This window comes from Polaromonas sp. P1_F8 (assembly GCF_056405635.1).
Genome location: NZ_JBFUBS010000001.1, coordinates 1686850 through 1742566, shown reverse-complemented (window position 1 = coordinate 1742566; position 55717 = coordinate 1686850). Strand labels below are relative to the sequence as shown.

General features: G+C 62.9%; 54 protein-coding genes and 1 tRNA gene (2 of these 55 running past the window's edge). 33 read left to right on the top strand and 22 right to left on the bottom strand.

What is annotated here, in order from left to right; genetic code table 11:
* Nucleotides 1-434: the 3' end of a hybrid sensor histidine kinase/response regulator gene (locus tag AC1D1J_RS08310; RefSeq protein WP_477694385.1), read on the top strand. 5749 nt of this gene lie to the left of the window's left edge; 434 of the gene's 6183 nt are visible here — the last part of the coding sequence; its start codon lies beyond the left edge, outside the window; the stop codon is at nt 432-434.
* An 83-nt stretch (nt 435-517) separates the two neighbouring features.
* On the opposite strand, the gene AC1D1J_RS08305 is transcribed toward AC1D1J_RS08310, so the two are convergent.
* On the bottom strand, nt 518-1990 hold the full coding sequence (locus AC1D1J_RS08305) for a cryptochrome/photolyase family protein (RefSeq protein WP_477687312.1): 1473 nt from the start codon (nt 1988-1990) through the stop codon (nt 518-520).
* Nucleotides 1991-2100: 110 nt separating this feature from the next.
* On the opposite strand from AC1D1J_RS08305, the gene AC1D1J_RS08300 reads away from it, so the two are divergent.
* The 6 genes from AC1D1J_RS08300 (at nt 2101) to AC1D1J_RS08275 (ending at nt 6714) form a co-directional block, all read left to right on the top strand.
* The gene (locus AC1D1J_RS08300; RefSeq protein ID WP_457281035.1) at nt 2101-2688 is read left to right on the top strand and encodes a YqgE/AlgH family protein; all 588 of its coding nucleotides are present in this window, start codon (nt 2101-2103) and stop codon (nt 2686-2688) included.
* Nucleotides 2685-3107: a Holliday junction resolvase RuvX gene (gene ruvX / locus AC1D1J_RS08295; RefSeq protein WP_477671807.1), complete on the top strand. Its 423-nt coding sequence runs from the start codon at nt 2685-2687 to the stop codon at nt 3105-3107. Before AC1D1J_RS08300 ends, ruvX begins: the two co-directional genes overlap by 4 nt.
* Entirely contained in the window at nt 3104-3607 is a 504-nt protein-coding gene (pyrR, locus tag AC1D1J_RS08290; RefSeq protein ID WP_477671806.1) for a bifunctional pyr operon transcriptional regulator/uracil phosphoribosyltransferase PyrR, read from the top strand. Before ruvX ends, pyrR begins: the two co-directional genes overlap by 4 nt.
* A 66-nt stretch (nt 3608-3673) precedes the next feature.
* Nucleotides 3674-4636, top strand: coding sequence for an aspartate carbamoyltransferase catalytic subunit (locus AC1D1J_RS08285; protein ID WP_477668340.1), 963 nt, complete (start codon nt 3674-3676; stop codon nt 4634-4636).
* Nucleotides 4633-5940, top strand: coding sequence for a dihydroorotase (locus tag AC1D1J_RS08280; protein WP_477694384.1), 1308 nt, complete (start codon nt 4633-4635; stop codon nt 5938-5940). Before AC1D1J_RS08285 ends, AC1D1J_RS08280 begins: the two co-directional genes overlap by 4 nt.
* Nucleotides 5941-5970: 30 nt before the next feature.
* The gene (locus tag AC1D1J_RS08275; RefSeq protein ID WP_477687316.1) at nt 5971-6714 is read left to right on the top strand and encodes a lysophospholipid acyltransferase family protein; all 744 of its coding nucleotides are present in this window, start codon (nt 5971-5973) and stop codon (nt 6712-6714) included.
* A 10-nt stretch (nt 6715-6724) separates the two neighbouring features.
* Here the strand turns inward: AC1D1J_RS08275 and AC1D1J_RS08270 are convergent, their stop codons facing one another.
* A complete protein-coding gene (locus AC1D1J_RS08270; protein WP_477694383.1) occupies nt 6725-7807 on the bottom strand; it encodes an ABC transporter ATP-binding protein in 1083 nt (360 codons plus the stop codon).
* 124 nt (nt 7808-7931) lie between these two features.
* Between AC1D1J_RS08270 and AC1D1J_RS08265 the strand changes: the two genes are divergently transcribed.
* From AC1D1J_RS08265 to AC1D1J_RS08250, 4 genes are all read left to right on the top strand, one after another.
* On the top strand, nt 7932-9542 hold the full coding sequence (locus AC1D1J_RS08265; protein ID WP_477687318.1) for an ABC transporter permease: 1611 nt from the start codon (nt 7932-7934) through the stop codon (nt 9540-9542).
* A 482-nt stretch (nt 9543-10024) separates the two neighbouring features.
* On the top strand, nt 10025-10246 hold the full coding sequence (locus tag AC1D1J_RS08260) for a CsbD family protein (protein ID WP_457281027.1): 222 nt from the start codon (nt 10025-10027) through the stop codon (nt 10244-10246).
* 69 nt (nt 10247-10315) lie between these two features.
* Nucleotides 10316-10888 (top strand): hypothetical protein, encoded by a 573-nt coding sequence (locus AC1D1J_RS08255; protein ID WP_477694382.1) that lies wholly within the window; start codon nt 10316-10318, stop codon nt 10886-10888.
* A 341-nt stretch (nt 10889-11229) separates the two neighbouring features.
* Nucleotides 11230-12645: an MFS transporter gene (locus AC1D1J_RS08250; RefSeq protein ID WP_477694381.1), complete on the top strand. Its 1416-nt coding sequence runs from the start codon at nt 11230-11232 to the stop codon at nt 12643-12645.
* Here AC1D1J_RS08250 and AC1D1J_RS08245 read toward each other — a convergent pair.
* From AC1D1J_RS08245 to hutU, 5 genes are all read right to left on the bottom strand, one after another.
* On the bottom strand, nt 12642-13454 hold the full coding sequence (locus AC1D1J_RS08245; RefSeq protein ID WP_477694380.1) for an ABC transporter ATP-binding protein: 813 nt from the start codon (nt 13452-13454) through the stop codon (nt 12642-12644). The two genes, AC1D1J_RS08250 and AC1D1J_RS08245, sit on opposite strands and share 4 nt — an antisense overlap.
* On the bottom strand, nt 13451-14230 hold the full coding sequence (locus AC1D1J_RS08240) for an ABC transporter permease (RefSeq protein ID WP_477687322.1): 780 nt from the start codon (nt 14228-14230) through the stop codon (nt 13451-13453). Before AC1D1J_RS08240 ends, AC1D1J_RS08245 begins: the two co-directional genes overlap by 4 nt.
* A gap of 151 nt (nt 14231-14381) precedes the next feature.
* Nucleotides 14382-15338: an ABC transporter substrate-binding protein gene (locus AC1D1J_RS08235; protein WP_477687323.1), complete on the bottom strand. Its 957-nt coding sequence runs from the start codon at nt 15336-15338 to the stop codon at nt 14382-14384.
* 53 nt (nt 15339-15391) lie between these two features.
* A complete protein-coding gene (hutH, locus tag AC1D1J_RS08230; RefSeq protein WP_477687324.1) occupies nt 15392-16930 on the bottom strand; it encodes a histidine ammonia-lyase in 1539 nt (512 codons plus the stop codon).
* An 83-nt stretch (nt 16931-17013) separates the two neighbouring features.
* Nucleotides 17014-18720: a urocanate hydratase gene (hutU, locus tag AC1D1J_RS08225; RefSeq protein WP_477687325.1), complete on the bottom strand. Its 1707-nt coding sequence runs from the start codon at nt 18718-18720 to the stop codon at nt 17014-17016.
* Nucleotides 18721-18946: 226 nt separating this feature from the next.
* Here hutU and hutC point away from each other — a divergent pair, with 226 nt between their 5' ends.
* From hutC to AC1D1J_RS08200, 5 genes are read left to right on the top strand one after another with little or no spacing between them, the layout of a single operon-like run.
* Complete coding sequence (gene hutC, locus AC1D1J_RS08220) at nt 18947-19657, top strand: histidine utilization repressor (RefSeq protein WP_477687326.1); 711 nt, start codon at nt 18947-18949, stop codon at nt 19655-19657.
* Nucleotides 19654-20241 (top strand): HutD/Ves family protein, encoded by a 588-nt coding sequence (locus AC1D1J_RS08215; protein ID WP_477694379.1) that lies wholly within the window; start codon nt 19654-19656, stop codon nt 20239-20241. Before hutC ends, AC1D1J_RS08215 begins: the two co-directional genes overlap by 4 nt.
* Nucleotides 20238-21452, top strand: coding sequence for an imidazolonepropionase (hutI, locus tag AC1D1J_RS08210; protein WP_477694378.1), 1215 nt, complete (start codon nt 20238-20240; stop codon nt 21450-21452). Before AC1D1J_RS08215 ends, hutI begins: the two co-directional genes overlap by 4 nt.
* Nucleotides 21449-22255, top strand: coding sequence for an N-formylglutamate deformylase (gene hutG, locus AC1D1J_RS08205; protein WP_477694377.1), 807 nt, complete (start codon nt 21449-21451; stop codon nt 22253-22255). Before hutI ends, hutG begins: the two co-directional genes overlap by 4 nt.
* Nucleotides 22245-23654, top strand: coding sequence for a formimidoylglutamate deiminase (locus AC1D1J_RS08200; protein ID WP_477694376.1), 1410 nt, complete (start codon nt 22245-22247; stop codon nt 23652-23654). The genes hutG and AC1D1J_RS08200 overlap by 11 nt, the downstream gene beginning before the upstream one ends.
* A gap of 156 nt (nt 23655-23810) precedes the next feature.
* Here AC1D1J_RS08200 and AC1D1J_RS08195 read toward each other — a convergent pair whose 3' ends face one another.
* The 8 genes from AC1D1J_RS08195 to AC1D1J_RS08160 all read right to left on the bottom strand — a co-directional run bounded on the left by AC1D1J_RS08195 (nt 23811) and on the right by AC1D1J_RS08160 (nt 34059).
* On the bottom strand, nt 23811-24860 hold the full coding sequence (locus tag AC1D1J_RS08195) for a glycosyltransferase (RefSeq protein ID WP_477687331.1): 1050 nt from the start codon (nt 24858-24860) through the stop codon (nt 23811-23813).
* A 100-nt stretch (nt 24861-24960) separates the two neighbouring features.
* Nucleotides 24961-25035: transfer RNA gene (locus AC1D1J_RS08190), tRNA-Arg, on the bottom strand.
* 66 nt (nt 25036-25101) lie between these two features.
* Entirely contained in the window at nt 25102-29085 is a 3984-nt protein-coding gene (locus AC1D1J_RS08185) for a translocation/assembly module TamB domain-containing protein (RefSeq protein WP_477687332.1), read from the bottom strand.
* Complete coding sequence (locus AC1D1J_RS08180) at nt 29085-31082, bottom strand: autotransporter assembly complex protein TamA (protein WP_477687333.1); 1998 nt, start codon at nt 31080-31082, stop codon at nt 29085-29087. The genes AC1D1J_RS08185 and AC1D1J_RS08180 overlap by 1 nt, the downstream gene beginning before the upstream one ends.
* A gap of 49 nt (nt 31083-31131) precedes the next feature.
* On the bottom strand, nt 31132-32346 hold the full coding sequence (locus AC1D1J_RS08175; protein ID WP_477687334.1) for a vWA domain-containing protein: 1215 nt from the start codon (nt 32344-32346) through the stop codon (nt 31132-31134).
* A gap of 25 nt (nt 32347-32371) precedes the next feature.
* A complete protein-coding gene (locus AC1D1J_RS08170) occupies nt 32372-32959 on the bottom strand; it encodes a GNAT family N-acetyltransferase (RefSeq protein ID WP_477694375.1) in 588 nt (195 codons plus the stop codon).
* A gap of 2 nt (nt 32960-32961) precedes the next feature.
* On the bottom strand, nt 32962-33189 hold the full coding sequence (locus AC1D1J_RS08165) for a hypothetical protein (RefSeq protein WP_477687336.1): 228 nt from the start codon (nt 33187-33189) through the stop codon (nt 32962-32964).
* A gap of 15 nt (nt 33190-33204) precedes the next feature.
* Nucleotides 33205-34059, bottom strand: a complete 855-nt coding sequence (locus tag AC1D1J_RS08160) for an AAA family ATPase (RefSeq protein ID WP_457282248.1) — start codon at nt 34057-34059, stop codon at nt 33205-33207.
* A gap of 135 nt (nt 34060-34194) precedes the next feature.
* Between AC1D1J_RS08160 and AC1D1J_RS08155 the strand changes: the two genes are divergently transcribed.
* Both AC1D1J_RS08155 and AC1D1J_RS08150 read left to right on the top strand, forming a co-directional pair.
* The gene (locus tag AC1D1J_RS08155; RefSeq protein WP_477687337.1) at nt 34195-34863 is read left to right on the top strand and encodes a c-type cytochrome; all 669 of its coding nucleotides are present in this window, start codon (nt 34195-34197) and stop codon (nt 34861-34863) included.
* 19 nt (nt 34864-34882) lie between these two features.
* Nucleotides 34883-35497 (top strand): DUF4124 domain-containing protein, encoded by a 615-nt coding sequence (locus tag AC1D1J_RS08150; protein WP_477694374.1) that lies wholly within the window; start codon nt 34883-34885, stop codon nt 35495-35497.
* A 21-nt stretch (nt 35498-35518) separates the two neighbouring features.
* Here the strand turns inward: AC1D1J_RS08150 and AC1D1J_RS08145 are convergent, their stop codons facing one another.
* The gene (locus tag AC1D1J_RS08145) at nt 35519-35953 is read right to left on the bottom strand and encodes a DUF1841 family protein (protein WP_477687339.1); all 435 of its coding nucleotides are present in this window, start codon (nt 35951-35953) and stop codon (nt 35519-35521) included.
* Nucleotides 35954-36146: 193 nt separating this feature from the next.
* Between AC1D1J_RS08145 and AC1D1J_RS08140 the strand changes: the two genes are divergently transcribed.
* A complete protein-coding gene (locus AC1D1J_RS08140; protein WP_436156572.1) occupies nt 36147-36368 on the top strand; it encodes a hypothetical protein in 222 nt (73 codons plus the stop codon).
* Nucleotides 36369-36481: 113 nt separating this feature from the next.
* On the opposite strand, the gene AC1D1J_RS08135 is transcribed toward AC1D1J_RS08140, so the two are convergent.
* Complete coding sequence (locus tag AC1D1J_RS08135; protein WP_477687340.1) at nt 36482-37273, bottom strand: IclR family transcriptional regulator; 792 nt, start codon at nt 37271-37273, stop codon at nt 36482-36484.
* Nucleotides 37274-37385: 112 nt separating this feature from the next.
* On the opposite strand from AC1D1J_RS08135, the gene AC1D1J_RS08130 reads away from it, so the two are divergent.
* The 6 genes from AC1D1J_RS08130 (at nt 37386) to AC1D1J_RS08105 (ending at nt 44366) form a co-directional block, all read left to right on the top strand.
* A complete protein-coding gene (locus AC1D1J_RS08130; protein WP_477694373.1) occupies nt 37386-38102 on the top strand; it encodes a 3-oxoacid CoA-transferase subunit A in 717 nt (238 codons plus the stop codon).
* Nucleotides 38099-38749 carry a 3-oxoacid CoA-transferase subunit B gene (locus AC1D1J_RS08125; protein WP_477694372.1) on the top strand — a complete coding sequence of 217 codons (651 nt, stop codon included), beginning with the start codon at nt 38099-38101 and terminating at the stop codon, nt 38747-38749. The genes AC1D1J_RS08130 and AC1D1J_RS08125 overlap by 4 nt, the downstream gene beginning before the upstream one ends.
* A 27-nt stretch (nt 38750-38776) precedes the next feature.
* Nucleotides 38777-39979, top strand: a complete 1203-nt coding sequence (gene pcaF / locus AC1D1J_RS08120) for a 3-oxoadipyl-CoA thiolase (RefSeq protein WP_477687342.1) — start codon at nt 38777-38779, stop codon at nt 39977-39979.
* 163 nt (nt 39980-40142) lie between these two features.
* Nucleotides 40143-40898 (top strand): sulfite exporter TauE/SafE family protein, encoded by a 756-nt coding sequence (locus AC1D1J_RS08115; protein ID WP_477687343.1) that lies wholly within the window; start codon nt 40143-40145, stop codon nt 40896-40898.
* Nucleotides 40899-41108: 210 nt separating this feature from the next.
* Nucleotides 41109-41999: an adenylate/guanylate cyclase domain-containing protein gene (locus tag AC1D1J_RS08110; protein ID WP_477687344.1), complete on the top strand. Its 891-nt coding sequence runs from the start codon at nt 41109-41111 to the stop codon at nt 41997-41999.
* Between the two features lie 135 nt (nt 42000-42134).
* Entirely contained in the window at nt 42135-44366 is a 2232-nt protein-coding gene (locus tag AC1D1J_RS08105; protein ID WP_477694371.1) for a serine/threonine-protein kinase, read from the top strand.
* Nucleotides 44367-44450: 84 nt separating this feature from the next.
* Here AC1D1J_RS08105 and kefC read toward each other — a convergent pair whose 3' ends face one another.
* A complete protein-coding gene (gene kefC, locus AC1D1J_RS08100; protein WP_477694370.1) occupies nt 44451-46289 on the bottom strand; it encodes a glutathione-regulated potassium-efflux system protein KefC in 1839 nt (612 codons plus the stop codon).
* A 2-nt stretch (nt 46290-46291) separates the two neighbouring features.
* Nucleotides 46292-47086, bottom strand: coding sequence for a glutathione-regulated potassium-efflux system oxidoreductase KefF (gene kefF / locus AC1D1J_RS08095; protein ID WP_477694369.1), 795 nt, complete (start codon nt 47084-47086; stop codon nt 46292-46294).
* Between the two features lie 71 nt (nt 47087-47157).
* Here kefF and AC1D1J_RS08090 point away from each other — a divergent pair, with 71 nt between their 5' ends.
* Nucleotides 47158-47775, top strand: a complete 618-nt coding sequence (locus AC1D1J_RS08090; RefSeq protein ID WP_477694368.1) for a nucleotide-binding protein — start codon at nt 47158-47160, stop codon at nt 47773-47775.
* Nucleotides 47776-47846: 71 nt separating this feature from the next.
* Nucleotides 47847-48302, top strand: a complete 456-nt coding sequence (locus AC1D1J_RS08085) for a MaoC family dehydratase (protein WP_477668308.1) — start codon at nt 47847-47849, stop codon at nt 48300-48302.
* Nucleotides 48303-48316: 14 nt separating this feature from the next.
* Here AC1D1J_RS08085 and AC1D1J_RS08080 read toward each other — a convergent pair whose 3' ends face one another.
* From AC1D1J_RS08080 to AC1D1J_RS08070, 3 genes are all read right to left on the bottom strand, one after another.
* On the bottom strand, nt 48317-48637 hold the full coding sequence (locus tag AC1D1J_RS08080; RefSeq protein ID WP_477687349.1) for a hypothetical protein: 321 nt from the start codon (nt 48635-48637) through the stop codon (nt 48317-48319).
* Nucleotides 48638-48827: 190 nt separating this feature from the next.
* A complete protein-coding gene (locus tag AC1D1J_RS08075) occupies nt 48828-49310 on the bottom strand; it encodes a tRNA (cytidine(34)-2'-O)-methyltransferase (RefSeq protein ID WP_477687350.1) in 483 nt (160 codons plus the stop codon).
* A 211-nt stretch (nt 49311-49521) separates the two neighbouring features.
* On the bottom strand, nt 49522-50301 hold the full coding sequence (locus AC1D1J_RS08070; protein ID WP_477694367.1) for a ComF family protein: 780 nt from the start codon (nt 50299-50301) through the stop codon (nt 49522-49524).
* Between the two features lie 76 nt (nt 50302-50377).
* On the opposite strand from AC1D1J_RS08070, the gene AC1D1J_RS08065 reads away from it, so the two are divergent.
* The 6 genes from AC1D1J_RS08065 to AC1D1J_RS08040 all read left to right on the top strand — a co-directional run.
* Nucleotides 50378-51280: a methyltransferase domain-containing protein gene (locus AC1D1J_RS08065; protein WP_477694366.1), complete on the top strand. Its 903-nt coding sequence runs from the start codon at nt 50378-50380 to the stop codon at nt 51278-51280.
* Nucleotides 51281-51449: 169 nt separating this feature from the next.
* Nucleotides 51450-51950: a DUF2244 domain-containing protein gene (locus AC1D1J_RS08060; RefSeq protein ID WP_477687353.1), complete on the top strand. Its 501-nt coding sequence runs from the start codon at nt 51450-51452 to the stop codon at nt 51948-51950.
* Between the two features lie 136 nt (nt 51951-52086).
* Nucleotides 52087-53262 (top strand): cytochrome c oxidase subunit II, encoded by a 1176-nt coding sequence (coxB, locus tag AC1D1J_RS08055; RefSeq protein WP_477687403.1) that lies wholly within the window; start codon nt 52087-52089, stop codon nt 53260-53262.
* 97 nt (nt 53263-53359) lie between these two features.
* On the top strand, nt 53360-54994 hold the full coding sequence (gene ctaD, locus AC1D1J_RS08050; protein WP_477648358.1) for a cytochrome c oxidase subunit I: 1635 nt from the start codon (nt 53360-53362) through the stop codon (nt 54992-54994).
* Nucleotides 54995-55015: 21 nt separating this feature from the next.
* Nucleotides 55016-55129, top strand: coding sequence for a cytochrome oxidase small assembly protein (locus AC1D1J_RS08045; protein WP_477687354.1), 114 nt, complete (start codon nt 55016-55018; stop codon nt 55127-55129).
* A 40-nt stretch (nt 55130-55169) separates the two neighbouring features.
* A protein-coding gene (locus tag AC1D1J_RS08040; protein ID WP_477687355.1) for a cytochrome c oxidase assembly protein crosses the window boundary here: on the top strand, nt 55170-55717 show its 5' portion. Its footprint extends 64 nt past the window's final position; 548 of the gene's 612 nt are visible here — the first part of the coding sequence; the start codon lies at nt 55170-55172; the stop codon falls past the right edge of the window.

Sequence of the window (55717 nt, the reverse complement as noted above, 5' to 3'; positions counted from 1 at the left end):
GCAGCGGCAGCGTCGCGAAAACGACGATGTCGGCACCTGTCGCCCCGCAGATCCCGTTGATTCTTGTGGTCGATGACTCCATTACGGTTCGCCGGGTTACGCAACGCCTGCTTCAGCGTGAAGGCTACCGTGTCTCCATGGCGGCCGACGGTCTGCAAGCGCTTGAACGCCTGCAGGAAGAGCGGCCAGCCGTGGTGCTGTCAGATATCGAAATGCCGCGCATGGATGGTTTTGACCTGGCGCGCAACATCAGGGCTGACGTGCGCCTCAATAACCTGCCCATCATCATGATCACGTCCCGCATCGCCGAGAAGCACCGTGAACATGCCAAGGAGCTGGGCGTCGACCACTATCTGGGCAAACCGTTCTCTGAAGAAGAGTTGATGAGTCTGGTGCGCCACTACTGCGCCGCCGAAACCGCCGCTTCTGCCTGAGAAAAACAGCAAAATCAGGCTGTAGTCCAGGCAGAACGTGCGCAAGCAGCTCCTAAAATAATAGCAAGGCCTGAGAGTTCCTCTCAGGCCTTTTTTACGACCGCATAGCGCTGCAGCGTCAGCGCCCGCGCTTCGTCGTGCTGCACGATGGGCATCGGGTAGTTTTGGCCCAACACCACGCCCGCGGCGGCCAGCTCCAGTGGGTTCGCTAGCCAAGGGCTGTGCAAAGCCTTGTCTGGCAGCTGTGCCAGCATCGGCAGGTATTTGCGGATAAATTTACCTGCGGCGTCGAACTTCTCGCTCTGGCCGACCGGGTTGAAGATGCGGAAATAAGGCTGCGCGTCACAACCCGTGCTTGCCGCCCACTGCCAGCCGCCGTTGTTGGCTGACAGGTCAAAGTCGTTGAGCTTTTCGGCAAAGTAGCGTTCGCCCCAACGCCAGTCGATGCCGAGGTCTTTCACGAGGAAACTGGCAGTCACCATGCGCAGGCGGTTGTGCATATAGCCCGTCTGATTAATCTGGGCCATTGCCGCGTCCACCAGCGGGTAGCCCGTCCGGCCTTCGCACCAAGCCTGGAAAAGCACTTGGGCTTTGTCCCCGCTCTCCCACTGTATCGCGTCATAGTCCGGCTTGAACGCGCTGCCGACGGCGTGCGGAAAATTGGCAAGGATCTGCGCGTAAAAATCACGCCAGATCAATTCGCTGAGCCAGGTGGCGGCACCTTCATTCCCTCGATTTGCAGCGTTCAAAGCCAACGCAGCCATGTGCCGTATCGACACCGTGCCAAACCGAAGGTGCACGCCCAGATAACTCGGGCCCTTGACGGCCGGGAAGTCCCGCACCTCCTTGTACTGCGCCATGCGGCCAACGAAATCCCCCAAAAGCTGGGCCCCCCCTTCACTGCCCGTGGGGATTTTCAGTGCCAACAGGTTGCTGGCTTGAAACCCCAACTCGCCCAGCGATGGGACAGGGCGCCTGCTTGCCGATACCGGTGCCAAGGCCGTACCGTACTTTTCGACGGGATAAGCTTTGAGGTAAAAATCGTCCACCTTCTTCAGCCATGCATTTTTGTAAGGCGTGAACACGGTGTAAGGCTTGCCCGCCAGGGTCAGCACCTCCTGGCGCTCAAAAATGACGTGATCCTTGAAACTGTGAAAGGCCTTGCCCCCGGCCTCCAGCGCCGCCAGCACCGCCGCGTCGCGCGCCAGCGACCGGGGTTCGTCATCGTGGTTGGTAAAAACGGCGTCGACACCCAACTCAGCGGCCAGCCGCACCACCGCGTCCGCGGCATCGTGATAGGCCGTCAACAGGCCGGCGCCGAGGCTGCCAGCCGCTGCGCCCAGCTTCTCCAGCTGGCCATCCAGGCTCAGTACCGATTCCTGTATGAATTCCACGCGGCGGTCAGTTCGGGGCAAAGCCTCCAGAATGGTTTTGTCAAAAACAAATGCGCAATACACCTGCTTACATGCCTTCAGCGCGTGGTACAGAGCAGCGTTGTCCTGAACCCGCAGGTCGCGCCTGAACCACATCAACCCCGTTTCATACTTCTTTTGCATCCGGCCATCGTAGCGAAAAGCGGCTATCCGGCCTTAGATCCCCCCGCGGATTGGCGGGTGGCCGGCAGGTTGGGCTCCCCGCGCCGTCCCGTCCGGCGTAAAATCCCGCCATGGCCACGGATTCTGCATCGATCAACCTCACGCACCACTTCCTCATTGCCATGCCGGGGATGGACGATGAAGCTTTTGCCAAGAGTGTGGTGTACATGTGCGAACACAGCGACCGGGGTGCGCTGGGGCTGGTCATCAACAAGCCCAGCGATATCAATCTCAAGAACCTGTTCGACAAGGTCGAGTTGCCTCTGCGGCGCGACGACCTGACCCAGTCCCCGGTATTCCAGGGCGGCCCGGTCCAGACCGAACGGGGCTTTGTGCTCCACGAATCCATGATGCCGGGCAACGAATCGGTCTATGCCTCGACGATGACGATTCCTGGCGGCCTCGAAATGACCACCTCCAAAGACGTGCTGGAAGCGCTCTCCACGGGCGCTGGCCCGCGCAGGGTGTTTGTCTCCCTCGGATATTCGGCCTGGGGTGAAGGCCAGCTGGAATCAGAAATCTCGGACAACAGCTGGCTCACGGTCGCTGCCGACGTCGGTGTGATTTTCGACACACCGGTAGAGCAACGCTACGACAAGGCGCTCATGCTGCTGGGCCTGCAAAGCTGGATGCTCTCTCCCGAGGCCGGTCACGCATGAGCCTTGCGGCCATGCCTTCCCTTCGGGCCTCCGGCCTCCAAACCTTTCTGGCTTTCGACTTCGGTCTCAAGCGCACCGGCGTTGCCACCGGCAACGTGCTGACCCGTACCGCCACCCCCCAGCCCACCATCAATGCTGAAGGCAGCGACGCCCGCCTCAAGGCGGTCGAGGCGCGCATCAAGGAGTGGCAGCCCGACGCCCTCGTCATCGGCGTGCCCTTTCACCCCGACGGCGCAAGCCACGACAATACCGTGCGCGCACAAAAGTTCGCCCGCCAGCTTCGCGGGCGCTTCGGCCTGCAGGTCTTTGAGGTGGATGAACGCTACAGCACCACCGAAGCACTGGCCGGCGGCGCAGCCGATGCCGACGCAGCCTCGGCCTGCATCATCCTCGAGCAGTTTTTAAGGAGTTTTCCATGAGCAGCCTGACCCTGGACGCTGAGGCGCTGTATAGCGACCTGCTGCGCGGCATGCGCCAGCAACTGGCGTCTTATCCCCAACCACCCAAGCTGGTCGGCGTGGCCTCGGGTGGTGCGTGGCTGGCACAGCGCCTGCAAAAAGACCTGGGCCTGGAAGGCGAAGCCGGCGTGCTGTCGTCCTCCATGCACCGCGACGATTTTTCACAGCGCGGCCTGGCTTCCAGCGGTCAAACGCTGCTGCCTTTTGACGTGAACGGCGCCCACCTGGTCGTGGTGGACGATGTGCTCTACACCGGCCGCACCATCCGGGCGGTGCTCAACGAATTGTTTGACTACGGCCGGCCCGCCAGTGTCAAGCTGGTCGTACTGGTAGACCGCGGCGGGCGCGAGCTGCCGGTGCAGCCCGACCTGGCGGTGGCGCGCGTGGCCTTGCCCGCTTCGCAGTCGCTTGAACTGGCCCGCGCAGAGGACGGCAAGTTCAGCTTCCAGGTTCAGGGCTGATCGTCACCATCACTATTACTGCCAGGCCACCCCCAAAAAACCAAGAGACCCCAAGGAGTCCATCACATGCTGTATCGACGAAATCCGCAACTCAACAAAAACGGCGAGCTGATTCACCTGCTGTCGATTGAAGGCCTGCCCAAGGCCACCCTGACGCAGATCCTCGACACCGCCGCCAACTTCGTCAGCGTCAACAACCGCGAAGTCAAAAAAGTCCCGCTGCTGCGCGGCAAGAGTGTCTTCAATCTCTTCTTTGAAAACTCCACCCGCACCCGCACCACCTTCGAAATCGCCGCCACGCGGCTGTCGGCCGATGTCATCAACCTGGACATCGCGCGCTCATCGGCCTCCAAGGGCGAGTCGCTGCTCGACACCATCGCCAACCTGAGTGCCATGGCCGCCGATCTCTTCGTCGTGCGCCACAGCGAATCGGGCGCACCTTATCTGATCGCCCAGCACGTCGCGCCGCATGTGCACGTCATCAACGCCGGCGACGGCCGCCATGCGCACCCCACGCAGGGCCTGCTCGACATGTACACCATCCGGCACTACAAGAAAGATTTCAGCAAGCTCACGGTCGCCATCGTCGGTGACGTGCTGCACTCGCGCGTGGCGCGTTCCGACATCCACGCACTCACCACGCTGGGCTGCCCCGAAGTGCGCGTGGTCGGCCCCAAGACCCTGGTGCCCGCCGACATGGCGCAGATGGGCGTGCGTGTCTGCAACACGCTCGAAGAAGGTATCAAGGACGCCGACGTGATCATCATGCTCAGGCTGCAGAACGAACGCATGTCCGGCGCGCTATTGCCCAGCAGCCAGGAGTTCTTCAAGAGCTTCGGCCTCACCACCGAAAAATTGAAACTGGCCAAGCCAGACGCCATCGTCATGCACCCCGGGCCTATCAACCGCGGCGTTGAAATTGACTCCGCCGTTGTCGACGGCACGCAGAGTGTGATCCTGCCGCAAGTCACATTTGGTATTGCAGTCCGCATGGCCGTCATGAGCATAGTCGCAGGGAACGAAGCATGAAGATACTCATAAAAAACGGCCGCGTCATCGACCCAGCCTCGAAATTCGACGAAGTTTGCGACGTGGCAATTGCCGCGGGCCGCATCGTCTCGCTCAAAGGCCCGCCCGCTGATTTCGCGGCCAACAAGACGATTGATGCCACGGGCTGCATCGTCGCCCCCGGCCTGATCGACTTGTCCGCCCGCTTGCGAGAACCTGGGCACGAGCACGAAGGCATGCTCGAAAGCGAACTCGCCGCGGCTGTGGCCGGCGGCGTCACAAGCCTGGTCTGCCCGCCTGATACCGATCCGGTACTCGACGAGCCCGGCCTCGTTGAAATGCTCAAGTTCCGCGCCGAGAAGCTGCACCAGTCGCGCGTGTTCCCGCTAGGTGCGCTCACGCGTGCGCTCAAGGGTGAGACGCTGACCGAGATGGTCGAATTGACGGAATCGGGCTGCGTAGGCTTCAGCCAGGCCGAGGTGCCGCTGGCCAACACGCAAGTCATGATGCGCGCCCTGCAATACGCCTCGACCTTCGGCTACACCGTCTGGCTGCGCCCGCAAGAGATGTACCTGGGAAGCGGCGTCGCTGCCAGCGGCGCTTTGGCCACGCGCCTGGGCCTGAGCGGTGTATCAGTCGCCGCCGAAACCATCGCACTGCACACCATCTTCGAGCTGGTGCGTGCCACCGGCGCGCGCGTGCACCTGTGCCGCATCAGCAGCGCCGCGGGTGTGGCCCTGGTGGCCAAGGCCAAGACAGAAGGCCTGGCCGTGACCTGTGACGTCAGCATCAACAGCCTGCACTTGACCGACGTGGACATCGGCTACTTCGACAGCCGCATGCGGCTGGACCCGCCGCTGCGTCAGCAGCGCGACCGCGACGCCATCCGCCAGGGTTTGGCCGACGGCACCATCGACGCGCTGGTGTCGGACCACACGCCTGTCGACGAAGATGCCAAGACACTGCCCTTTGCCGAAGCCGAGCCCGGCGCTACCGGGCTTGAGTTGCTGCTGGGCCTGGCCTGCAAATGGGGCGCCGACAGCGAAGCCGGTTTGCAGCGCGCGCTGGCGGTGCTCACGAGCGAACCGGCACGGGTGCTGGGCAACGCGCTTGGTACGCTGCAGGCCAGCGCGGGGCAACTCGTCAAGGGTGGTGTTGCCGACATCTGCGTGTTCGACCCCGCCGGTGAGTGGACAGTCGAGCCCGCCGCCTTGCGCAGCCAGGGCAAGCACACGCCGTTCTCGGGCCACCAGATGCCTGCGCGAGTGCGCTGGACTATCGTGGGCGGGCAGCTCGCGTATGAAGCCCCTGAAGCCTCGCACTGACGTGCCCGTTTTGCGTATGAGGTGTCGTGCATGAAGTGGCTTCGCTTTGTCTGGACCTTGCTGCGTGCGGTCGTGCACGCGGTGACAGGTTTCTGGACCATCAAGACCGTTTTCCCCAAGCTGCCCCAGGCTGAACAGGAGGCACGCGTGCAGGCATGGGCCGGGGCCATGCTGCGCATCGTGGGCATTGAGCTGGTGGTCCAGGGCGCGCCGCCTGCCAGTGGCCCGGTGTTGCTGGTGGCCAACCATATTTCCTGGCTCGACATCCTGGTGATGCATGCCTCGCGGCACTGCCGTTTTGTCTCCAAGGCGGATGTTCGGGACTGGCCTTTTGTGCGCACGCTGTCAGACGGCGCAGGTTCCCTGTACATCGAGCGCACGTCGCGGCGCGACGCCCACCGCGTCGTCACGCAAATGGCCGACAGCCTTCGCGCGGGCGACATCCTGGCGGTGTTTCCCGAGGGCACCACCGGCGACGGCATCACCCTCAAGCACTTTCACGCCAACCTTATCCAGGCGGCCATTGAAGCGTCTGTGCCGGTGCAGCCGGTGGCGCTGAAGTTTATCGATGCCGCCAGCGGCGAAACCAGCTTTGCGCCCAGCTATGTGGACGACGAAACCCTGGTCGGCTCGATCTGGCGCACCCTGACGGCGCCGCCCATCAAGGCGATCGTCACCTTCGGCGAGGCGCAGGCCCCGCAAGGCCAGACACGACGGGTGTGGGCTGAGACGCTGCGAGAGGACGTTGAGCGCCTGAGGCAGACACAGGGCTAAGGACAGGGCTTCAGGCCTGCACCGCGCCGGTTTCGCGCGGAAAGGTCACCACATGGTCGACCTCGGCGCGAATGCCTATCCACTCGCCCAGCGCGTGGTTGTGGTGCGAAGGCACGTGCGCCATTACCGTTTCGCCCGTCTGCAGTTTGAGCGTGTACAAAAACTCTGACCCGCGAAATGCCTTGCGCACGATCTGCGCTTTCACTGGTGCGTTGTCGTCATGCACGATGTCGTCGGCGCGCAGCAGCACGTCGCACAGGCCGCCGGCATACGCGCCGGGCAAGGGGCATTCGAGCATGTCCGTCAGGTCGCCCAGCGCAGTGTGCACCACCACGTCGTCGCCGCGCTGCTCGATATGCGCTTGCGCAAACACACCATGGCCGATGAAGTCAGCCACAAATCGGGTGGCAGGGCGGTGGTACAGCGCATAAGCCTCATCCCACTGGTGCAGTTTGCCCTGGTGCATTACGCCGATGCGGTCGCCGATGGCAAAAGCCTCCAACTGGTCATGTGTGACGAACAGTGCGGTGGCGCCGGCCGCCTTCAGGATGCCGCGCACCTCATGAGCCAGGCGCTCACGCAAGTCCACGTCCAGGTTGGAAAAAGGCTCGTCCAATAGCAGCAGGCGCGGCTGCGGTGCAAGCGCGCGCGCCAGTGCCACGCGTTGCTGCTGGCCGCCTGAAAGCTCATGCGGAAAGCGCTTGTGCACATTGCCCAGGCCGACCAGCTCCAGCACGTCTGCGACGCGCTGCTTGCGCTGAGCGGGTGTTAGATGAGTGAGCCCGAAGGCCACGTTGTGCGCGGCATCCAGATGCGGAAACAGCGCGTAGTCCTGAAACACCATGCCGATGCGGCGGGATTCGGCCGGCACATGCAAGGCGGCGGTGCTCACCACATCCTTTGCCAGCATAATGCTGCCGGCATTGGCCCGTTCAAGGCCAGCCACTGCGCGCAGCAAGGTGGTTTTGCCGCAACCTGAAGGCCCGATCAGAACGCCGATTTCCCCTGCCTGGAGGCTGAACGACACGCCGTCCACGGCGGGTTTTGAGCGGCCGGCGTAGTGCACGCCGAGCTGGGAGATATCCAGAAACATGCAAACAATTGTAGATGCTTACAATTCTCATTTGCAGTGACTGACTGCAAGTTCATGGCGAACGCAGGCGGGGGCAGGGCCCCTACTCGCGAGAGGCCTTTTTCCTGAGGCTTTCCGGGGCTCCATGTTTCGCCGATATTTCCCTTCTGTTGTGCTGTTTTTGCTGGTTGGGCTGCTGACGCTGCCGGTGCTGGCCGTCGCCTTGTCCTGGCTGCAGTTCAACAGCGATGCGCAATCCATCCTGCTGCAGATGCTGCAGACCGTGTTGCCCGATTACACGCGCACATCACTGCTGCTGTGCCTGTGCGTGGCCTTTGGCGTGGCGGTGGTGGGAATGGCCACCGCCAGCATGGTCACGCTGTTTGATTTCCCCGGGCGCCGGGTGTTTGAGTGGGCCTTGCTGCTGCCGCTGGCCATGCCGGCCTATGTGCTGGCCTATGCGTATACCGACTTTCTCCAATACGCCGGCCCGCTGCAGACCTGGCTGCGTGCCAGCTTCGGCTTGCAGGGCCGGCTGCTGCCCGAGGTGCGCAGCCTGGGGGGTGCCGTACTGGTCTTCACCGTCGCGCTCTACCCCTATGTGTACCTGCTTGCGCGCACGGCCCTGTCTGAGCGCGCCGTGCACCTGATGGAAGCGGCGCGCCTGCTGGGCGCACCGCTGTCGCGCCGCATCCGCGGTGTGGCGCTGCCGCTGGCGCGGCCTGCCGTGGCCGCTGGTGTGGCGCTGGCGCTCATGGAAACGCTGGCCGACTTCGGCGTCTCCAGCTATTTCGGCATCCAGACCTTCACCGCCGGCATCTACAAGGCGTGGCTCTCGATGGACAACCGCATCGCTGCGGCGCAGCTGGCGACCGTGCTGCTTTTCTTTGTCGCGCTGCTGCTGTGGATAGAGCACAGCGCGCAAAAGCGCATGCGCTTTGCCACCGGCCGCGGTGCACGCGCCGGCGCGCAAGACGCGGCCCCCGCGCAGTTGCGCGGCCTGCGCGCCGTTTCGGCCTGGCTCGTGTGCGCCGTGCCCATCGCGCTGGGCTTTGTGCTGCCGGTGCTCTTTATGCTGCGCCCGCTGGCGCTGGGCTGGGACAACCTGCTTTGGGACAAATTCATTGGCTGGACGCTCAGCAGCATTGGCCTCGCAGGCTTGAGCGCGCTGTTGGCCACCGCGCTTGCCTTGGGCCTGGCCTTTGCGGTGCGCCGTCAGCCGGGCCTGCTCACCCGCGCTGCCGTGCACCTGGCGGGCCTGGGTTATGCCGTGCCAGGCGCGGTGATTGTGGTCGGCCTCTTGCTGCCCGTGGGCTGGCTGCAGGCCGCCGCGCCGCAGACGAGCGCGGGCTACTGGGTCACCGCCACCATCCTCGGCGTCGTCTGGGCTTACCTGGTGCGCTTCAGCGCCGTGGCGCTGCAAAGCCTGCAAAGCGGCTACTCGCGCATCCCGGCCAGCTTTGACGACAGCGCGCGCATGCTGGGCACCAGCGGCCTGGGCATCCTCAGCCGCGTTCATTGGCCGCTGCTCAAACGCTCGGTGGCGGCAGCGGGCCTGCTGGTGTTTGTCGATGTGATGAAAGAGCTTCCCGCCACGCTGGTGCTGCGGCCCTTCAACAGCGACACCCTGGCCGTCATCACCTACCAGCTCGCGCGCGACGAGCGGCTCGGTGAGGCCGCCTTGCCCGCGCTGGCGCTGGTGCTGGTGGGTTTGCTGCCCGTCGCACTGCTCAGCCGCACACTGCGGTCAAAGTAAACGCAACCAGCCTGTCCCCGTCACCCGCACTCAGGCCTTGGCCTTGATGTAGCGGTATTCCTGTGTCGGGCCACCAAGCCGCAGGCTTCGGCGCGCACATCGTGCACATTGCCCAGCAGCTTGCAGGAGGAGGAAAAGGCTTCGCGACGTACTGCGCTTTTTCATCTTTGGTGTTGGCACCTCGCACCCCCTTGATGTCGAAAGAAAAACCGTTCTTGCCTTGGCTGGCCAGCGTGCTATGCAACTATGTTCCGGCCAGGAAGCCGTTGCGAATTTTGTTGCTTTCCTTCGCGCAATGGCGCGCTCTCGCAGCGCGGCACACAGCCCTGTAAGCATGAACCTACGCTCATCAAATACGGGGACCTACGGTGGGAGAAAAAGAACGAACTTATGGTGTGAATATGCCGCCCGGGAAGTAGCACGCAGCGAATAGGACATTAGTGCCACGGGCGAATTTATCAATTGACGTTCAGGAGGACACCATGAACAAAGACCGCGTGGAAGGCAACTGGCTTCAATTCAAAGGCAAGGTCAAAGAGCAGTGGGGCAAGCTCACTGACGACGACCTTGATGTGATCGCCGGCAAACGCGACCAGTTGCTGGGCCGCATCCAGGAGCGCCACGGCCTCAGCAAGGATGAGGCTGAGAAGCAGGTCGCCGCCTGGAAGGACCGCAACCCGACCGATTTTTTTGAGCGTTATTGATCCGCCGTTGAGCGCTCCAGGGTCCATCCCCAACCAATCCATAACTCCAACTCATCCAAAGGAAAATCCATGAAAACCAAATTGCTGATGCTGACAGCCGTGATGTCCTGTGCTTTTGCCGGCCAGGCCCTGGCTATGACCAAAGAGGAACATAAAGCCCAGAGCGACCGCATCTCGGCCGACTACAAAGCCGGCCGCGACAAGTGCGCCACCTTGAAAGACAATGCCAAAGACATCTGCGCGGCCGAAGCCAAAGGCGCTGAAAAAATCGCCAAGGCCGAACTGGAAGCCCAGTACAAGCCCAGCCCGCGCAACACCGAAAAGGTTGCCTTCGCCAAAGGCGATGCCGCCTACGACGTCGCCAAGGAAAAGTGCGACGACCTGAAAGGCAATGACAAGGACGTCTGCGTGAAAGATGCCAAAGCGGCCCACGTCAAAGCCAAGGAAGACGCCAAGGTCGCCAAGACCTCAGCCGACACCAGCAAGAACAAGACTGAAAAAGTGACCGAAGCCAGGAAGGACGCCAACGCCGAAAAGCGCGAGGCCGATTACAAGGCTGCCAAAGAGCGCTGCGATGCCCTCACCGGAACCGCCAAGGACAGCTGCCAGAACGATGCCAAGGCGAAGTACGGAATGAAGTAAATCGCCCACCGGTTTGCCTCGGCAAGGCACACCGGAATGACAACCCCAATCCCGGCTCTGCATTTGCAGTCCGGGATTTTTATTTTCTGCTATCAAATAGATAGCTGCTTGCGCACGATGTGAATGACCCGGTGGCCATTTGTGTAAAAAATTGGCACGCAGACCGCTGAAAGCAGCCGACCGCAGGCCATGCGCCTGAGCCTGCGCGGGCGCGGCATTTCCCATCAGCGGCCCCCACGCTGCGCATCCCATGCTGCGCCCGTAAAATCGGGGCCTTTGGGATTCAGCTGGCTGCCTTCATGGCGACTGACCTGATCCCATCAGTTCCAGCAAAGGTACGCATGATTGTTCAGGATGGTTTGCCCGCTCGCGAACGCTTGCGGGCGTTGCTGGTCATCATTCTCGGGATTGTCATGGCGGTGCTCGACGGGACCATCGTTAACCTGGCGCTGCCGGACATCGCCCGTGAACTGAACGCCGCGCCCGCCCAGTCCATCTGGGTCGTCAACGCCTATCAGGTCGCCACGCTGGCGCTCTTGCTGCCGCTGGCCACACTGGGCGACATCATCGGTTACCGTCGCGTTTACCTGGCAGGCATGGCCGTGTTCACGCTGGCCTCGCTGCTCTGTGCGCTGGCTGATTCATTGACCACACTGGCGCTGGCCCGCGTGCTGCAGGGCTTGGGCGCGGCTGGCCTCATGAGCGTCAACACCGCGCTGGTTCGGCTCATCTACCCCAAACACCTGCTCGGCCGCGGCATCGCCATTAACTCGCTGGTGGTGGCCACCGCCTCGGTGGCCGGCCCGTCGATTGCGGCCGGCATTCTTTCCGTCGGTTCGTGGCCGTGGCTGTTTGCGCTCAATGTGCCATTCGGCCTGATGTCGCTGTGGTGGGGGCGCAAGGCCCTGCCCGAGAACACCGCCAAGGCAGAGAGCCTCAAGCTCTCGCCGGTCGATGTGGTGCTCAACGCCCTGATGTTCGGCCTGGTGTTCCTGGGCGCAGACGGCCTGGGTGTACGTGTGGAAGCTGTGCCGGGTGCTGCATCATCCTTGTGGCTGCCGCTGGCCGAGCTGGCCGCCGGAATCGTCATCGGCGTGATCTACGTGCGCCGCCAGCTGGCCATGCCCGTGCCGTTATTCCCGCTTGATTTGCTGCGCATTCCCGTGTTCGCGCTGTCCATGGGCACGTCGATAGGCGCCTTCTGCGCGCAGACGCTGGCCTATATCTGCCTGCCCTTTTTGCTGCTGGGCAACTACGGCTTCAGCCACCTCGAGGCGGGCTTGCTGCTCACCGCCTGGCCGCTGGCGATTGTGGTGACTTCGCCGCTGGTGGGCCGGCTCATCGGGCGCTATCCAGGCGGCCTGCTGGGCGGCGTTGGCATGGCCATGCTCTGCCTGGGGTTGGTGTTGCTGGCCTTGTTACCCGCGCAGCCGGCGCAGGCCGACATCGTCTGGCGCATGGCGCTGTGCGGCATCGGCTACGGCCTCTTTCAGTCTCCCAACAACCACACCATCATCACCTCGGCGCCCGCACACCGCAGCGGCGGCGCCAGCGGCATGCTGGGCACGGCACGTTTGACGGGACAGACATTGGGCGCGGTTTTACTGGCGATGATTTTTGCCGTGTCCAGTCCCGGTGAAGGCGGTCAGGGTGCCCTGATTGCCCTTTGGCTGGCCGCTGCCTTTGCCGCCACGGCCGGTGTTTGCAGCGCCTTGCGCATGACGCAGGCAGCACGAACCAGAACTCAGACGGATTAAACAACGGGCGCCTGCAGGCCCGCCGCCCGGTGTACCTCGACGCGGATTTCTTCGGTAAGTTTTGCCTTGAGATCCGTGAAAACCGGCGTTGTCTTTACCGAGTAATGCCGTGGATGCGCCAGTGGCACCGCAATGTCGCATTTGATGCGGCCCGGTCTTGCACTCATGACGACCACACGGCTGCCCATAAAGATGGCCTCATCGATGTCATGCGTCACGAACAGCACGGTTTTCTGCTCGGCCTCCCAGATGCCTTGCAGCAGCTCCTGCATCAGCTCACGCGTCTGATGGTCCAGTGCGCCGAAGGGCTCGTCCATCAGCAGGATGCGCGGGTTGTTGGCAAGGGCACGAGCGAGTGCTGTGCGTTGTTGCATGCCGCCCGAGAGCTGCTTGGGGAAATGATTCTCAAATCCCTGCAGTCCGACCTTCTTGATGAATTGGTGCGCGATATCGTGCTGCTTTTCCAGTGGCATGCCTTTTTCCCGCAGGCCAAAGCAGACGTTTTGCAAAATCGTGAGCCACGGAAAGAGCGTGTAGCTCTGGAACACCATGCCGCGGTCCGCGCCTGGGCCCGCTATGGGTTTGCCGTCCAGCACGATGGTGCCGCTTGTGGGGATGTCCAGCCCGGCGACCATGCGCAGCAGTGTGGACTTGCCGCAGCCTGAAGGGCCGAGGATGGTGATGAAGTCGTTCTCGGCAACCGCCAGATCAGTTGCTTGCAGCGCGACGGTGCCGGGGCCCTTGTTGGCGGCAAAGGTTTTCGACAGCTGGTTGACGGTCAGGATCGGTGTGGAGGAAGAAGAAGTCATCGGCCTAACTGAGCCCACGGGAAAAGTTTTCTATTGAGCGCTTTAAACGCCAGGTCGGTGACCAGGCCGAATACACCAATGACGATGATGCCGAAGATGATCTGGTCGGTTGCCAGCAATGCCTGGCTGTCGGTGATCATGTGGCCGATGCCGCTGGACGCGCCTATCAGCTCCGCGACGATCACATAGGTCCAGGCCCAACCCAGTACCATGCGCAAGGTCTCGGCAATCTCGGGCGCTGCGCTGGGCAGCAGCACGCGTACCACGATCCCGCGGTCGGCCGCGCCCAACGTGTAGGCCGCCTCGACCAGGTCGCGCCGGGTGTTGCCGACGCTCACGGTAATCATCAGGACCAGTTGAAAGAAGGAGCCGATAAAAATCACGGCGAGCTTTTGTGCCTCACCAATCCCGGCCCAGAGGATGAGCAGCGGAATAAACGCAGAGGCGGGCAGGTAACGCGCAAAGCTCACAAAAGGTTCAAAGAACGCTTCAACCGGCTTGTAGGCGCCCATCATCACCCCCAGCGGAACGGCCAGCAAGGCGGCAATCACAAAGCCGCCCAGTACCCTCCAGACCGTCATGCCGATGTCCTTGATAAAGCCCTGGTTGGCCAGCAGGTCGTAGCCAGACCTCACCATGGTGATCGGGTCGGCGAGGAATGTCTTGGAGACATAGCCGCCCAGCGTGAAGATGGCCCACACCACGAAGAACAGAACAAAGAAACTCACGCCCAGCGCGATGCGCGCGCCGGGCGACACGGGTTGGAGTGGCTTCATGCTGATGGCTTGATAGGGTGGTGTGCCTTCGCCAGTGCCAACGCGGAACCGGCTTTGCCGGGCCGCAGGTGGCGCCCCCTTGAGGGGCTGAGAGCCGCCGCCTCTGGCGGCGGTGCGGTGCGGTGCGGGCGGAGGCCGCTTCGGGGGGGGCTCATTTCAGAAAGCGCGTGTCGGCGAGCTTGCCCATATCGGGCAGCGACTTGATGATGCCCGCTTCCATCAACAGCTCGGCCGCTTCCTTGCTGAAGGCAGCGTGTTCGCCGGCAAAGAATTTCTGGTTGGCTGCACGGTCTTGCCAGCGCAGGTATTTGGACGAGGCCTCAAAGGCTTCGCCGGTCTGCTTCACGTCGGCGCCCATGATCTCGAAACTCTTCTTCGGTTCTTTCTGGATCATCTCGACAGCCTCAAAGTAGCTGTCGGCCAGGGCCTTGGCAGCCTTGGGGTTTTCAGACAGGAACTTGGGCGTGCAGCCGAAGGTGTCCATCACCATGGGGTAGTCCAGCGTGGTGGCGAGGATCTTGCCGGCCTCTGGCTTGGCGCGCACTGCGCCCAGGTAGGGCTCGTAAGTCATGGCGGCGTCGAGACCGTCGGTGCCGGCGATCATGGCATTGGCGGCCGCCTGCGGGCCCATGTTCACTACCTTTACATCCTTGACCGACAAGCCGTTCTTCTTCAGGAACCAGGCCAGCCCGAAGTAGCCCGCCGTGCCCGGAGCGTCAGCGGCAACGGTCTTGCCTTTGAGGTCGCTGATTTTCGAAATATTGGGTTTGACCACCATGCCGTCGGCGCCGTAGCTCTTGTCGAGCTGGAAGATCTGCGTGGTGGCCACACCGTTGGCGTTCCACACCACCCAGGTCTCGACTGTGGTGGCGGCGCACTGCACGTCACCTGAAGCAATCGCCAGGTGGCGGTCTTTTTGTGGAATCTTTTTGATCGACACATCAAGCCCGTTCTTCTTGAAGATGCCGGCTTCTTTGGCCAGGGTCAGCGGGGCAAAACCTGTCCAGCCGGAGATACCGACGGCGACTTTGGTTTCTTGCGCGTGGGCGCTACCCATGGCGAGAGCTGCGACGCCGGCCAGCATCGAAAGGGCGAGTTGTTTCTTCATGAAGTTGCTCCTGTTGGGGGTATCGACTGAGGTATTGCTAATGTATGCAGGCTTCATGCCAGCCGCAAGGCGGTCAACTCGGTGATTTGGGCTTCTCCGGCCAGACCAATGAGTCCGCCCGCCACCAGTTGGTGCACCTTCTCCATGTCGGGCGCGAGGCTACGGTCATGCATCATGGCCGGAGAGACCTGGCGCACCAGTTGCAGCACACCCTCCAGCACGGCGGAGCTCTTGAGTGGGCGCAAGAATTCAATGCCTTGCGCGGCGGCCAACAGTTCGATGGCGACGATGTATTCGGTATTGCGCAACATGGGCTGCAACCGGCGCGCCGCGAAGGTGGCCATGCTCACATGGTCTTCCTGGTTGGCCGAGGTCGGCAGGCTGTCGACGCTGGCGGGGTGGGCCAGTGATTTGTTTTCAGAGGCCAGCGCGGCGGCTGTGACATGCACGATCATGAAGCCGGAGTTGAGGCCCGGCTCGGGCGTGAGAAAAGCCGGCAAGCGCGAGGCCACGGTATCGACCAGCATGGCGATGCGGCGCTCGGTAATCGCGCCGATTTCGGCAATGGCAACGGCCAGTGCGTCGCAGGCCAGCGCAACCGGTTCTGCGTGAAAGTTTCCCCCTGAGAGCAGCGTTGCGTCATCGGCAAACACCAGCGGGTTGTCGGTCACGGCGTTGGCTTCGCGCATCAGCACCTGCGTGGCATAACGCATCTGGTCCAGGCAGGCGCCCATCACCTGCGGCTGGCAGCGCAGGCAGTAAGGGTCTTGCACGCGGTCGTCGCCCTCGATGTGCGAGCGGCGAATCTCGCTGCCCACCATGATGGCGCGGTAGGCGGCGGCGCAGTCGATCTGGCCCGGCTGGCCGCGCACCGCATGGATGCGTGGGTCAAACGGGCCGTCGCTGCCCCGCGCGGCGTCCAGCGTGACGGCGCCCGAGATCACGGCAGCCTCGAACAGGCGGTCAGTGGCAAGCAGCGCATCCAGGGCCAGCGCGGTGGAGACCTGCGTGCCGTTGATCAGCGCCAGGCCTTCTTTGGCCGACAGCTTTACCGGTGTGATGGATGCTTGCTCGAGCGCTTCGACCGCAGCCATGCGCCTGCCTTGGTAGAACACCTCGCCTTCGCCGATGAGTGGCAGGCACAGGTGCGCCAGAGGGGCCAGATCGCCCGAAGCGCCTACTGAGCCCTGGCAGGGGATCACCGGCGTCAGGCCTTTGTTGTAGAGCGCTATCAGTGTATCGATCACGACTTCCCGCACACCGGAATAACCGCGTGCCAGGCTCGCGGCCTTGAGCAGTAGCACCAGTCGTACCACACGCTCGGGCATGGGCTCGCCCACACCTACGGCGTGAGAACGCAGCAGGTTAAGTTGCAAGACTTCGAGGTCGGCCTGCGCAATGCGCTGATTGGCCAGCTTGCCAAAGCCGGTGTTGACGCCGTAGACGGCGGCACCACCCTGTGCCGCATGCTGTACCAGGGCTGCACTGGCGCGAATGCCCGCTACAGCAGATGGGTCAATGGCGAGTGTTTCACGTCTGGTGTGAACTTGCCGAAGCTGGGACAGCGTGAGATAGCCGGGTTGGATGTTCATGAGGGGGATCCCAGGTTCGTCAAAAAGAAGCGGCTATGCGCCATCGGCCATACGGGCGCGTGGTTCGGGCGGAACGCCACGCTTCAGCGTCCCATCATCGGCAGGTTCAGCCCGTTGTCTTTGGCGCTTTGCTTGGCGATGTCATAGCCCGCATCGGCATGGCGCATCACGCCGGTGGCGGGGTCGTTAAAGAGAACGCGGCCCAGTTTTTCTGCCGCGTCGGCGGTGCCGTCACACACGATGACAACGCCCGAATGCTGCGAGTAGCCCATGCCCACGCCGCCGCCATGGTGCAGACTGACCCAGGTTGCGCCGCTGGCGGTATTGAGCAGCGCGTTCAGCAACGGCCAGTCGCTCACGGCATCGCTGCCGTCTTTCATGGCTTCGGTCTCGCGGTTGGGCGAGGCGACGGAGCCGCTGTCCAGGTGATCGCGGCCGATCACGATGGGGCCCTTGAGTTCACCGTTCTTGACCATCTCGTTAAAGGCCAGGCCCGCCAAATGGCGTTCGCCCAAGCCAATCCAGCAGATGCGTGCCGGCAGACCCTGGAAGGCGATGCGCTCTTCGGCCATGTCCAGCCAGCGGTGCAGGTGCTTGTTGTCCGGGAAGAGTTCTTTCATCTTCGCGTCGGTCTTCTTGATGTCTTCCGGGTCGCCCGAGAGGGCCACCCAGCGGAAGGGGCCGACGCCACGGCAAAAAAGCGGACGGATGTACGCCGGGACAAAACCAGGGTAGTCAAAGGCGTTCTCGACGCCGAAATCCTTGGCAACCTGGCGCAGGTTGTTGCCGTAGTCCACCGTGGGAATTCCCATTTCGTGGAAAGCCAGCATGGCCTTGACGTGGGCCACGCAGGATTCGCCTGCGGCTTTTGTCAATGCAGCATGCTGGGTTGGGTCTTTCTGGGCGGCGCGCCACTGCGCGACCGTCCAGCCTGCAGGCAGGTAGCCGTTGATGATGTCGTGGGCCGAGGTCTGGTCAGTGACGATGTCGGGGCGTATGCCGCCGGCTTTGGCGCGCTTAACCAGCTCCGGAACGATCTCGGCCGCATTGCCGCACAGGGCGATGGAGACGGCCTCCTTGCGCGAGGTGTGGTGCTTGATCATCTCCAGCGCATCGTCAAGGTCTTTGGCCTGCTTGTCGACATAGCGCGTGCGCAGCCGGAAGTCGATGCTGGACTGCTGGCACTCGATGTTGAGCGAGCAGGCGCCGGCAAAGGTAGCAGCCAGCGGCTGTGCGCCGCCCATGCCGCCCAAGCCGGCAGTCAGCACCCAACGGCCGGCCAGGTCGCCGTTGAAATGCTGGCGGCCCGCTTCCACAAAGGTTTCATACGTGCCTTGCACGATGCCCTGGGTGCCGATGTAGATCCAGCTGCCGGCCGTCATCTGGCCGTACATCATCAGGCCCGCGCGGTCCAGTTCGTTGAAATGCTCCCAGGTCGCCCACTTGGGCACCAGGTTGGAATTGGCGATCAGCACGCGCGGCGCGCCCGTATGGGTGCGGAACACGCCCACCGGCTTGCCCGACTGCACCAGCAGGGTTTCGTCGGCTTTGAGTTTGCGCAGGGAATCAAGGATGGCGTCAAAGGCCGGCCAGTTGCGGGCCGCCTTGCCGATGCCGCCGTACACCACCAGCTCGTCGGGGTTTTCGGCGACTTCCGGGTCCAGGTTGTTCTGGATCATGCGGTAGGCCGCCTCGATTTGCCAGTTGGCGCAGGTAAGAGTGCTGCCGCGGGGGGCGCGCACGGGGCGGGCCTTGCTATCCAGAAAAGGGGTTTGGGAAAGATCGGACATGAGACTGCTCCGGAGAAGACGGGATAACAGGGGAATTTCACAGCACCAGAAAAAGAAATCAACCGGCGACAGGATAAATCGTAGTTGTCTATACAACTTGTGTCAACTGCGGTAATCTACGGTTTGTGCGCAAAAGCCGGGCCGGCAACCCTGGCCGGCCGATGAAGGGTCGGACTTTTGCGGTGACAATGATTTTTTCTTACACACGCGAGCATTCCGCTGAACCATGGCCACCACACCACTGCCTGCCTACGGTCAGGTCAAGGCATTCATCAAAAAACGCATCGGCGCCGGCACCTGGAAGCCCGGCGACCCGGTGCCCAGCGAAGCCGTGCTGATGGAGCAATTCGGCGTCAGCCGCATGACGGTGAACCGGGCGCTGCGTGAGTTGATGGGCGAGGGCATGGTTACGCGCATCCAGGGCTCCGGCACTTTTGTGGCGGAGCTGCACCGTATTTCCTCCACACTGACCATTCGCGACATTCATGAGGAAGTGGTGGAACGGGGGCACGTGCACACCTCGCGCGTCCTGCTGGCCGAATCTGAGAAAGCCAGCGCCGACCTGGCGCGCACCCTGGGCTTGCGAGCGGGCGGGCGGGTGTTTCACACCATACTGATTCACCTGGAAAACGGCGTGCCGATTCAGTATGAAGACCGCTATGTCAACCCGGCGGCTGCGCCTGATTATTTAAAGACCGACTTCACCCAGACCACACCCACCCACCATTTGCTGGAGCAGGCGCCGCTCACCGAGGCCAGCTATTCCATTGAGGCCTGCTTGCCCTCGGCGCTGGAGGCCAAACACCTGGACATCAAGCCCGCAGAGGCGTGCCTCGCCATGATGCGGCGCACCGTGAGCGGCAGCAACATCGCCAGTGTGGCGCGCCTGGTGTACCCGGGATCGCGCTACAGCTTTGCGGGAAAGTTTCAGGCATGACATCCATGACCTCGACGGACGACTCCGGCTGGAATGTCGTGCGGCTGGCCGACATTGCGGCGACGCCATGGCGCAATGGCGGCGGTGTGACGCGCGAGCTGGCCATGTGGCCCGATGCGGGTGACTGGGCCTGGCGCATGTCGGTGGCCGATGTGGACAAGAGCGGGCCTTTTTCGAAGTTCGATGGCATCGGGCGATGGTTCGCGGTGCTTGAAGGTGCGGGTGTGCAGCTGGATGTGGCGGGTGTGCCGCACCGTGTGACGGCTGCGGACGCACCCCTTTTCTTCGATGGCGCAGCGACGACTGGTTGCGAATTGATTGACGGCAAGACGCGCGATTTCAACCTGATGGTGCGCAGGGGCGCAGAGTCTTCCCGCATGGTCCGCGTAGAAGGGCGTTTTTCAGAAACCCTGCATGCTATGAAAACGATAGCTGTGTACGCCCATCGGTCGGGCGCTACCGTACTGTTTGATGAAGAAGTTCTGCAGCTGGAGCCTGCCAGCCTCGCCTGGCGCACGGTGACGGGTAGCGCGGCAGTGCGCGTCGCCGCACAGGGTGCCCTCTGGATGGAGATCCCCGCATGAGCCTGAAGCTCTGGACAAACTGCCGCGTGGCCACGCTGCAAGCTGGTGCCGCACGGCCCTATGGGTTGATCGAAGACGCTGCCCTGGTGGTGGAGGGCGAGTCCATAGCCTGGGTTGGTTCGCGCACCGATGTGCCCGCCGGGTTGCTGGCTGGCTGCGCTGCACAGCACGATGCCGGTGGCGCATTGATCACGCCAGGCTTGATCGATTGCCACACCCACCTCGTTTATGGCGGCGACCGCGCCCATGAATTTGAGTTGCGGCTCAACGGCGTGACCTATGAAGAGATTGCTCGCGCTGGCGGCGGCATCGCCTCTACCGTGAAAGCGACCCGGGCTGCCACTGCGCAGCAGCTGCAAGCGCAGAGCGCAGCCAGGCTGCAGCGCCTGATCGCCGAAGGCGTGACCACACTCGAGATCAAGTCCGGCTACGGCCTGGCGCTGGAGCATGAACGCAAGACGCTGTCGGTGGCGCGCGCGCTGGGCCAGACCCATGCGGTGGATGTTCGCACCACCTTCCTGGGGGCACATGCGGTGCCGGCTGAATTTGCCGGCCGCACCGACGCCTATGTCGACGCGGTACTGGAAATGCTGCCAGTGCTGCGTGCCGAAGGATTGGTCGATGCGGTCGACGCGTTTTGCGAGCGTATTGCCTTCAGCCCCGCGCAGACCGAGCGTGTCTTTGCCGCGGCCAAGGCCTTGGGCATTCCTGTCAAGCTGCATGCAGAGCAGCTCAGCGACAGTGGTGGCGCGCAGCTCGCGGCGCGCTATGGCGCGCTCAGCTGTGATCACCTGGAATGGTTGTCGGCTGAGGGCGCGCGAGCAATGGCGACGGCTGGTTCGGTGGCGGTGCTGCTGCCCGGTGCGTTTTATTTCTTGCGTGAAACGAAGCTGCCGCCCGTGGCCTTGCTGCGTGAGCACGGCGTACCGATGGCGATTTCTACCGACTGCAACCCGGGCAGCTCGCCCTGTACCTCCTTGTTGCTGATGCTCAACATGGCGTGCACGTTGTTCCGCCTGACGCCTGAAGAAGCGCTGGCCAGCGTCACGCGCCATGCTGCAGCGGCCTTGGGCCTGCGGGATCGGGGCGTGCTGGCAGCCGGCATGCGGGCTGATTTTGTGCTGTGGGGCGTTGAGCGGCCGGCGGAGCTGAGCTACGCCTTTGGCGCGAACCCGCGCCTTCAAACAGTTTTCAAGGGACAGATCGCATGAGTGAAGTTTTTACCTTGCATAAAGGCACTGTGCCGCTGCTGGTCAGCATGCCGCACATCGGCACCGAGATTCCGGCTGAACTCAAAAGAGGCTATACGGACGAAGCCCTCCGGGTTGAAGACACCGACTGGCATCTGCATCTGCTCTACAACTTTTTTCCCGCGTTGGGCGCCAGCGTGTTGCGGCCGCGTTATTCGCGTTATGTGATTGACCTCAACCGCCCGCCCGACGATGCGCCCATGTATCCGGGCGCCTCCAACACCGAGCTATGCCCGACGCGGTTTTTCAGTGGTGTGCCGCTCTACAAGCCAGGCCATGAACCAGCGCCCGCTGAACGCGCACGCCGTCGCGAGGCCTACTGGCAGCCCTACCATTCGGCGCTGGCCGGTGAGCTCGCGCGCCTGAAGGCCCGGCACGGCTTTGCGCTGCTGTGGGACGCGCACAGCATCCGTTCGCAAATCCCATGGCTGTTTGAAGGCAAGCTGCCTGACCTCAACATCGGCACGGCGAGCGGCGCGAGTGCGAACGCAGCCATCACCGATGCGGTGGTGAAAGCCTGCACCACGGCGCCCCACATCACCACTGCCGTCAACGGCCGTTTCAAGGGTGGCTACATCACGCGGAACTACGGTCAGCCGGCCAACGATGTGCACGCCGTGCAACTGGAGATGTGCCAGAGTCTTTACATGCAGGAAGCGCCGCCCTATGCGTATGACGAGACGCTGGCCTCTCAGGTTCAGCCTTTGTTAGAGAAAATGGTCTCCAGTGCCCTTCTGGCGTGCGCGAGCAGCTATGAAAAATGAAGCAAAGACTTTTTTCGCCGAAGCGGCCTGGGTGAAAGGTGCGTGGTCCAGAGACGTACTGCTGACGGTCGCCGGCAACGGCACCTGGCAAAGTGTGGAGCCCGGCGCCACGGCGCAGCAGCAAGAAGGCGCCAAGCGTCTGCCTGGCCCGATTCTGCCCGGCCTGGTCAACGCGCACAGCCATGCCTTTCAGCGCGCGATGGCGGGCCTGACGGAGCGGCGCAGCGCGGGCGCCCACGCATCCGACGATTTCTGGAGCTGGCGCGACCGCATGTACACCGCGGCCAACCGCATCACGCCCGAACAGCTCGAAGCGATTGCAAGCCAGCTCTATGCCGAGCTGCTGGCCGGTGGCTATACCCAGGTCTGTGACTTCCATTACCTGCATAACGACATCAGCGGCGCCCCCTATGCCAACCCGATAGAAATGTCGCTGGCTCTGGTGCGCGCCGCGCAACGCACCGGCATTGGCCTGACCTTGCTGCCCACGCTCTACATGCGTTCGGGCTTCAAGGCCGCGGGTTTGCGGGAAGACCAGCGCCGGTTTTCGTCCACGCCAGAGAGCGTCATGCGCATGGTGGAAGACATCCAGCGCCAGACAAAGGGCGACGAGCGCATCAATACCGGTGTGGCCGTGCATTCATTGCGCGCCGCCGGCCCGGCTGCGCTGCATGAGCTCACAGGCGCAGCCAAAGCAGCCGGCCTGCCGGTGCATATCCATATCGCTGAGCAGACGCAGGAAGTCGATGACTGCCTGGAGCACACCGGCCAGCGCCCGATTGAATGGTTGCTCACCAACGCCGATGTCGATGCCCGCTGGAACCTGGTCCACGCCACCCATGCCACGCCGGCCGAGTTGCAAGGCGTGCAGGGCACAGGCGCCTCCATCGTGATCTGCCCCGCAACTGAAGCAAATCTGGGCGACGGTGTGTTTGATTTGCCGGCCTACGCGGCCGCCGGCGGCAAGTGGTCCATAGGCTCAGACAGCCATGTCACCCGCTGCTGGCCCGAAGAGCTGCGCCTGCTCGAATATTCACAGCGCCTCACCCTGCGCCAGCGCAACATCGCCGCACGCATCCTGGGCCAGGAGAGCAGTGCCGCCGGCTTGTTTGAATCTGCGCTGGCGGGAGGTTTCGCCGCTGCTGGCCAGACGCAGGGCGGATTGGCGCCCGGCCATCGGGCGGATTTTGTGATGCTGGACACTGACTCGCCCGCGCTGCTGGGTGTGCCGGCGGGTCACCTGCTTGATGCGCTGGTGTTTTCGAGCCCCAACGTCGCTTTTACCGAGGTGTATGTGGCGGGTATGGCCGTCACCGGGAAATACAAGGCCGCCGCGTCAGGAGCGGATCGGCCGGGTGAGCGTTTTCGCCGCACCATGCAGGACCTCTGGCGCATCTGAGCTCCCGCTGGTCCCGGCGTTGAGGAATTTCACCGAATATATGAGAAAAACCTCTTGGGGCCTTTGTGGTTGGGCGCGAGCAGCTATTAAAAATATAGCAAACTAATACCGGGCTCAGGTGTATGTCTGCCGCACTGCCGCGTAGAGGGAAGCTGCTCAGCCAAATGCCGTCTGAACCTGGGCGGCGGCAGTTTTGATGAAGTAGCCAGCCCGTATTTTCCGGCCCATTTCCTCCGCACCCTTGCCCAGTTTTTCGTAGTCGGCCTGGTTCAGGCCAGCGAACACCTCTTCCAGCTCATGTAGCGACGAGACCAGAATGCCCGCGCCATGGGCGTCTATCAGCGGCGCAATGCAGGCGTGTCGCCACACCACTACCGGCAGACCCTGGCTGAGGTACAGAGAAGCCTTGTGAGGTGTATTGAATTTCAGGTAGGCCCCGTAGTCACCCGAACATCCATCAAGCGTGGCCCCATCCCAGACCAGGCCGAACGCCCCGTTAGCCTGGAACGGCGGGTAGTCCGGAGAAAAGGTGCCCCGGTACTGTATGTTTTCCTGGACGCCGAAGCCGGTGTCCAGGCCGGCGCCGTAAAGCTCGAAGTCCAGACCGGTGAGTTCACCCAGCCGGTAGATAAAACCCGATTTTCCGGCGGACAGGTTGCCTGCATACACCAAGCGTTTATGAAAGGTCTGCAGATCGGGCGCACTAGCGTCAACGGCGCCGGCTTCCGGTTCCGGGCAAAAATAATCCCAACAGTTCAGGGTAGCGGCGGGCTCCAGCCCGTAGCGTCTCAAGAGTTCGCTGACGGTGTCATTGAGGCTCAGAACATGCGTGAACTGCCTGAGCTCGTTGGCTTCTTTTTCAACGAGATCAAGACGCGGTGGGTCCATTCGGAGCCCTTCCAGGTCGTGAATGAATGCGACGGTGGGGATGTTTTTCCGCCGGGCTTTTTCCAGCACTGCGCGAGTCGGCAACTCGGGCGGAAACTGGCACCACAGCACATCGGTCTTCTGAAACCGCAGCCTGGCATATGACAGGAAAAACGCGATCAACCGGCGCCAGTATTTGGATCGGCTGCCCGGGATGTTCTGAATGGAAAAACCGCTCTGCCGCAGGAAATGCGCTGTGTCCAGCCGTGCCTTGGGTCCGGCGTTCAACCGGTTTTTCTTGGTATCCAGCAACAGGATGTGTTGAAGCCCATTGGACATTTTTTGGCGTTTTAAGAGCGGCTCGACAAGGCAGGGCGGGAAATCAACGCCTCCCGGAGCACCCCGAGATGCGGTGGATGCCCTGGAGCTGTAATGAGTCTGGTACCACCAACAGGAATCGAACCTGTATCTAGCGCTTAGGAGGCACTCGTTCTATCCATTGAACTATGGCGGCACTTCTCTTGGAGAAGCTGTAATTGTATTCGGTGGCGAATGCCGCTTTTGCATGCGCGCCGGCACTTCAGTCGTAAGGCACCGTGAAGATCAAATCCACCGCGCTTTGCTGGCCGGCCTGGGCGCGCACCGTGAAGCGTTGCGAGAGGTCGTAGAACACGTAGAGCGTGCCCAAGGCGCCAGTCACGGTCCGCTCATAGGCTGCATAGAAATTGCGCGAAAAGCGCTTGCCCAGGGTAACGGCGCCTTCGGTGGTGGTGCCGTCGGTGTTGCTGGAGGCGCCGCGGTACGACAACTCGTCCAGCCCTAGCGAGGCGGCCAGGCCGCCCGACATGCCGCCGCCCTTGCTGCCCAGCAAGGCCAGGGCGGCCTGCTGCAGGAGTGCGGCTTCGGCGCCACCCGAAGCCGACGAGCGGCCCACCACCAGCCATGAAAGTTTTTCGGCGTCGGGCAGCTCGGGTTGCGCATACAGGCGCACGCGCGGCAGCAGGGCGGTGCCGGTAATTTGCACGCCGACGCGCTGCGTGAGGTTGGGGCGAATCGCCAGGATGTCGAGTGACGGGTTGTCGATGGCGCCGGTAAAGCGCAGCATGCCTTGCTCCACATCCAGGCGCTGGCCGTAGGCGCGGTACTGGCCGCCTGCCGTGTTGATGGTGCCGTTGAGCCGGGGCTCGCGCAGGGTCTCGCCGCTCAGGGCCAGCGTGCCGCGCACGCGCGTGTCTATGCCCTTGCCCTGGATGCGGAAGTCGCGGCCCAGGTCGAGCTCCACTGCCAGCTTGACGGGGCGCGCGTCGCGGTCGGCGGTTTCGTCGCTGGTCTGCGCGGGCGCCTTTTGGCCGGCCGCCGCGCCACGGGTGGTGCGCACCACCACGTCGTCGCCAAGTTGCGGTGTGCCCTCGTCGGGCAGGATGATGCGGGCCTGATCGACCACCAGCTTGCCGGTGAGCTCAGTCTGTTGTCCCTTGAGTCCGGCCTGCACCTCGCCAGAAACCGTCAGTTGCCGGTCGGTGCGGATGCTGGCGCGCAGGCGTTCGAGCCTGGCCGTGAGTTGCACCTGCGGCTTGCCTTCCACCCAGCCGGCCTCGCCCTGTGCGGTGAGCACGCCGCCTGTGCCTTTGTCGCCCGCGCCCTGCAGCGTGAATTCGTTGATGCGCATGCGCGTGCCATCGAGTTTGGCTCGCAGCCGGCCGTTGCCGAATTCGATGCCGTCTACCACCGAGCGCAGTGCCAGGTCATTGGCCTGCAGGTCGCCTGCCAGTTGCGGCGCGGCGCGGGTGCCGCTGATGGCGACGTCAGCACCCAGCGAGCCGCGCAGCCGCCAGCCCGGCGGCGCCAACACCGACCACACGCCGATGCGCGGCAGCTGCGCACTCAGCCGGCCGGCCAGCGGTGCATCGGCCGGCCAGAGCCAGCCACCACCGGCCGTGGCAGGCGCGCGGGCCAGACGGGTCCTGAGCTGGCCGTCGGCCGTGCCCGCGCGTTCACTGTCCCAGCGCAGCGCCAGCGCGAGCGCTTCGCCTTCGCTGACCAGCGAGAGGCGTGCCTCCTTGACGCCGGCTGCCACGCGCGCCGACACGCCTTGCACGGTTTCGGCTTGCACGGTGATGTCGCCGCTGCTGCGTGCGAGGCTGGCTTTCAGGCGCAGCGTGTCACCCAGCGTGGCGTCCCAGTCGCCATCCAGCAGCAGGGTGCCGCCCAGGCCTGCGCCGGCCATTTGCGGGCCGGCCAGCAGTTCTATCCAGGCCAGCGGCAGGCCGCTGAGCTTGCCGGCGGTGATGAGTTCACGGCCCGGCCGCCAGCGAACCGGTTGCCACGCCAGCGTAGCTTGCGCAGGCGCACCGGTGGATGCGCCCGAAGGCGGCGCGACCAGAAGGGCTTCTCCGGCGCCGCTTTCAAGCAGGTCACCATTGCGCGCGGGCGTCCACTTGAGCGGCACGGTGCTGCGGGTCTTGAGCTGCCAGGCCCCCTTGCCCAGCGTGGGGTCTTCCACACTCACACTGAGCTGCTTGACCAGGCCTTGCCATGCGGATTCAGCGAGCGGGGCGTTTCGCGCGGCACCGGTGTTGAGCCGCCCGCCTTCTGCTGCCAGCTGCAGGGTATAGCGGCGCTGGCCTGCTTCCATGCGGCCTTGCGTGGCCAGCTGTGCCTGGCTCAGGCGGCCGGAAAGCGTGGCCTGGAAGCCGCGGATTTTCAGGGCCTCTGCGGTAGCGACTGGTGCTGTGCCTGCTGCGCTGGAGGTCGCCGCAGCGGCAGGCGCAGGCGTCGCCAAGCGCCAGTCAAGTGAAGGCAAGTCCAGCCGCGCCTGCAAGGCCGGGTCTTGCCAGCCGCCCTGCCAGCTGGCTTGCAGCTCGGCGCTGCCGCTGGCTGCTGCGTTCTTCAATGAAGCGGGCAGGCCCGGGATTTTTTGCAGCCAGCGCAGGGCCTGCGCCATGTCGCGGCCGCGCAGGCTTACGTCGCCTTTGCCGCTGGTTTGCCGCAGTTCCCCTTGCAGTTGGGCGTCCAGTCCGGGGGCTGTCAGTGTGAGTTTTCCCATGCCGCCTTTGGCATTGGGCTGGGCCTCAAGCTGGCCTGCCAGCTCGGCGTCGTCGGTGCGTACGCGCAGGGCCGACAGCACCAGCGTGCCGCCCGCCTGTTCGGCGTTCCAGCTGCCGGTGGCGCTGGCATCGCGCAGGCGCAGCTGGCCCAGCGGATTGTTCCTGCCGCCGGCATCATTGCGTGCTGCCTGTATGTTTGCGTCAAAGCCTATGGCCGGGCCCTGGCTGCGGATGTCGGCTTTGCCGTCCAGCGGCAGCGGCGCCAGTTGGCTGTGCAAGAGGGCCGGGTTGACGTGCTGGAGCGTCGCCTGCAGCTTCCAGGCGGGTGCTGCAAGGGATGTGGCGGGCGCATCAGCCCACTCGCCGCTGGCCAGCAGCTCGCCGCCGCCCAACTGAGCCTTGAGCGTGCGCACCATGGCTATGCCGCTACGCCACTCGCCTTGGATTTCCAGCCGATCCAGGGGTAGCTTGTGCTGGTCCCAGGGGCCGGGCAGGGAATTGGCCAGTTGCAGTTGCAACTGCCAGGCGGATGTCGATGAAGCGCTTGCCGGTGAACTTGCAGAGGGTGCAGGCCGCACGTTGGCGCTGCCCGTCAGCAAGGTTTGTGGTCCTTCGGGCCAGAAGGCCGCTACATCCAGGTCACGAAAATCCGCATCAGCTTGCGGCAGGGGTTGTGGGGCCCAGGGCATCACGCGTGCTGTTGCAATTGCCTGTGGTTGCCGCTGGTTTTTGCGGGGTGATGTGGCGGAAGGTTGAGCGCTTATTTGCAGCTCGGCCTTCACCAGCAGTTCGGTGAGGGGACCGCGGGCCGTGGCTTTGAAAGCCAGCGGCACGGGCGCTTTTGTGCCGGGAATCTGCGTGTCCAGCGCGCCTGCCAGGCTGGCATCAAGCTTCAAGGGGCTGTGTGACGACAAGGTCGCGCGCCCGTTGTAGCGGCCGTGCGCTACCTGCGCGCCGAGCAATTCCAGCTGGTGGTCTATGCCCTTGAATGCATAGTTGCCCGTGATGGCGGAGGCAGAAAACGCCGCGCCGCCCGTCCATTGAAACTGCCCGATGGAAAACCCGTCAAGCACCACCGGCAGCGGCAAGCCCAGCGCTGAGGGCGGCACCGACGGTGTTGTTGAAGGCGCGCGTTGATCGGTGACCTGCACGCTGGCCGCGGCCAGCCGGTTGACCTCCAGCGTGCCGTGCAGCAGCGACCAGGGTTGCCAGGCAAGAGTCACGTCCCTCACATCCACGCGCAGGCCGTCTTGCTGCCAGACCAATTGATCGACATGCCCGCCCGCGCGTAGCGATCCCGTCACGCGCTCGGCGCTCAGCGGCTGCGTTCGGCCTATCCAGGTCAGCGCGGTGGCCAGCGATCCGTCCGTGCCGGCCCACCACCAGGCGCCTGTCGTGGCGGCTATGGCCAGCATCACCACGCTGCCTGCGGCCCAGGCGGTGACGCGCAGCCAGCGCCGTGGTGGGCCTGCAGGCCCCGGCGCGGCTGGAGGAATCGGGGTCTTCGGCGTGTCCATCAGAAAACAAATCCCACGCTGACGTGCAGGCGCAGCTGTTTGACTTTCTCGCCATAGGCCAGGTCAATCTGCAGTGGCCCGATGGGGCTTCTCCAGCGCACGCCGGTGCCGATGCCGACGGAGGGCTTCATGTCTTTGGGGTTGTCGGCTACGGCCCCTGCGTCAATGAAAAAGGTGTTCTCCCACTCGCTGGGCCGGCCGTCGCGCAACATCGGGCGCTGGTATTCCACGCTGCCCACGGCCATGTAGCGGCCCGGCCCAGTCACGCCGTTGTCCAGTTTGATGCCGATGTCGCGGTAGCCGTAGCCGCGCACCGTGGTGTCGCCACCGGTGCGGAACAGCAGGGTGCCGGGAATGCGCGCCGAGTCTTTGGCCAGCACGGCGCCGCCCTCGGCGCGCATGGCGATGCGGCCCCGCTCCAGCGGCACAATGCCGAGCCAGCGGCCCACGGCGCGGGTGAGGGGCAGGTGCTGCGACCCCATGGTGCTGCCGGCGCCGAGTTCAAAGCCCAGGCCGTAGCCCTTGCTCGGGAATGGCAGACTGTCGAAGTAACGACCCGTCCAGACATAGTTGGCGGTCAGGGCCGAGCCGTCGCCGATATCGGCGGCGGAGCTGTTGATCTGGCCGCTGCCGCTCACGCTCGCCCTGTCATATTGCAGATAGATGTTGCGGTCTATGCGTTCGCCGGCCTGCGTGCGGCCAAAGCGCAGGCGCCCGGAGCGGGTGACGAGCTCGTTGTCGTCGACACGTTCGGTGCGTGCCAAGGCCACCCAGCGCCAGCTGGCCTCATCGGGAATCGAGGTCCATTCGGTCTGGGCAAAAGGGGATTTCTTTTCGAGTTGCAGTTTGGTGACGGCGCGCCAATTGGTGCCCGGCACGCGCAGGTGTGTGTGCTCGATGGAGGCGCGCGGCCCGCTGTCGGTGGTAACACCCACACCCAGGATGATTTTTTGCAGTTTGGCTTCGCGCACCTGTACCTGGACGGGCGCTGCCTGCGGATCGCTTTCGGGATCGACAAAGATGTAAGCCGAATCGAAATAACCGCTGGAAGCCAGCCGCTGCTGCGCTTCGGTCAGCTGCTTCTGGTCGTACACGGCGCCGGCATTGAGGCGTGCCAGGCGCGGCACCAGCACCGGGTCGTAGCGCTCGACACCTGTGACCTGCATGGCCCCCAGGCGGTAGAGGGGGCCGGAGTCGAGCTTGAGGCTCAGGGCTGCGCTGTGCTCTGGTGCGTCCACATCGGCCAGGCTGCCTGCCAGCTTGCCGGCCGGGTAGCGGCGGGCAACCAGGTCGCGCAAGGCCTGTGTCTTGGCGCTGTCCCAGGCGTCCTGCGTAAAGCGTTGGCCCGTGGGCAGACGCCAGTCGCGCTGGATTTCCGCGCGCTGGGCCTGCGCATCCGGGTCGGGGGATTCGGCAATATCGCCTGCAAAGTCGATGGTTACCGGCCCGACCGTTGTGGCCTGGCCCGGCTCCACTGCGACCACAATGGTCGGCCGCCGGCCTGACCCCGCGGCAGTGCCGCCTTCTCGCGTAATGGTGATGGTCGGACTGAAGTAGCCCAGCGTACCTACCAGGTTACGCACGTTGCGCTCGGCCAGAACGATCAGGCGCGCCAGCTCGGCTTCGTCCAGATCGGTCACGGCGCGGTAGCGTTGCAGCTCAAGGTGTCTTTCGAGCAGCTCCTTGATGGGCTGCGGCGCGCGCACCGCGATGTCGAAGGCCGTAACTTCGGGTTGGGCGCCGGTTGGGCCGGTAGAGCCCTGCGGTGTGGCCTCAGGCGTGATTTTCTGAGGGGGCGGAGGTGGGGCTGGCGCGGTTTGTATGACGCCGGAAGGCGGTGTCGCTGTGTTGCCAGACTGCGCAGGCGCAGCTGTTTGCGCGGCGGCCATAGGCGCCAGAAATATCGCAAAGAGTGCGAAAGCAGGGATGAAGCCGGCGCTGATCGGCAATCCTGCCGGAGTGGCCGTCCGTGCGCAATGGGTACTTGGATGGGTCACGAAGGCAGTTTACTTGAGCGCCCCAGCGCTCAGGCGTAGGAGGCGAACGCTACTTCGAGAGCATTCGCATGGCCTCTTCAAGGCCCTTGATGGTCAGGGGGTACATGCGCTGGTTCACCAGTTGCTGGATCACGCTGATGCTTTGACGGTATTGCCAGACACCCTGTGGCTCGGGGTTGATCCAGGCGAACTTGGGAAATGCGTTGGTCAGGCGCTGCATCCATTCGGCCCCGGCTTCTTCGTTGTTGTATTCCACACTGCCGCCGGGCTGCAGGATTTCGTAGGGGCTCATGGTCGCGTCGCCGACGAAGATGAGTTTGTAATCCTTGTTGTACTTGCGGATGATGTCCCAGGTCGGGAATTTCTCGCTGAAGCGGCGGCGATTGTTCTTCCACATGAAGTCGTAGACGCAGTTGTGGAAGTAATAAAACTCCAGGTGCTTGAACTCGGCTTTGACGGCCGAGAACATTTCCTCGACGCGGTGGATGTGCTCGTCCATGGTGCCACCCACATCCATCAGCAACAGCACCTTCACATTGTTGTGGCGCTCGGGCACCATCTTGATGTCGAGCCAGCCGGCATTGGCCGCGGTGGAGCGTATGGTGTCGTCCAGGTCCAGTTCTTCGACATTGCCCTGCCGCGCGAACTTTCGCAGGCGGCGCAGGGCGACCTTGATGTTGCGTGTGCCCAGCTCTTGCGTGTCGTCGTAGTCCTTGTAGGCGCGCTGGTCCCAGACTTTGACCGCACTCTTGTTGCGGCTTTTTTCCTGGCCTATGCGTATGCCCTGCGGGTTAAAGCCGTTGGCGCCAAAGGGCGAGGTGCCGCCCGTGCCTATCCACTTGCTGCCGCCTTCGTGGCGCTCTTTCTGTTCTTCATAACGCTTTTTGAGCGTTTCCATGAGTTCGTCCCAGCCCATTTTTTCGATCTTGGCTTTTTCTTCGGGGCTGAGTTCCAGCTCGAGGTTTTTGCGCAGCCATTCGAGCGGAATGTCTTTCGTGAAGTCAGCCAGCAGCTCCACGCCCTTGAAGTAGGCAGAAAAGGCGCGGTCGAACTTGTCGTAATTTTTCTCGTCTTTCACGAGCACCGTGCGGCTGAGGTAATAGAAGTCGTCGATCTTCCAGGCGCCTTCGCCCTCATGGGCGTCGAGCTTGTCGCTGTTCGGGCCGACAACGCCGGCCTGCAGCGCCTCGAGCAGCATCAGGTATTCCTTGACGGAGACCGGCAACTTGGCCGAACGCAGGGTGTAGAAGAAATCGATCAGCATGAAAAACTCCTTGGCGGCGGGCGCGTCAGGCTCTTGGCTTGTCGAGCAGGTACAGCAGTTGAGCTTTCACCTCAGGCCATTCGCCAGCGGCCAGGCTGTACATCACGGTGTCGCGTATCGTGCCGTCGCGGCGCAGGGCATGGCCGCGCAGCACACCATCCTTGCGGGCACCCAGTCGCTCGATGGCGCGCTGAGAGGCGTGGTTGAAGTTGTCGGTGCGCCAGCCGACGACGTTGCAGTCCAGCGTGTCGAAGGCGTGGCTCAGCATCAGCAACTTGCAGGTGGTGTTGACATGGGTGCGCTGGCAGCGTGCGGCGTACCAGGTGTAGCCAATCTCGACGCGCTTGAGGTTGGGCACGATGTCGTGGTAACTGGTGGAGCCCAGCACTTCGCCGGTGGCCGCGTCGGTTACGGTAAAAGCGAAACGGTTGCCTGTCGCCAGCGCGGTTTCAATGTAGCCGCGGGTTTCGTGAGGCTCGGGCACAGAGGTGATGCGCAGCTTCCAGAGTTCGCCGTCGGCGGCTGCGGCCTTGAGTCCTGCTTCGTGTGCCAGCGTCAGGGGTACCAGACGTACGCCTCGCGCTTCCAGGGTCACGGGTTCGACAAACGCCATGCTCACTTTTCCCCCTCGGTTTTTTGCCGGTTCCTCCAGCGCCTGGCCACTTGCAGGCCCAAGCCGCCACCCAGGCCTACCAGCACAATGCCGGCGATGGCGCCGTTACCGTAACCGGCTTCAAAAATATCGAAGCCCAGCAGATGGCCGGCCCAAAAACCGAGAAGCGCGCCGCCGACAAAGCCCACCGCATCCGACAGGCCTTCGATCAGCATGGATTTTTGACTCATGGATTGGCCCTGCGTTCAGCGATTGTTGCGCTGCATGAAAACCAGCTTCTCGAACAGGGTCACGTCCTGCTCGTTCTTGAGCAGCGCCCCCACCAGCGGCGGCACGGCGACCTTGTCGTCCTTGCTTTGCAGGGCGTCCAGCGGGATGTCTTCGGCGACCAGCAGTTTGAGCCAGTCCAGCAACTCGGAGGTCGATGGTTTCTTCTTGAGGCCAGGCAGGTTGCGTACGTCGTAGAACGTCTTCATGGCCGCAGTCAGCAACTCTTTCTTCAAGTCGGGGAAGTGCACGTCCACGATCTGCTTCATGGTGTCGGCGTCGGGGAACTTGATGTAGTGGAAGAAGCAGCGGCGTAAAAACGCGTCGGGCAGCTCTTTTTCGTTGTTGGAGGTGATGAACACCAGCGGCCGGTGCTTGGCCTTGATGAGCTCACGCGTTTCATACACATAGAACTCCATGCGGTCAATTTCACGCAGCAGGTCGTTCGGGAACTCGATGTCGGCCTTGTCGATCTCGTCGATCAGCAGCGCAACCGGTGTTTCCGAGGTAAAGGCCTGCCACAGCACGCCCTTGACGATGTAGTTGTGGATGTCCTTGACCTTTTCGCCGCCGTCCACGGTTGACAACTGCGAGTCGCGCAGGCGCGACACCGCGTCGTATTCGTACAGGCCCTGCTGCGCCTTGGTGGTGGACTTGATGTGCCATTGCAACAGCGGCAAGTTGAGCGCCTCGGCCACTTCCTCGGCCAGCATGGTCTTGCCGGTGCCCGGCTCTCCCTTGACGAGCAGCGGCTTTTTCAGGGCGGCGGCGGCATTCACGGCCAGCATCAGATCCTGGGTGGCGACGTAGTTCTTGGAACCTAGAAATTTCATGTTCTTGGGGGGAGGAGGTGAAAATTGAAAGGGTGTTTGCGCGGGGTGCCGGCAAGGGGTGCCCGGTCTCGGCAGGCCCAGATATAATCCAAGGTTGTTTTATACGATGAATTCCCACCTGATTGTGCGCGCAAAATGAATAAGCTGTTCACCACGATATTCGCCGTAACTGTCTCTTGCGTGACGGTTGCAAGCCTTGCCCAGGAGATCAAGGGCGATGCCAAAGCCGGCGAAACCAAGAATGCCATGTGCATCGGTTGCCACGGCATCAAGGGCTACCAGGCCTCTTTCCCCGAGGTCTACAAGGTCCCGATGATTTCAGGCCAGGGCGCCAAATACATCATCGCCGCGCTCAACGAATACAAAAAAGGCGACCGCAAGCATCCCACCATGCGCGCCATTGCCGATTCGCTGACTGACCAGGACATGGCTGACCTCGCCGCGCACTACAGTGCTGACGGTGTGGTTGCCGGCGCCGCAGAGCTGCCGGCCAAGCCTGCCAAAGAACCAAGCGCGGAAGTCCAGGCTCTGTTGAACAAGGCCAACTGCGCGTCTTGCCATGGCGCCAACTTCAGCAAACCGATTGATCCGGCCTATCCCAAGATTGGTGGTCAGCATGCTGACTACCTGTTCGTGGCGCTCAAGGCCTACAAGACAGAAAACAACCCCAAGGTTGGCCGCGGCAATGCCATCATGTCCGGCATGGCCAAGCAATACACCAATGTTGAGCTGAAGCAGTTGGCCAACTACCTGTCGTCGGTGGACGGCGACCTGAAGGTTGTGCCACAAGCCAAGTTCCGCTAAAGCTTCGCGCCTAGCCGGCATGCACAGGTACCTACGTCGCGTTGCGTTGCTAGCCAGCGCGATTTTGGCCACGCCCCACGCGCTGGCCAGCCCGCACAAATGCGCCGATGAAACGGGACGCATCACCTACTCCGACCGGCCCTGTATGCAGGCCCCCGCTCCTGCAGTCGCAAAGGCGCAGCCCGCGCCTAACAAGGTCAGCGCCGGCGGCAAGCTCACCGAGCCAGTGGTCGACAAGCTGCTGCGTCACGCTATGGAGCTGGGCAACCGGAACGACTACGAAGCGCAATGCGCTCTGGCGGCACGCGACCTGAGTTTCAAGGTGGTCGACCACTCGGTCTCGCCGGCCTTGGTGGTGCAGGGTGGACGCAAGGAAATCTGTGCCCTGCAGCGCGAGGGGGCTCAAGGCCTCATGGCTGCCAACCTGCGTGCAGTCTTCAAAGTTGACAAGATCGCCATCAGCCTGAGCGTCGACGGTAGCCAGGCTGCGGCCAGCTATGAAACGGTCGTCACTCTGAGCGGGCCAGGCCGGGGCAGCCTGTCCCAGCGCTGCAAGCGCGAAGACGTGCTTGGCCTCTACACCGGCGAAATTCTCTACCGGCGCGTGAGCGCCGTCTGCCAGGCCCTGGTCTGAGCACCGGGCGACGGTGGCGCTTTAGTCCGAGGTCGCTCTGCGCTGCACGCAGTCGATATACGCCGCGCCGTCGGGTGGCCGTCCGGCCCGCTGACTTTCCCACACCATCTGCCCCAGGCAGTCCATGGTTTCGTGGTGCGCATCGTGCAGCGAATTGCGTTTGGCCGTCAGCAGCTCGACGGCCTGGCGAATTCCGCGCGGCTGGTCGATGGAGCATTGCTCGCTGATCGACAAATGCATGGACAAGTGCAGAAACGGGTTGGTCTTGCCGGCCTCCACGTCGTACATTTTGTCGAGCGCGCCGTCGGCGTCGGCAAAGTCGGCATGGTATTCGGGATGCTCTTCGATCCACTGGCTTGCTATGGTTTCGATAGCTTCCATCGGTTGACCGGCGCGGGCTTTGGCATAAACAGAGCAGAAAAACCGGCGTACGTCGGCTTGAGAGGGGGTGAACATGGTGAAAGGTTATCACGCAGAGGTTTTCCAACGCCGGCGTGGTGGTTTGCTTATCAGTGTTCGGGCCACGGGGCTCACCGGTCCCGTCCTACAGACAATTTTTGCACCTCTGCCTACATTACGAATCACAGTGGCGCAGTTCCGGGGCAAGGCTACTTCATAACGACCCACAAGCCCGGCGAGGAGATTTCACATGAACGCAGCACGCATCACAGGCATAGTCCTGATCGTTTTGGGCCTGGCCGGCTTCTTCACCGGCGGCTTCAGCTTCACCAAGGACACAACGGCAGCCAAGCTCGGCCCCATCCAGCTGACCGTGAAAGAAAAAGAGTCCGTCAACATTCCCCAGTGGCTCAGCCTGGGCGCCATCGTGCTGGGTGCCGTTGTACTCGTCGTCGGCTTCAAGAAGTCGTAACCGACGGCCCCGTCTCACACCAGCAGGGGCCGCGGGTCCGGCTTCGCCGGCCCTAGGCGCCGCCCCCTCGAGGGGGAACGGGCTACACGAAGTGAGCCCGGACGGGGGTGTGTCTAGATCAACATGCGCGAGATTGCCTGCGCTGCCGCCAGCAGTTGCGGCAGCATCGTTTCCTGCATGGCTTTGGCGCTGGTGCGGTTGGCCTGGCCGCTGATGTTGAGCGCTGCAACCGTCTGGCCGGAGCGGTTGGTGATGGGCGCCGCCATCGACACCAGCCCTTCTTCCAGCTCCTGATTCACCAGCGACCACCCCTGCTTGCGGGCCTGCGCGATCTTGGCCATCAGCTCTTTGATGTCGGTCACGGTGTACTTGGTGCGTGCCGTCAGCTCTGAGGCCTGCAGGCATTTCATGATTTCGGCCTCAGGCAGGGCCGACAGCAGCATCCGCCCCATCGACGTGCAGTAAGCCGGCAGGCGCGAGCCCACGCCCAGGCTGATGCTCATGATCTTGTGCGTCGGCACACGCAGCACGTAGACGATGTCCGTGCCGTCCAGCGCCGCGGCCGAACACGACTCCTTGACCTCCGCGACCAGCGCTTCCATCACCGGCTCAGCCAGGTTCCAGATCGGCATGGAAGACAGATAGGCAAAGCCCAGGTCCAGGATGCGCGGCGTGAGGCTGAACAGCTTGCCGTCGTTGTGCACGTAGCCCAGCGTTTCCAGCGTCAGCAAAATGCGGCGCGCGCCCGCACGGCTCAAACCGCTGCGCCCGGCCACTTCGGTCAGCGTTTGCCGCGGTGCTTCGGTGTTGAACGAGCGTATGACCTCCAGCCCGCGCGCAAACGACTGGACGTAGGCGTCTCCGGGCCTGGGACCGGTAATGGGCGTGGATGCGGCGTTTGCCATGGTGATCAAAATCTCCTAGAATTCATTATACGAACTCTTGTTCTTATGTCGAACAATATTTAAGTGGTGGCTGGATGATTTCTGCAAGCCGCCCGCAGCTGGAGACTTTTGAATGATCAACAAAATTGCCGCCTCCGTCGCCGATGCGCTGGCAGAGGTGAAAGACGGCTCAACCGTGCTGATTGGTGGCTTCGGCACCGCCGGCATCCCCAATGAGCTGATCGACGGCCTGATAGAGCAGGGCGCCAAAGACCTGACGGTCGTCAACAACAACGCCGGCAATGCCGAAACAGGTCTGGCGGCCCTCCTCAAGGCCGGGCGCGTGCGCAAGATCATCTGCAGCTTTCCGCGCCAGGCTGACAGCCAGGTGTTTGACGGTCTGTACCGCAGCGGTAAGCTTGAGCTGGAACTGGTGCCGCAAGGCAACCTGGCCGAACGCATACGCGCTGCCGGCGCAGGCATAGGCGCCTTCTTCTGCCCCACGGGTTTCGGCACCGAGCTGGCACGCAACGCCGACGGCAGCGCCAAAGAAACCCGCGAAATCAACGGCAAGCAGTATGTGCTCGAGATGCCGATCCACGGTGATGTAGCCCTCATCAAGGCCGAGCGAGGCGACCGCTGGGGCAACCTCACCTACCGCATGGCCGCACGCAACTTTGGCCCGGTGATGGCGACCGCGTCGAAGAAGACGATTGCCACCGTGCATGACATCGTTGAGCTCGGCAACCTGGACCCTGAAGCCGTCGTCACGCCGGGCATCTTCGTGCATCACATTGTCAAAATCCCCCGCACCGCCACCCAGGCTGGCGGCTTCAAAAAGGCGGCATGACCATGACGTACCAACGCCGAACCAAAGACCAGCTTGCAGCCCGTGTCGCACAGGACATTTTTGACGGGGCCGTCGTCAACCTCGGCATCGGCCAGCCCACGCTGGTGGCCAACCATTTGCCGGCCGGGCGCGAGGTTATTCTCCAAAGCGAAAACGGCATTCTCGGCATGGGACCTGCGCCTGCCGAAGGCGAGGAAGACTATGACCTGATCAACGCCGGCAAGCAGCCGGTGACACTGCTCAAGGGTGGCTCCTTCTTCCACCATGCCGACAGTTTCGCGATGATGCGCGGGGGGCACCTCGATATCTGCGTGCTGGGCGCCTTCCAGGTCTCGGCCACGGGCGACCTGGCCAACTGGAGCACCGGCGAGCCAGGCGCGATTCCCGCGGTAGGTGGCGCCATGGACCTGGCCATAGGCGCACGCCAAACCTGGGTGATGATGGATTTGCTGACCAAGCAGGGTGCCAGCAAGCTGGTGCAGCAATGCACCTATCCGCTGACCGGCATCGCCTGCGTCAAGCGTGTGTACTCCGACATCGCCACGCTGGAATGCACACCGCAGGGCCTGAAGCTGATCGACACCGTCGAAGGCCTCACGCACGCCGAACTTGAAAAACTGGTGGGCCTGCCGATTGAGGCCGCCTGATCTCACTTCTCTCAACGCACACACACCATGACCCAAGCTTTCATCTGCGACGCCATCCGCACCCCCTTCGGCCGCTACGGCGGTGCCCTCAGCAGTGTGCGTACCGACGACTTGGGCGCGATCCCGATCAAGGCGTTGATGGCGCGCAACCCGAACGTGGATTGGCAGGCCGTCACCGACGTACTCTACGGCTGCGCCAACCAGGCTGGCGAGGACAACCGCAATGTGGCGCGCATGGCCGCCTTGCTGGCGGGCCTGCCCATGGACGTGCCTGGCTCCACCATCAACCGCCTGTGCGGATCGGGCCTGGATGCCTTGGGCAGCGCCGCACGTGCCATCAAGTCGGGCGAGGCCACCCTGATGATCGCCGGCGGTGTCGAGAGCATGAGCCGCGCGCCCTTTGTGATGCCCAAGGCCGAGAGCGCCTTCAGCCGCGCCAATGCGGTGTATGACACCACCATCGGCTGGCGTTTCATCAACAAGCTGATGAAAGAAAAATACGGCGTTGATGCCATGCCCGAAACCGCCGAGAACGTGGCAACCGACTACAAGATCAGCCGCGAAGACCAGGACAAAATGGCGCTGGCCAGCCAGCTCAAGGCCGTGGCCGCACAAAAGGCCGGCTACTTCGACGCTGAAATCACGCCGGTGACGATTGCCCAAAAAAAGGGCGACCCCATCGTGGTGAGCAAAGACGAGCACCCGCGCGAGACCTCGCTCGAAGCGCTGGCCAAGCTCAAGGGCGTGGTGCGGCCCGACGGCACGGTGACCGCTGGCAACGCCAGCGGCGTGAATGACGGCGCTTGCGCATTGCTGCTGGCCGACGAAGCCACCGCCGCCAAAAACGGCCTTACGCCCAAGGCGCGCGTGGTCGGTATGGCCACGGCCGGTGTGGCGCCGCGCATCATGGGCATCGGCCCTGCCCCGGCCACACAAAAAGTGCTGGCGCTCACCGGTCTCACGATGGCGCAGATGGATGTGATCGAACTCAACGAAGCCTTTGCCGCTCAAGGTCTGGCTGTGCTGCGCATGCTGGGTGTGCGGGACGACGATCCGCGCGTCAACCCCAACGGCGGCGCGATCGCGCTGGGCCACCCGCTGGGGGCTTCGGGAGCGCGGCTGGCCACCACGGCCGTCAACCAGTTGCACAAGAGCGGCGGCCGTTATGCGCTGGCCACCATGTGCATCGGCGTAGGCCAAGGCATCGCGGTGATTCTGGAGCGTGTCTAGCTCAGACCGTGACTGGGCATCCCTTGCGCGCGGGGGCGCCTGAGGCGATCGCCATTGCATGGACGGCCTGTGGTGAAATACATCCTCGGTTCCGGTTTGCTATTGTTTTAATAGCTGCTTGCGCCCGTCCCTTCTGGGTAACCGATGTTTTTCACATAAATCCATGGATTTTCCGCTGATCACCGACGCCTTCTTCTATGCCGTGGCAATTCCCGCCGTGCTGATGTTGGGCATCAGCAAAAGTGGTTTTGGGGCCGGCTTCGGGTCTCTTGCGGTTCCCGTCATGGCGCTGGCCGTCACGGTGCCCCAGGCGGCTGCCATCCTGATGCCCGTCCTGCTGCTGATGGACTTGCTGGGGCTGGCGGCTTTTCGCCGGGACTTCGATGTGAAGTTTCTGAAATTCCTGATCCCTTTTGGTTTGATGGGAACCGTGGTGGGGGCGCTGTTGTTCAAGGTGCTGGACGCCAGGGTCGTGGCCGGGGTAGTGGGAATATTCACCTTGTTGTTTTTGGCGCAGCGCCTGTTGTTCCCGCCCCGGCCCGACAGCCCGCCACCACCCAAGTGGCTGGGCGCCATTCTGACGGTGACCTCGGGCTTCACGAGCTTTGTATCTCACGCAGGCGGGCCGCCGCTGAGCGCCTATGTGATCCCCATGCGCCTGAGCCCGGTGAAGTTCACGGCTACCATGGCCGCCTTCTTTTTTGTCATCAACCTTTCCAAGTGGATTCCATACGCCTGGCTGGGTCTGCTGGACCTGCGCAACATGGCGACGTCGCTGGTTTTGCTGCCATTGGCGCCGCTGGGCGTGTGGATAGGCGTGCGCATGGCCCGGAGCATCAGCCCGGTGCTTTTCTACCGTCTGCTGTATGTCGGCATGCTGCTGACCGGGTGCAAGCTGCTTTGGGATGCTTTCCGTTAAAACGCATGAAGCAGGTAGCGCAGGTTCTGATACCGCCCTGCAATTGCTTTACCGGTATTTCCCTTTCCCGTCTACTGCGGCCTGTGAAACCCGGCGCATCCGCTGGGTTCTTGCGGGGAGCCCGGGAATTTCACCGGCCTCTTCACTGCGAATTTCTGTGAGAATTGCTGCCATGAGAACAAGAAGCGCGCACCGCGGCTAACGCCCTTCATGACTACAGTCGTTTTTGCGGATCTTGTGGGCAGCACCAGCATGTTCGAACGGCTGGGCGATGAAACGGCATCGCACTTCGTGACCCAGCTCATCGGCGTGCTGAGCCAGGTTTTCCAGCAACACCAGGGGCGGGTGGTCAAGTTGCTGGGTGATGGCCTCTTTGTGGTGTTCCCCAACGAAGGGGACGCGCTGTCGGCCTGCATCAGTATCCAGAAACGCCTTCAGGAAAAACCGATCAAGCCGGGCGGCAGCGGCACCCCCGTACAGATGCAGATGGGTATCGAGTCGGGTGAAGTGGTTGAAATCGACGGCGACTGTTTCGGTGACACCGTCAATTCGGCCGCCAGGCTCGCAGACCTTGCGGGTGCCGCCCAGATCCTCACGACCGAAAACGTCTGGACCGCCCTGTTGCCCGTCCAGAGGGCATCGCTGCGCAGCATGGGCCCCATGTACCTTCGCGGCAGGGCTGAAGCCAGCCATGTCTACCGGGTCGAATGGCAGGCTGGCCGCGACGAGGATGCCACGATGGCCGGGCGTTCGATGTTCTCCTCACCCAGCCAGGCCTTCCTCGAACTCAGCTTTGCGGAGCAAACCGTCAGGCTGGATTCGAAAAGCAGCAAGCTGGCGCTGGGCCGGGCCGCCGATGCGGCGCTGACCTTGAACGATCCCCGTGTTTCGCGCATGCATGCCACCCTCGAATGGCGTGGCGGGCATTTTGTATTGACGGACGCTTCCAGCTACGGCACCTGGGTGTACCTGGGCAACCAGAGTGAGGCGGTGGTGCTGCGGCGCACCGAGTGCTACCTGGTTGGCAGCGGCCAGATCGTGCCGGGCTGCGAGCGCACCGACGAAAATGCCCCGCTTGTCACGTTTTCCATCAGGACCTGATCCGCGGAAGAGGTCGGATTCCGGACCTTTTTCGCTGCATGATGCAGGCTAGAATCGTTTTTTGTTTCAAGACGTAGGCGTCCCCCTCAGGCCCGCAGCACGGTTTCCGCCAGTTACGTCCATTTCCATTCCCTCATGAGTCTCAAGAAACTTGGCCGTTACGATCTCATCCGCGTCCTCGGCAAGGGGGCGATGGGGCTGGTGTATGAGGGGCGGGATCCCAACCTTGACCGTCGCGTGGCGATCAAGACCATCAAGGTCGAAAATCTGTCGGAAGAGGCCGCCTTAGAGTATGAAGTGCGTTTTCGCACCGAGGCCCGGTCTGCGGCGCGCCTGCAGCATCCGCATATTGTCAGCGTCTATGACTCCGACCGTGACGGCGACATTGCCTTCCTGGTCATGGAATTCGTCGACGGCGACGACCTCAAGCACCACCTGGACAAGGGCAACCTCTACACCCTGGAGCAAACCCTGGGCATCATGGGCGACCTGCTTTCGGCGCTGGATTACGCGCACAGGCAAAGCATCGTCCACCGCGACATCAAACCGGCCAACCTGCTGATCGAGACGAGCGGGCGTGTCAAGCTCACCGACTTTGGTGTGGCGCGCATCCAGGATTCCGGCGAAGCCACCCGTACGCAGGGTTCCATGGTCGGAACGCTGAAATACATGTCGCCCGAGCAGGTGCAGGGCCGGCCGATTGATGCCCGTGCAGACCTGTTTGCCGCCGGCATCGTGCTGTATCAATTGCTCACCGGGAAGCGGCCGTTTGACGGTGACACCGACTTCGCCACCATCCAGCAGATCGTCGGGCATACCCCGGTCATGCCGGGTGCGTTCAATGCCCAATTGCCCGCAGCGCTGGATGCCGTGGTGGCCAAGGCCCTGGCCAAATCGCGCGACCAGCGTTATGCCAGCGCGCAGGAGTTCCTTGCTGCGCTGCAGGCCGCGGCACGCGAGGCGCCCGATATCTCGGTGGTTCCGTCCGCCGTGCCGCCCGGGCCCGGCAGCAATTCAACCTGGACTTCCACCATGCTGTCCGGCGAAGCGCTGGTTGACCAGCCGTCGGGCACCAGCGCCAACATCTCGGTCGTGACGCAGGAGCTCGAGCTCGTCTACTGGAAAGACATCAAGGAGTCCATGGATGTGGAAGACATCCAGGGCTTTCTGGCCAAGTTCCCGTCGGGTATCTATGCCGACCTGGCGCGCCGCCGCCTCAAAAAACTCGGCGTGCCTGGCGCAGACGACTCGGACATCGGCCGGCGCCTGGGTACAGGAACGCTGATTGTTCCGCGTCCCGATACACAACCAGCCCCGCCAGCCCCTCCAGTGTCTGCCAGCGCATCCGCCTCCGGGACCGACACCGACATGGCCTGGAAGGCCCTTGAAGAGGCGGCAGCCAAGGCGCCTTTGCCGCCTCATGTGCCGGTGAAACCCGCCGCCGATGACCCGGATGCCACGCGCCTGGGGACACCGGTGGTCGCTGCGGCAGCTCAGCCGGACCAGGAAGCGCATGACGCATCCACCGACTGGCCGGAGACCGTGTTCAGCGATGCACCCGTGAGCCCGGCAGCACCTGAGCCTGCCAGCGGGCGGCCAACGCAAGGTGCAGCTGCAATTCCCGCCAAGAGCCCAGCCGCGAATACCAACGACGCCGCACGGCCGCCGATAAAGTCAAAATCGGCACGGCGGCGCAGCCCCCTGGCGTCGCCCGGGGTCGCAACGACACCTGCAAAGGCAGCTTCACCTGTACCCTACCGTTACCTGGTGTGGGGTCTGGCGGGCCTGGTAGCGCTGGCCGTCATCGGCCTTGGATGGAAATCCCTTTCCGGCCGAGCTGCCCCTGCCGCCCCGTCTGCCATACCGACCAATAAAGCGGCCAATATAGCGGCCAAGGCAGCGCCCGGCGCGGCGGTGGCCACGCCGGCAGCGTCCACTTCGCCCGTAGTGTCCGCGGCGCCTGCTGCAGCTGCACCCGCAGTGCAAGCTGCGCAGGCCCAGCCTGCGGCTTCGGCTGCCTCTTCTTCTGTGGCGCGGGCACCCCTGTCTGCGGCCTCCAGGGCGGCGCTTGCGGCTGCGGCCGCCACCCGAAAAGCTGCACTGGAAAAAGAGCGGCAGGCCAAGCAGGCTCAGCCCAAATCCGCCGCTACCCCTTCCCCTTCGGCGACCGACCACGCTGCCACGCCGGCGCCGCAGGCCGCGGCCGGCAATCCGCGGCAGGCCTGTGAAGGGCGCATCCTCCTCGGTTTCCAGATCTGCATGTCTGAGCAGTGTGCCAAGCCGGGCTTCGCCCAGCATCCGGCCTGTGTGGAACGGCGGGCCATGGAGCAGCGGCGGCGTGACGCCGAGCAGCAGTCGAACCGGTAATTGCCGTTCGATATCCCTGAGCAGGTGGGTGCTATAAAATCAATAGCTGCTCGCGCCCGTCACTAAAGGCCTGGAGCTGTTTTTTTATTCGGATTCCTGGGCGTGCCAGGCAGCAGGCCGGCGCTGTGCCTGTTGCTGGCGCTCCTGGGCCAGCTGCTCTTCCAGTTGTAAACGCCCCTGGGTGGCCACGGCGATGACCTTGGTGCGGTCCTTGCGGTGCGGGTACATGCGTTCGAACAGCTCCAGGTTGTGCCGGCGAAAGCGCATCGCCGCCTGGCGCGCTTCGTGCGGCGGCTGGCCCAGCAGTTCCAGCACCGTGCGCGCGCTGCGCAGGCTGGACTCGAACACCTCACGTTCCACCTGCATCACGCCGCGGTCACGCAGCGCGTTCCAGTGCGTCACGTCACGCGCGCGGGCGACGATCTGCATCTGCGGAAAATGCTCGCGCGCCAGGTCGACGATCTTGAGCGATTGCTCCATGTCGTCGACCGACAACACCAGGATTTTGGCTGTGGCCGCGCCGGCCGTGCGCAGCAGGTCCAACCGCGTCGCATCGCCGTAAAACACCCGGTAGCCGAAAGCCCGCACGGTTTCGACCATTTCCGCGTCGTGGTCCAGCACGGTGGCCGGAATGCCCTGGGCCAGCAGCATGCGGCCGACGATCTGGCCGTAGCGGCCGAAACCGGCAATGATGATCGGCGCCTCCTGCTGCTCGGAGATTTCTTCGAGTTGCGGCGTGTCGCAGCCGGCCCAGCGCGGCAGCAGCAGCTTGTCGACGGCCACCAGCAGCAGCGGGCTCAGCAGCATGGACAGCGCCACCGCGCCTATCAGCAGTGAGGCGATCTCAGCGGAAAACACATGCGCCCCGGCTGCTGCCTGGAACACCACGAAGGCGAACTCGCCGCCCTGCGCCAGCAGCACCGCGAACACCGGGCGTTCCTGGAAAGGCAGCTTCATGAGGCGCGCCAGACCGTAAATCACCATCAGTTTCAGGCCGAGGAAGCCCACCAGAATGGCGGCCATCAGCCCGGGCGACTTCCAGAGCACGCCAAAGTCGATGCTCATGCCGACGGCAATGAAGAACAGGCCCAGCAGCAGACCCTTGAAAGGCTCGATATCGGTTTCGAGTTCGCGGCGGTATTCACTTTCCGCCAGCAGGACACCCGCCAGAAAAGCGCCCAGGGCCATCGACAGGCCGACGAACTGCATCAGCGCCGCAATGCCCACCACCAGCAGCAGCGAGGCTGCGGTGAAAATTTCGGGTGTACCGCTGTTGGCGATCCAGCGCAGCAGGGGCCGCAGCAGCAGGCGGCCGCCCAGGATGATGCCGGCGATGGCTGCTACGATTTTGATAGCTTCCAGCGCACGACTGGTATGCGCTACAGCCTCATTTTCTCCACCGATTGCGCCCAGCAGGGGCAACAGCGCGAGAATCGGGATGGCTGCCACGTCCTGGAACAGCAGGATGGAAAACCCGGCCTGGCCGCTCGACGTCGGCATCAGATGGCGCTCGCCGATGGCCTGCAGTGCGATGGCGGTGGATGACAGCGCCAGCCCGAGGCCGGCCACCAGCGCAATCTGCCAGCTCACGCCAAATGCCATCGCGACGCCCGTGAGCAGGGCGGCGCACCCCAGCACCTGGGCACTGCCCCAGCCGAAGATGGGTCGGCGCAGATTCCACAGGCGTTTGGGCTCCAGCTCCAGCCCCACCAGGAACAGCATCAACACCACGCCAAACTCGGCGAAGTGGAGGATGTCCTGCACATTGGTAACCAGGCCCAGGCCCCAGGGGCCTATGGCGATGCCGGCGGCCAGGTAGCCGATGATGGAGCCGAGGCCGAGTTTTTTGGCCAGGGGCACGGCAATCACCGCGGCGGCCAGGTAGATAAAGCTGTTGGTCAGCCAGGCTGGTGCATGCTCCATAGTTATCGAGCCCCCACGCTTTTCACTTCGTGTGCCTTCGGCGGTACGCTGCCCCTCTCACTTTCAAAAGGGGCTAATTTTCCCTGGGGCGGCCCGACGGAAAATTGGCTCTCGGCTTTGACATGGTCAGGGTGCTCCACTGGCCGATCCTTCATGGGAACGACGCAGGCGGCACATTGCTCCAGGTCTTCCAGTTCAGGCCAGTCGGGATAGCTTTGCAGGCGCTGGCGGAAGGTTGCGATGTGATCGGCAACGGTTTGCCTGTCAACGCTGTGGGCGCCGTGCAACACCAGAGGCGGCAAAAAACGCATGCCGCACAGCGCGGCGCTTTGCTCGTACGGCGGCAGGAAGGCATCAAAAAAGTAGCGGTTGTAGCCTTGTGGGTGATAGGACGTTTCGGGGCCGCCTGTGGTGGCGACCAGCCACAGGTCTTTACCCTGCAGTGCACGGCCTTTTGCGCCTTCCTCCTCACCTTCGCCGTAGGCCCAGCCGTAGGTGAGTACGTCGTCCAGCCAGAGCTTTTGCAGCGCGGGCATCGAGTACCAATGCATGGGGTGGAGCAGCACCACCAGTTGCGCGCGTTCCAGGGCGGCCTGCTCTTTGGGCACGTCGATGGCATAGTCGGGATAGCTCGAATACAGATCCTGCACCTGGACACGGGGCAGGGCCTTCGCAGCCTCCATCAGCGGGCGGTTGACCCGTGATTCGCGCCAGGCGGGATGGGCCGCAATGACATAAATATCTGGATTTGCCGTGCTGCCCGCCGATTTATCAGTGGTTGTGAGAACTGTGTCCATGCCGTTACCATAGCGGAAAAGCAAGACCAAGAGTTCCCAGGAACGACAAGTTCCAAACCGAGGAGATTCGCATGCCCGTGGTTGTGATCGCCAATCCGAAGGGGGGCGTCGGCAAAACGACGCTGGCCACCAATGTTGCCGGATACTTTGCCAGCCAGGGCCATGCGGTCATGCTGGGAGACGCCGACCGGCAGCAGTCTTCACGGTTGTGGCTGGGGCTGCGGCCGCCCGCCGCCCGGCCGATTGCCACCTGGGATGTGAATGCAGACCTGATCGTCAAACCCCCCAAGGGCACGACGCATGTGGTGCTCGACACGCCCGGTGGGTTGCATGGTTCGCGCTTTAACGAGGTCTTGAAGCTGGCTGACAAGGTCATCGTGCCGCTGCAGCCCAGCGTCTTCGACATCTTTGCCACGCGCACCTTCCTGGACCAGCTGGCCGAACACAAGCACGCCGGCAAGATGCAGGTGGGCATTGTCGGCATGCGCGTGGATTCACGCACGATTGCCGCCGACAAGCTACGCAGTTTCGTCGAAGGGCTGGGTTTGCCGGTGCTGGGCTACCTGCGCGACACGCAGAACTACATTCACCTGGCCGCGCGGGGACTCACGGTGTTTGACGTGGTACCCAGCCGCGTTGAAAAAGACATGGAACAGTGGCAGGGCATCTGCCGGTGGCTTGACCGTTGAATCTCTGAGCATCGCGCCGGTTTGTCGCTGAGCCGACATGCCGTGCCCCTGTGTGTCGCTACAGTGGCGGCATGAAAACCTTTGAAACCCTGGCCGACCTGGCCGCCTGCACCGGCCAGGAAGTCGCCGTCAGCGACTGGATCACCATCACGCAGCAACAGGTCAACCTGTTTGCCGAAGCGACGGGCGACCACCAGTGGATTCATGTGGACCCTGAAAAGGCAGCGGCCGGCCCGTTCGGCGGGCCGATCGCCCATGGGTTCCTGACCTTGTCACTGCTGCCGCGTTTTTTCGAGTCGTCGTTTGAGATTGCCGGCTCGCGCATGGGCGTGAACTACGGGCTCAACAAGGTGCGATTTACCGCGCCGGTGCCCGTCGGCAGCCGCCTGCGGGCACGCATGAAACTGCTGGCTGCCGAGGCGATTGACAACGCCGGCATGCAAATGACCTGGGAAGTGACCGTGGAACGCGAGGGCTCGCCCAAGCCGGTATGCGTGGCGGAATCGCTGGTGCGGCGATACCCTTGAACGCGCCGCTGGCGCTAGATGCGCGTCAGCTGGCTGGCCGGCAGCCAGCCCTCAAAAACACCGATCAGGCCATTGATGCGTTCGGCGGCTTCCGTCTGGGAATGCGCATGTGCGATGCATTGGTGCAGGTCGCTGCGCAGCAGCCACAGGTCGGAGGGGGTTTTGGCGAGATTGATCTTGTAGATCACCCGCGGGGTGCGCGGATCTTCGCAATCCTGCAAAAGGGTGCGCAGGCTTTCCTGGATCTGCTCGACCGAGAGCCGGTTGGCTGCTTTGGCGGTGCTGGAAAGGCGGGACGTGCTGTTGCCGAAAATACGCTGGATGACCATATTCACTGTGTTTTTCCTTCCAGTCTTGTGGACTGGGCGGTGGGAAGGGATAACGCAGGAAGGGCCGGGTAGTGGCAATCCGCACGTTCGGGCCTGCAGCGAGAACTTTAGGCTTGAAGGATTGGAGTTTAGGGTTTTTACCTAGATTCTGGCAAGGGGGTGCTAGTCCAAAGGTTGGCAAAAGCGGACTTATGTCTCATCCGGGCAAGCCGGGCGACCCTGAAAACCCGTTTTGCCGCCAGGCCTCAAACACGGTAACGGCCACGGTGTTGGAGAGGTTCAGGCTGCGCTGGCCCGGCAGCATGGGAACCTTGAGGCGCTGCGGTGGCGCAAAGGATTCGCGTAACTCCGGCGCCAGGCCGCGGGTTTCGGCGCCGAAAACCAGCCAGTCGCCGGGCAGGAAGCGCGCGTCGTAGACGCTGCCGGAGCCGTGCGTGGTCATGGCAAAGAGCCTGTCGGAGGGTGGTTGCTCACTTTCGAGGAAGGCTTGCCAGCTGGCATGCCGCAGCACTTGGGCGTACTCGTGGTAATCGAGCCCCGCCCGGCGCATGTGTTTGTCGTCCATCGAAAACCCCAGCGGTTCCACCAGGTGCAATCGGCAGCCCGTATTGGCCGCCAGGCGGATGACATTGCCGGTGTTGGGGGGGATCTCAGGCTCGACCAGAACAATATTGAACATGGCTGGATTGTCGTGCGGCGGGCGCGGGTTTTCTGTCGAGTCGCGAGCCTTTCCCTTTCCGATCCCTGCGGGTGACCGGAACCGGGTGTGGGCTTTGTACCAGCAGGGGCCGCGGGACTGGCTTTGCCAGACCGCAGGCGCAGCGGCCCCTTCACGTGATGAAAGGGGCAGGGAGAAGCCGCAGGCTACACGCAGTGAGCGACCGTGGGGGCTATTGAGTTCGCGCAAGGACAACGGCGCCAACGTGTGCGGCGCCCGCATCCCGCAAGGACTGTGCGGCCGTATACAGCGAGGCGCCGCTGGTCATCACGTCATCCACCAGCACCACGCGCCGTCCCTGCAGTTCCCCCGTGCGCAGCGGATCCACCTGGAAAGCTCCCTTGACGTTGGCCAGCCGGTCCTTGCGTTTGAGCTGGCTTTGCGGGCGCGTGTGCTTCACCCGTAGCAGCAGCCTGGCATCGGTCTGGCCTTGCGTGCGTGTTTGCCGGGCCAGCGCCACACACAACTCCCAGGCCTGGTTGAAGCCGCGCACCTGCAGGCGCTCCGCCGACAGCGGCACCGGAACGATCCAGTCGCCGGGGGCCAGTTCTGCCATGAGCCCGGCTACGCCCGGCGACCGGGCCAGCAGGCTGGCAAAAAAAGCGGCCCAGCCGTGCCGCTCGCCGAATTTGTAGCCCGCAATCAGCGCGGACCAGGGGTAGGCATAGTTCACGGCGGCAAAGGCGCCGTCCAGAGGCGGCGGATGGCTGACACAGGCGCCGCAGGGCTGCGGCCCGACCCGAAGACCCATGGAAAGGTCACCGGGCAAGGCGAGAGCGCAGCGGGGGCAGCGTGGGACGGCAAAGGCAAACCGGGCCACGCAGGCGGCGCACACCTGGCGCGCCGGCCAGCTGCGGCATACAGCGCACTGGCTGGCCAGGCCGGGGAAGCCGCCAAAGCGGCCGGTCGGCGGGGACAGGAATGCGGCGGGAGCAAGCAGGCGTGTGAACACCGTGTCAATATACTCGCGTACCTTCCCCGCTTGCCTCGGCGGGTCCCGCGCTTCCTTTGCCCTTTTTGCTCTTTCCATGACCCCTACACAGCGCCCACCCACGCTCGACCCGATCGCCGTCAGCCGCTGGGACCGCACCGCTCCGCTGGCCTCACCGTGGCTTCATGAAGAGGTGGCGCGGCGCATGATGGACCGATTGCAATGGATCAAGCTGCAGCCGCGCGCGTGGGTGCACTGGGGAGCATTGCGCGGAGGGATCCGGGCGCAGGAAAAACTGGCCGGGGCCTACCCAAAATCTAGGTGTTTTGTGGTTGAGAGCAGCTCCGAACGGGCGCAAGCAGCTATCAAAAATATAGCAAAACCGTGGTGGCGTCCGCGCCGGTGGCTGGCGGCTCCCGTGCATTTTGAGGCGCCGCCGGCAGGAACTGCCGACATGCTCTGGGCCAACATGGCGCTGCACGAATCGGCCGATCCGCAGGCCCTGCTGGCGCGCTGGCACCAGGCACTGAAGGTAGACGGTTTCCTGATGTTTTCCTGCCTGGGCCCGGATACCGCGAAGGAGTTGCGCGAGGTGTATGCGCAGCTGGGCTGGCCGCCGGCCGGGCATGAACTGACCGATATGCATGACTGGGGCGACATGCTGGTGCAGACGGGGTTTGCGGAGCCAGTGATGGACATGGAGCGCATCACCCTCACCTATGCGACCCCGGCGCGGCTGCTGGAAGACATCAGGGAACTGGGCCGCAACTTTCACCCGGCGCGGTTTCCTGCCCTGAGGGGCCGGGCCTGGAAGGCGCAGCTTGAAAGCGCGCTGTCCCGCCATCTCGTCAGGGGCGAAGACGGGCGGCTGTCCCTCACCTTTGAAATCATTTATGGCCACGCGCTCAAGGCGCCGCCGCGGATCAAGGTCAGTCCGCTCAGCGCGGTGTCGGTCGCCGATATGCGCAGCATGCTGCAGGGCCAGCGCTCCGGCGGCTAGGTGCCCGGCAGGTGTTGCGCAGGCGCTCCCAATCCCTGGTGTTGACGGGTTTTCAGAAGGGGCGGCAAGGTAAACCCGGCTACAATTCAAAGCTGAATTTTTGGGTATGTTCCCAAGCCTCATGCGGTCAATGCCCAGCGTTAACCGCAGTTTTTTTGAGGGTTGCCACATGCTGCAGCCAACACCAGCGTTTCGTTTTGCCACCTTGCCCGCACAGGGCGCCCACAGCCACGATGCTGTGCTGTGGCTTCTCAAGCGTCACTGTTCACTCACACCGGCCCAATTGGGCTGGCTGTATGTGTCTTTGTGCGGTGTCTCATTGGGTATTGCCGGATTTTTCTGGCTGCAGGGTGCCACCATGGTGATGCCTTTTGCCTGGATCGAGCTGGTCGCGGTGGGAGCCGCCTTTGTGGCGTATGCCCGGCATGCGGGGGATGGTGAAAAAATCGTCCTGCAGGGCGAGCGGCTGGTGGTGGAGCTGGAAACGGCAGGGCGCACGGAGCGGGCTGAATTCAACCGCGAATGGGTCCGGATCGAGCCCAAGGATGGGGATGGGTCGCTGATTGAGGTGTCCGGGCAGGGGCGGTCTGTCCAGGTGGGGCGGCATGTACGGCCAGAGCTGCGGCCCGCGCTGGCCCGCGAGATTCGCATGGCGTTGCGGAGTGTTTGACAGTTCCTGAAAGACTTGTGTCAGTTCAGGTGCGGCAGGAGGGCTTGCCGCTAACTTTATAATCAGCCGGTTAATTTGGTCGGTAATTGAAGCAGAAAAAGTGATCACGATGAACGTAAGCAACACCATGAGCAAAATGACACGGCTTGGCATGCAGCATGCAGGCGCAATTCTGGCATCTGCGGCCGCCTGGGTCAGCACCGCCGCTTACGCCGTCAACGACCTGAAGGGCGGCCCGGCCGTCAATCAGCTGAATTTGCACCCGGCCGTGACCAAAATTGCCGAAGAGCAGCAGTGGCTGCATTGGTTCATGATGGCCATCTGCCTCGTGATTTTTGTGGCTGTTTTCGGGGTGATGTTCTATTCCATCCTGAAACACCGCAAGTCGGTCGGCCACAAATCGGCCAATTTCCACGAATCCACCGCTGTTGAAATTGCCTGGACCATCGTCCCCTTCATCATCGTGATCGCCATGGCCCTTCCGGCCACCAAGGTGCTGGTCGCCCAGAAGGACACCACCGCTGCCGACCTCACCATCAAGGCCACCGGCATCCAGTGGAAATGGGGCTACGACTACATCAAGGGCGAAGGCGAAGGCATCGGCTTTGTCTCCACACTCGACAACACGCACCGCGAAATGTCCGACAACGGCGGCCCCAAGGCCGGCGAAGCTCCCGACAACTACCTGCTCAAGGTCGACAACCCGCTGGTTGTTCCCGTCAACAAGAAAATCCGCATCATCACCACCGCCAGCGACGTGATCCACGCCTTCGCGGTGCCGGCCTTCGGCATCAAGCAGGATGCGATTCCCGGTTTTGTGCGCGACACCTGGTTCCGTGCCGAGCAAGTTGGCGACTTCTACGGCCAGTGCCAGGAACTCTGCGGCAAGGAACACGCCTACATGCCCATCCATGTGAAGGTTGTGTCCGCCGCCGATTACAGCGCCTGGGTCGCCGTCAAGGCCAAGGAAGCCGCCGCCAAGGCCGATGATCCTTCCAAGGTCTGGACGCTGGTTGACCTGAAAGCCCGCGGCGAAAAAGTCTACGCCGCCAACTGCGCGGCCTGCCACCAGGCCAACGGCAAGGGCGCTGGCCCGATCAAGCCGCTGGACGGCTCGCCGATTGTTCTCGACGCAGACCACAAGAAGCAGATCCAGACCGTGCTCAATGGTGCAGCCGGTGGCGCCATGCCTTCCTGGAAGGCGCTCAGCGACACCGACATCGCCGCCGTGATCAGCTACTCCAAGAACAACTGGTCCAACCAGACCGGCCAGATCGTCCAGCCCGCGGAAATACAGGCGGCTCGCAAGTAAGCCTCAGGCGTTACCCGCAGATTCCATCATTTCGCCGGCGTGACCTTGCCGGCCGCAAAAGACAAGCTACAGGCATAAGCCACCAAAGGAAGCCAAGATGAGTGCAGTTCTAGACCATCACGATCACGCACATGATGACCACGATCACCATGCCCCGACGGGCTGGCGTCGTTGGGTATTTGCGACCAACCACAAGGATATTGGCACGCTGTACCTGTTGTTCAGCTTCTTTATGCTGATGTTCGGTGGCGTGCTGGCCTTGCTGATCCGCGCTGAGCTGTTCCAGCCCGGCCTGCAACTGGTCAACCCCGAACTGTTCAACCAGCTCACCACCATGCACGGCCTGATCATGGTGTTCGGCGCCATCATGCCGGCCTTCGTGGGTTTCGCCAACTGGATGATCCCGCTGCAGATCGGCGCGGCTGACATGGCTTTTGCCCGCATGAACAACTTCAGCTTCTGGCTGTTGATCCCGGCCGGCATCATGCTGGTGGGGTCGTTCTTCATGCCTGGTGGCGCACCCGCCGCAGGCTGGACGCTCTACGCGCCGCTCACGTTGCAAATGGGCCCGTCCATGGATGCCGGTATTTTTGCGATGCACATCCTGGGCGCTTCGTCCATCATGGGTTCGATCAATATCATCGTTACCATCCTCAACATGCGCGCTCCCGGCATGACGCTGATGAAGATGCCGATGTTCTGTTGGACCTGGCTGATCACCGCCTACCTGCTGATCGCCGTGATGCCGGTGCTCGCAGGCGCCATCACCATGACGCTGACTGACCGCCACTTCGGCACCAGCTTCTTTAACCCCGCCGGCGGCGGCGACCCGGTGATGTACCAGCACATCTTCTGGTTCTTCGGCCACCCCGAGGTTTACATCATGATCTTGCCGGCCTTCGGCATCATCAGCCAGATCATCCCGGCTTTCTCGCGTAAGCGCCTGTTCGGCTACGCCTCCATGGTGTACGCCACCGGCTCCATCGCCATCCTGAGCTTCGTTGTGTGGGCTCACCACATGTTCACCACCGGCATGCCGGTTACGGGCCAGCTGTTCTTCATGTACTCCACCATGCTGATCGCCGTGCCCACGGGCGTGAAGGTGTTCAACTGGATCGCCACGATGTGGCGCGGCTCCATGACCTTTGAAACTCCCATGCTGTTTGCGGTGGGCTTCATCTTCGTGTTCACCATCGGCGGCCTGACGGGCGTGATCCTCTCGGTCGCACCGATCGACACGCAACTGCAGGACACCTACTACGTGGTGGCTCACTTCCATTACGTGCTGGTGGCTGGTTCGCTCTATGCCTTGTTTGCCGGCTACTACTACTGGTCGCCCAAATGGACCGGCGTCATGTACAACGAAACCCGCGGCAAGATCCACTTCTGGTGGTCGCTGATTTCCTTCAACGTGACCTTCTTCCCGATGCACTTCCTGGGCCTGGCCGGCATGCCGCGCCGCTATGCCGACTACCCCATGCAGTTCGCGGATTTCAATGCCGTGGCCAGCGTGGGCGCGTTCTTCTTCGGATTTGCCCAGCTGTACTTCTTCCTGTTCATTGTGGTGCCCACGATGCGCGGCCAGGGTGCACCTGCCAGGCAGAACCCCTGGGTGGACGAAGGCGGCAAGGGCGCCGAAGGCCTCGAGTGGGAAGTTCCGTCGCCCGCACCTTTCCACACCTATGAAACACCGCCCAAGCTGGATGCCTCGGCAACCCGCGTGATCGGCTGATTGAACCCAACGGTAATCCCCATGACGACACCTGAACAAAAGAAGAGCAACCTGAGGCTGGCCCTGATACTGGCTTCGGTCGCGCTGGTCTTTTTTGCCGGCTTCATGGCCAAGATGATTTTCCTGAGCCGTTGAGCCGCCAGGTCGACCTCAATCTCAAACCAGTACTGATGTGATGCGGCTCAAGCGCGAAAACTTCAACATGATGGGCAAGCTGGGCGTGATCGTGCTCGGCATGTTTGCCTTCGGTTACGCGTTGGTGCCCATCTACAAGGCGATCTGCGAGATGACCGGCATCAACGTGCTGGCGCTATCTGACCGGCAGATTCCCGGCGCGACGTCCAGCCTGCCGGCCAATACGCAGGTAGACCGCACCCGCACCATCACGGTCGAATTTGACGCGAACTCGCGCGGCCCCTGGCACTTCAAGCCGGCACAAAACACATTGCAGGTTCATCCCGGCGAGCTGACCACGGTGATGTACGAGTTCCAGAATGTGCAAGACCGGACCATGTCCGCGCAAGCGATTCCCAGCTATGCGCCGGCCCAGGCCGGGGCACATTTCAACAAGCTGGAATGCTTTTGCTTCAGTCAGTACACCCTGGCGCCCGGTGAGAAAAAGCAGTGGCCGGTGGTGTTTGTGATTGACCCGAAACTGTCGAAGGACGTGAGCACGATCACGCTGTCCTACACCTTCTTTGAAGTGGGCGGAAAAACGCCGGC

Bases quoted from the DNA above. Each gene is read 5' to 3' on its own strand.
- AC1D1J_RS08065 (WP_477694366.1), top strand. From the start codon at position 50,378: ATGACCCCTACACAGCGCCCACCCACGCTCGACCCGATCGCCGTCAGC.
- kefC (WP_477694370.1), bottom strand. From the start codon at position 46,289: ATGGAGCATGCACCAGCCTGGCTGACCAACAGCTTTATCTACCTGGCC.
- AC1D1J_RS08150 (WP_477694374.1), top strand. From the start codon at position 34,883: ATGCACAGGTACCTACGTCGCGTTGCGTTGCTAGCCAGCGCGATTTTG.
- AC1D1J_RS08085 (WP_477668308.1), top strand. From the start codon at position 47,847: ATGAAAACCTTTGAAACCCTGGCCGACCTGGCCGCCTGCACCGGCCAG.
- AC1D1J_RS08130 (WP_477694373.1), top strand. From the start codon at position 37,386: ATGATCAACAAAATTGCCGCCTCCGTCGCCGATGCGCTGGCAGAGGTG.
- coxB (WP_477687403.1), top strand. From the start codon at position 52,087: ATGACACGGCTTGGCATGCAGCATGCAGGCGCAATTCTGGCATCTGCG.
- AC1D1J_RS08245 (WP_477694380.1), bottom strand. From the start codon at position 13,454: ATGACTTCTTCTTCCTCCACACCGATCCTGACCGTCAACCAGCTGTCG.
- hutC (WP_477687326.1), top strand. From the start codon at position 18,947: ATGGCCACCACACCACTGCCTGCCTACGGTCAGGTCAAGGCATTCATC.
- AC1D1J_RS08255 (WP_477694382.1), top strand. From the start codon at position 10,316: ATGAAAACCAAATTGCTGATGCTGACAGCCGTGATGTCCTGTGCTTTT.
- AC1D1J_RS08125 (WP_477694372.1), top strand. From the start codon at position 38,099: ATGACCATGACGTACCAACGCCGAACCAAAGACCAGCTTGCAGCCCGT.
- AC1D1J_RS08145 (WP_477687339.1), bottom strand. From the start codon at position 35,953: ATGTTCACCCCCTCTCAAGCCGACGTACGCCGGTTTTTCTGCTCTGTT.
- hutG (WP_477694377.1), top strand. From the start codon at position 21,449: ATGAGTGAAGTTTTTACCTTGCATAAAGGCACTGTGCCGCTGCTGGTC.
- AC1D1J_RS08075 (WP_477687350.1), bottom strand. From the start codon at position 49,310: ATGTTCAATATTGTTCTGGTCGAGCCTGAGATCCCCCCCAACACCGGC.
- AC1D1J_RS08200 (WP_477694376.1), top strand. From the start codon at position 22,245: ATGAAAAATGAAGCAAAGACTTTTTTCGCCGAAGCGGCCTGGGTGAAA.
- AC1D1J_RS08280 (WP_477694384.1), top strand. From the start codon at position 4,633: ATGAAGATACTCATAAAAAACGGCCGCGTCATCGACCCAGCCTCGAAA.
- ctaD (WP_477648358.1), top strand. From the start codon at position 53,360: ATGAGTGCAGTTCTAGACCATCACGATCACGCACATGATGACCACGAT.
- AC1D1J_RS08265 (WP_477687318.1), top strand. From the start codon at position 7,932: ATGTTTCGCCGATATTTCCCTTCTGTTGTGCTGTTTTTGCTGGTTGGG.
- AC1D1J_RS08160 (WP_457282248.1), bottom strand. From the start codon at position 34,059: ATGAAATTTCTAGGTTCCAAGAACTACGTCGCCACCCAGGATCTGATG.
- AC1D1J_RS08235 (WP_477687323.1), bottom strand. From the start codon at position 15,338: ATGAAGAAACAACTCGCCCTTTCGATGCTGGCCGGCGTCGCAGCTCTC.
- AC1D1J_RS08115 (WP_477687343.1), top strand. From the start codon at position 40,143: ATGGATTTTCCGCTGATCACCGACGCCTTCTTCTATGCCGTGGCAATT.
- AC1D1J_RS08110 (WP_477687344.1), top strand. From the start codon at position 41,109: ATGACTACAGTCGTTTTTGCGGATCTTGTGGGCAGCACCAGCATGTTC.
- AC1D1J_RS08270 (WP_477694383.1), bottom strand. From the start codon at position 7,807: ATGTTTCTGGATATCTCCCAGCTCGGCGTGCACTACGCCGGCCGCTCA.
- kefF (WP_477694369.1), bottom strand. From the start codon at position 47,086: ATGGACACAGTTCTCACAACCACTGATAAATCGGCGGGCAGCACGGCA.
- AC1D1J_RS08105 (WP_477694371.1), top strand. From the start codon at position 42,135: ATGAGTCTCAAGAAACTTGGCCGTTACGATCTCATCCGCGTCCTCGGC.
- hutI (WP_477694378.1), top strand. From the start codon at position 20,238: ATGAGCCTGAAGCTCTGGACAAACTGCCGCGTGGCCACGCTGCAAGCT.
- AC1D1J_RS08275 (WP_477687316.1), top strand. From the start codon at position 5,971: ATGAAGTGGCTTCGCTTTGTCTGGACCTTGCTGCGTGCGGTCGTGCAC.
- AC1D1J_RS08285 (WP_477668340.1), top strand. From the start codon at position 3,674: ATGCTGTATCGACGAAATCCGCAACTCAACAAAAACGGCGAGCTGATT.
- AC1D1J_RS08195 (WP_477687331.1), bottom strand. From the start codon at position 24,860: ATGTCCAATGGGCTTCAACACATCCTGTTGCTGGATACCAAGAAAAAC.
- AC1D1J_RS08300 (WP_457281035.1), top strand. From the start codon at position 2,101: ATGGCCACGGATTCTGCATCGATCAACCTCACGCACCACTTCCTCATT.
- AC1D1J_RS08250 (WP_477694381.1), top strand. From the start codon at position 11,230: ATGATTGTTCAGGATGGTTTGCCCGCTCGCGAACGCTTGCGGGCGTTG.
- AC1D1J_RS08165 (WP_477687336.1), bottom strand. From the start codon at position 33,189: ATGAGTCAAAAATCCATGCTGATCGAAGGCCTGTCGGATGCGGTGGGC.
- AC1D1J_RS08045 (WP_477687354.1), top strand. From the start codon at position 55,016: ATGACGACACCTGAACAAAAGAAGAGCAACCTGAGGCTGGCCCTGATA.
- AC1D1J_RS08090 (WP_477694368.1), top strand. From the start codon at position 47,158: ATGCCCGTGGTTGTGATCGCCAATCCGAAGGGGGGCGTCGGCAAAACG.
- AC1D1J_RS08240 (WP_477687322.1), bottom strand. From the start codon at position 14,230: ATGAAGCCACTCCAACCCGTGTCGCCCGGCGCGCGCATCGCGCTGGGC.
- AC1D1J_RS08305 (WP_477687312.1), bottom strand. From the start codon at position 1,990: ATGCAAAAGAAGTATGAAACGGGGTTGATGTGGTTCAGGCGCGACCTG.
- AC1D1J_RS08060 (WP_477687353.1), top strand. From the start codon at position 51,450: ATGCTGCAGCCAACACCAGCGTTTCGTTTTGCCACCTTGCCCGCACAG.
- hutH (WP_477687324.1), bottom strand. From the start codon at position 16,930: ATGAACATCCAACCCGGCTATCTCACGCTGTCCCAGCTTCGGCAAGTT.
- AC1D1J_RS08215 (WP_477694379.1), top strand. From the start codon at position 19,654: ATGACATCCATGACCTCGACGGACGACTCCGGCTGGAATGTCGTGCGG.
- AC1D1J_RS08260 (WP_457281027.1), top strand. From the start codon at position 10,025: ATGAACAAAGACCGCGTGGAAGGCAACTGGCTTCAATTCAAAGGCAAG.
- AC1D1J_RS08135 (WP_477687340.1), bottom strand. From the start codon at position 37,273: ATGGCAAACGCCGCATCCACGCCCATTACCGGTCCCAGGCCCGGAGAC.
- pcaF (WP_477687342.1), top strand. From the start codon at position 38,777: ATGACCCAAGCTTTCATCTGCGACGCCATCCGCACCCCCTTCGGCCGC.
- pyrR (WP_477671806.1), top strand. From the start codon at position 3,104: ATGAGCAGCCTGACCCTGGACGCTGAGGCGCTGTATAGCGACCTGCTG.
- ruvX (WP_477671807.1), top strand. From the start codon at position 2,685: ATGAGCCTTGCGGCCATGCCTTCCCTTCGGGCCTCCGGCCTCCAAACC.
- AC1D1J_RS08175 (WP_477687334.1), bottom strand. From the start codon at position 32,346: ATGCTGATCGATTTCTTCTACACCCTGCGTTCGGCCAAGTTGCCGGTC.
- AC1D1J_RS08155 (WP_477687337.1), top strand. From the start codon at position 34,195: ATGAATAAGCTGTTCACCACGATATTCGCCGTAACTGTCTCTTGCGTG.
- AC1D1J_RS08185 (WP_477687332.1), bottom strand. From the start codon at position 29,085: ATGGACACGCCGAAGACCCCGATTCCTCCAGCCGCGCCGGGGCCTGCA.
- AC1D1J_RS08140 (WP_436156572.1), top strand. From the start codon at position 36,147: ATGAACGCAGCACGCATCACAGGCATAGTCCTGATCGTTTTGGGCCTG.
- AC1D1J_RS08170 (WP_477694375.1), bottom strand. From the start codon at position 32,959: ATGGCGTTTGTCGAACCCGTGACCCTGGAAGCGCGAGGCGTACGTCTG.
- hutU (WP_477687325.1), bottom strand. From the start codon at position 18,720: ATGTCCGATCTTTCCCAAACCCCTTTTCTGGATAGCAAGGCCCGCCCC.